Annotated in this window: 55 protein-coding genes (2 of these 55 only partly in view); 23 read left to right on the top strand and 32 right to left on the bottom strand. The window is 35.4% G+C overall.

Going from position 1 to position 57,671, the window contains the following annotated elements; all coding sequences use genetic code 11:
- The 4 genes in view from I3217_RS02565 to I3217_RS02550 are tightly spaced (at most 36 nt apart) and all read right to left on the bottom strand, a layout consistent with a single transcriptional unit that may run on beyond the window.
- Positions 1 to 1,417, bottom strand: partial view of a S10 family peptidase gene (locus tag I3217_RS02565; RefSeq protein ID WP_435048163.1) — the 5' portion only. 71 nt of this gene lie to the left of the window's left edge; 1,417 of the gene's 1,488 nt are visible here — the first part of the coding sequence; the start codon lies at positions 1,415 to 1,417; its stop codon lies beyond the left edge, outside the window.
- Between the two features lie 36 nt (positions 1,418 to 1,453).
- Positions 1,454 to 2,218 carry a TIGR02757 family protein gene (locus I3217_RS02560; RefSeq protein WP_435048554.1) on the bottom strand — a complete coding sequence of 255 codons (765 nt, stop codon included), beginning with the start codon at positions 2,216 to 2,218 and terminating at the stop codon, positions 1,454 to 1,456.
- A gap of 2 nt (positions 2,219 to 2,220) precedes the next feature.
- Complete coding sequence (locus I3217_RS02555) at positions 2,221 to 2,778, bottom strand: CPBP family intramembrane glutamic endopeptidase (protein WP_435048162.1); 558 nt, start codon at positions 2,776 to 2,778, stop codon at positions 2,221 to 2,223.
- Entirely contained in the window at positions 2,779 to 3,441 is a 663-nt protein-coding gene (locus tag I3217_RS02550) for an ABC transporter ATP-binding protein (protein WP_435048161.1), read from the bottom strand.
- A gap of 189 nt (positions 3,442 to 3,630) precedes the next feature.
- On the opposite strand from I3217_RS02550, the gene folE reads away from it, so the two are divergent.
- Together folE and I3217_RS02540 are read left to right on the top strand one after the other, a co-directional pair.
- A complete protein-coding gene (gene folE, locus I3217_RS02545; protein WP_435048160.1) occupies positions 3,631 to 4,227 on the top strand; it encodes a GTP cyclohydrolase I FolE in 597 nt (198 codons plus the stop codon).
- 48 nt (positions 4,228 to 4,275) lie between these two features.
- Positions 4,276 to 4,593, top strand: coding sequence for a hypothetical protein (locus tag I3217_RS02540; protein ID WP_435048159.1), 318 nt, complete (start codon positions 4,276 to 4,278; stop codon positions 4,591 to 4,593).
- Between the two features lie 16 nt (positions 4,594 to 4,609).
- Here I3217_RS02540 and I3217_RS02535 read toward each other — a convergent pair whose 3' ends face one another.
- The 8 genes from I3217_RS02535 to I3217_RS02500 all read right to left on the bottom strand — a co-directional run bounded on the left by I3217_RS02535 (position 4,610) and on the right by I3217_RS02500 (position 12,241).
- Positions 4,610 to 6,853 carry a TonB-dependent receptor gene (locus I3217_RS02535; protein ID WP_435048158.1) on the bottom strand — a complete coding sequence of 748 codons (2,244 nt, stop codon included), beginning with the start codon at positions 6,851 to 6,853 and terminating at the stop codon, positions 4,610 to 4,612.
- A 59-nt stretch (positions 6,854 to 6,912) separates the two neighbouring features.
- Positions 6,913 to 7,245, bottom strand: coding sequence for a hypothetical protein (locus tag I3217_RS02530; RefSeq protein WP_435048157.1), 333 nt, complete (start codon positions 7,243 to 7,245; stop codon positions 6,913 to 6,915).
- Entirely contained in the window at positions 7,246 to 7,740 is a 495-nt protein-coding gene (locus tag I3217_RS02525; protein WP_435048156.1) for a DUF6787 family protein, read from the bottom strand. It abuts the gene before it with no gap.
- Between the two features lie 25 nt (positions 7,741 to 7,765).
- Complete coding sequence (locus I3217_RS02520) at positions 7,766 to 8,206, bottom strand: DUF6146 family protein (RefSeq protein WP_435048155.1); 441 nt, start codon at positions 8,204 to 8,206, stop codon at positions 7,766 to 7,768.
- A gap of 98 nt (positions 8,207 to 8,304) precedes the next feature.
- On the bottom strand, positions 8,305 to 8,937 hold the full coding sequence (locus tag I3217_RS02515; protein ID WP_435048154.1) for a DUF937 domain-containing protein: 633 nt from the start codon (positions 8,935 to 8,937) through the stop codon (positions 8,305 to 8,307).
- Positions 8,938 to 9,039: 102 nt separating this feature from the next.
- Positions 9,040 to 9,990 (bottom strand): D-2-hydroxyacid dehydrogenase, encoded by a 951-nt coding sequence (locus tag I3217_RS02510; RefSeq protein ID WP_435048153.1) that lies wholly within the window; start codon positions 9,988 to 9,990, stop codon positions 9,040 to 9,042.
- 49 nt (positions 9,991 to 10,039) lie between these two features.
- Positions 10,040 to 11,104: a 3-phosphoserine/phosphohydroxythreonine transaminase gene (gene serC / locus I3217_RS02505; RefSeq protein WP_435048152.1), complete on the bottom strand. Its 1,065-nt coding sequence runs from the start codon at positions 11,102 to 11,104 to the stop codon at positions 10,040 to 10,042.
- Positions 11,105 to 11,182: 78 nt separating this feature from the next.
- Positions 11,183 to 12,241 (bottom strand): acyl-CoA reductase, encoded by a 1,059-nt coding sequence (locus I3217_RS02500; RefSeq protein WP_435048151.1) that lies wholly within the window; start codon positions 12,239 to 12,241, stop codon positions 11,183 to 11,185.
- Between the two features lie 64 nt (positions 12,242 to 12,305).
- Between I3217_RS02500 and I3217_RS02495 the strand changes: the two genes are divergently transcribed.
- From I3217_RS02495 to I3217_RS02475, 5 genes are all read left to right on the top strand, one after another.
- The gene (locus I3217_RS02495; RefSeq protein ID WP_435048150.1) at positions 12,306 to 12,659 is read left to right on the top strand and encodes a 4Fe-4S dicluster domain-containing protein; all 354 of its coding nucleotides are present in this window, start codon (positions 12,306 to 12,308) and stop codon (positions 12,657 to 12,659) included.
- A gap of 148 nt (positions 12,660 to 12,807) precedes the next feature.
- Positions 12,808 to 13,902 (top strand): redox-regulated ATPase YchF, encoded by a 1,095-nt coding sequence (gene ychF, locus I3217_RS02490; protein WP_435048149.1) that lies wholly within the window; start codon positions 12,808 to 12,810, stop codon positions 13,900 to 13,902.
- Between the two features lie 128 nt (positions 13,903 to 14,030).
- Positions 14,031 to 15,899 carry a DNA topoisomerase IV subunit B gene (locus tag I3217_RS02485; RefSeq protein WP_435048148.1) on the top strand — a complete coding sequence of 623 codons (1,869 nt, stop codon included), beginning with the start codon at positions 14,031 to 14,033 and terminating at the stop codon, positions 15,897 to 15,899.
- Positions 15,886 to 16,368, top strand: coding sequence for a hypothetical protein (locus I3217_RS02480; RefSeq protein ID WP_435048147.1), 483 nt, complete (start codon positions 15,886 to 15,888; stop codon positions 16,366 to 16,368). The genes I3217_RS02485 and I3217_RS02480 overlap by 14 nt, the downstream gene beginning before the upstream one ends.
- 6 nt (positions 16,369 to 16,374) lie before the next feature.
- Positions 16,375 to 18,969: a DNA gyrase/topoisomerase IV subunit A gene (locus I3217_RS02475; protein WP_435048146.1), complete on the top strand. Its 2,595-nt coding sequence runs from the start codon at positions 16,375 to 16,377 to the stop codon at positions 18,967 to 18,969.
- A gap of 60 nt (positions 18,970 to 19,029) precedes the next feature.
- Here the strand turns inward: I3217_RS02475 and I3217_RS02470 are convergent, their stop codons facing one another.
- Complete coding sequence (locus I3217_RS02470; protein ID WP_435048145.1) at positions 19,030 to 19,398, bottom strand: DNA topoisomerase IV; 369 nt, start codon at positions 19,396 to 19,398, stop codon at positions 19,030 to 19,032.
- A gap of 518 nt (positions 19,399 to 19,916) precedes the next feature.
- A complete protein-coding gene (locus tag I3217_RS02465; protein ID WP_435048144.1) occupies positions 19,917 to 20,342 on the bottom strand; it encodes a helix-turn-helix domain-containing protein in 426 nt (141 codons plus the stop codon).
- A gap of 405 nt (positions 20,343 to 20,747) precedes the next feature.
- Here I3217_RS02465 and I3217_RS02460 point away from each other — a divergent pair, with 405 nt between their 5' ends.
- Complete coding sequence (locus I3217_RS02460; RefSeq protein WP_435048143.1) at positions 20,748 to 21,899, top strand: M14 family metallopeptidase; 1,152 nt, start codon at positions 20,748 to 20,750, stop codon at positions 21,897 to 21,899.
- A 73-nt stretch (positions 21,900 to 21,972) separates the two neighbouring features.
- On the top strand, positions 21,973 to 22,452 hold the full coding sequence (locus tag I3217_RS02455) for an Lrp/AsnC family transcriptional regulator (protein WP_435048142.1): 480 nt from the start codon (positions 21,973 to 21,975) through the stop codon (positions 22,450 to 22,452).
- 58 nt (positions 22,453 to 22,510) lie between these two features.
- On the opposite strand, the gene I3217_RS02450 is transcribed toward I3217_RS02455, so the two are convergent.
- Positions 22,511 to 22,852, bottom strand: coding sequence for a hypothetical protein (locus I3217_RS02450; protein WP_435048141.1), 342 nt, complete (start codon positions 22,850 to 22,852; stop codon positions 22,511 to 22,513).
- Between the two features lie 82 nt (positions 22,853 to 22,934).
- A complete protein-coding gene (gene aroB / locus I3217_RS02445) occupies positions 22,935 to 24,008 on the bottom strand; it encodes a 3-dehydroquinate synthase (protein ID WP_435048140.1) in 1,074 nt (357 codons plus the stop codon).
- Positions 24,009 to 24,103: 95 nt separating this feature from the next.
- Here aroB and I3217_RS02440 point away from each other — a divergent pair, with 95 nt between their 5' ends.
- The gene (locus I3217_RS02440) at positions 24,104 to 25,291 is read left to right on the top strand and encodes a proline dehydrogenase family protein (protein WP_435048139.1); all 1,188 of its coding nucleotides are present in this window, start codon (positions 24,104 to 24,106) and stop codon (positions 25,289 to 25,291) included.
- Positions 25,292 to 25,377: 86 nt separating this feature from the next.
- On the opposite strand, the gene I3217_RS02435 is transcribed toward I3217_RS02440, so the two are convergent.
- The 4 genes from I3217_RS02435 to I3217_RS02420 form a co-directional block, all read right to left on the bottom strand.
- Positions 25,378 to 26,052 carry a hypothetical protein gene (locus I3217_RS02435; RefSeq protein ID WP_435048138.1) on the bottom strand — a complete coding sequence of 225 codons (675 nt, stop codon included), beginning with the start codon at positions 26,050 to 26,052 and terminating at the stop codon, positions 25,378 to 25,380.
- Between the two features lie 86 nt (positions 26,053 to 26,138).
- A complete protein-coding gene (locus I3217_RS02430) occupies positions 26,139 to 26,555 on the bottom strand; it encodes a thiol-disulfide oxidoreductase DCC family protein (protein WP_435048137.1) in 417 nt (138 codons plus the stop codon).
- A gap of 25 nt (positions 26,556 to 26,580) precedes the next feature.
- Positions 26,581 to 27,324: a DUF3575 domain-containing protein gene (locus I3217_RS02425; RefSeq protein ID WP_435048136.1), complete on the bottom strand. Its 744-nt coding sequence runs from the start codon at positions 27,322 to 27,324 to the stop codon at positions 26,581 to 26,583.
- An 84-nt stretch (positions 27,325 to 27,408) separates the two neighbouring features.
- Complete coding sequence (locus tag I3217_RS02420) at positions 27,409 to 29,574, bottom strand: endonuclease MutS2 (protein WP_435048135.1); 2,166 nt, start codon at positions 29,572 to 29,574, stop codon at positions 27,409 to 27,411.
- A gap of 205 nt (positions 29,575 to 29,779) precedes the next feature.
- Between I3217_RS02420 and ung the strand changes: the two genes are divergently transcribed.
- Positions 29,780 to 30,448, top strand: coding sequence for a uracil-DNA glycosylase (gene ung, locus I3217_RS02415; RefSeq protein WP_435048134.1), 669 nt, complete (start codon positions 29,780 to 29,782; stop codon positions 30,446 to 30,448).
- 256 nt (positions 30,449 to 30,704) lie between these two features.
- Here the strand turns inward: ung and I3217_RS02410 are convergent, their stop codons facing one another.
- Genes I3217_RS02410 through I3217_RS02390 form a run of 5 tightly spaced genes read right to left on the bottom strand, consistent with a single transcriptional unit; the run spans position 30,705 to position 34,668 of the window.
- Positions 30,705 to 31,559, bottom strand: a complete 855-nt coding sequence (locus I3217_RS02410) for a substrate-binding domain-containing protein (protein WP_435048133.1) — start codon at positions 31,557 to 31,559, stop codon at positions 30,705 to 30,707.
- Positions 31,556 to 32,443 (bottom strand): nucleoside phosphorylase, encoded by an 888-nt coding sequence (locus I3217_RS02405; protein WP_435048132.1) that lies wholly within the window; start codon positions 32,441 to 32,443, stop codon positions 31,556 to 31,558. Before I3217_RS02405 ends, I3217_RS02410 begins: the two co-directional genes overlap by 4 nt.
- Positions 32,433 to 33,380: a DUF1835 domain-containing protein gene (locus tag I3217_RS02400; RefSeq protein WP_435048131.1), complete on the bottom strand. Its 948-nt coding sequence runs from the start codon at positions 33,378 to 33,380 to the stop codon at positions 32,433 to 32,435. The genes I3217_RS02405 and I3217_RS02400 overlap by 11 nt, the downstream gene beginning before the upstream one ends.
- Before the next feature lie 2 nt (positions 33,381 to 33,382).
- Complete coding sequence (locus I3217_RS02395; protein WP_435048130.1) at positions 33,383 to 33,709, bottom strand: translation initiation factor; 327 nt, start codon at positions 33,707 to 33,709, stop codon at positions 33,383 to 33,385.
- Between the two features lie 8 nt (positions 33,710 to 33,717).
- Complete coding sequence (locus I3217_RS02390) at positions 33,718 to 34,668, bottom strand: isopenicillin N synthase family dioxygenase (protein WP_435048129.1); 951 nt, start codon at positions 34,666 to 34,668, stop codon at positions 33,718 to 33,720.
- Between the two features lie 144 nt (positions 34,669 to 34,812).
- Here I3217_RS02390 and I3217_RS02385 point away from each other — a divergent pair, with 144 nt between their 5' ends.
- Positions 34,813 to 36,801: an alpha-ketoacid dehydrogenase subunit alpha/beta gene (locus tag I3217_RS02385; RefSeq protein ID WP_435048128.1), complete on the top strand. Its 1,989-nt coding sequence runs from the start codon at positions 34,813 to 34,815 to the stop codon at positions 36,799 to 36,801.
- 70 nt (positions 36,802 to 36,871) lie between these two features.
- Positions 36,872 to 39,034, top strand: a complete 2,163-nt coding sequence (locus I3217_RS02380; RefSeq protein WP_435048127.1) for a S9 family peptidase — start codon at positions 36,872 to 36,874, stop codon at positions 39,032 to 39,034.
- A 76-nt stretch (positions 39,035 to 39,110) separates the two neighbouring features.
- On the opposite strand, the gene I3217_RS02375 is transcribed toward I3217_RS02380, so the two are convergent.
- Positions 39,111 to 39,251: a hypothetical protein gene (locus tag I3217_RS02375; protein ID WP_435048126.1), complete on the bottom strand. Its 141-nt coding sequence runs from the start codon at positions 39,249 to 39,251 to the stop codon at positions 39,111 to 39,113.
- Positions 39,252 to 39,602: 351 nt separating this feature from the next.
- Here I3217_RS02375 and I3217_RS02370 point away from each other — a divergent pair, with 351 nt between their 5' ends.
- Positions 39,603 to 40,298 (top strand): hypothetical protein, encoded by a 696-nt coding sequence (locus I3217_RS02370; protein ID WP_435048125.1) that lies wholly within the window; start codon positions 39,603 to 39,605, stop codon positions 40,296 to 40,298.
- Between the two features lie 194 nt (positions 40,299 to 40,492).
- Positions 40,493 to 40,939 (top strand): cold-shock protein, encoded by a 447-nt coding sequence (locus I3217_RS02365; RefSeq protein ID WP_435048124.1) that lies wholly within the window; start codon positions 40,493 to 40,495, stop codon positions 40,937 to 40,939.
- A 13-nt stretch (positions 40,940 to 40,952) separates the two neighbouring features.
- Here I3217_RS02365 and I3217_RS02360 read toward each other — a convergent pair whose 3' ends face one another.
- Together I3217_RS02360 and I3217_RS02355 are read right to left on the bottom strand one after the other, a co-directional pair.
- Complete coding sequence (locus tag I3217_RS02360; RefSeq protein WP_435048123.1) at positions 40,953 to 42,140, bottom strand: hypothetical protein; 1,188 nt, start codon at positions 42,138 to 42,140, stop codon at positions 40,953 to 40,955.
- A gap of 34 nt (positions 42,141 to 42,174) precedes the next feature.
- Positions 42,175 to 43,479: a DUF4270 family protein gene (locus I3217_RS02355; RefSeq protein WP_435048122.1), complete on the bottom strand. Its 1,305-nt coding sequence runs from the start codon at positions 43,477 to 43,479 to the stop codon at positions 42,175 to 42,177.
- 277 nt (positions 43,480 to 43,756) lie between these two features.
- Here I3217_RS02355 and I3217_RS02350 point away from each other — a divergent pair, with 277 nt between their 5' ends.
- The 8 genes from I3217_RS02350 to I3217_RS02315 all read left to right on the top strand — a co-directional run bounded on the left by I3217_RS02350 (position 43,757) and on the right by I3217_RS02315 (position 52,384).
- The gene (locus I3217_RS02350; RefSeq protein WP_435048121.1) at positions 43,757 to 44,743 is read left to right on the top strand and encodes a Kelch repeat-containing protein; all 987 of its coding nucleotides are present in this window, start codon (positions 43,757 to 43,759) and stop codon (positions 44,741 to 44,743) included.
- An 87-nt stretch (positions 44,744 to 44,830) separates the two neighbouring features.
- Positions 44,831 to 46,390, top strand: a complete 1,560-nt coding sequence (locus I3217_RS02345) for a carbohydrate-binding domain-containing protein (protein ID WP_435048120.1) — start codon at positions 44,831 to 44,833, stop codon at positions 46,388 to 46,390.
- Between the two features lie 38 nt (positions 46,391 to 46,428).
- A complete protein-coding gene (locus I3217_RS02340) occupies positions 46,429 to 47,148 on the top strand; it encodes an intradiol ring-cleavage dioxygenase (protein ID WP_435048119.1) in 720 nt (239 codons plus the stop codon).
- 96 nt (positions 47,149 to 47,244) lie between these two features.
- Positions 47,245 to 47,577 (top strand): DUF4907 domain-containing protein, encoded by a 333-nt coding sequence (locus I3217_RS02335; RefSeq protein WP_435048118.1) that lies wholly within the window; start codon positions 47,245 to 47,247, stop codon positions 47,575 to 47,577.
- A 13-nt stretch (positions 47,578 to 47,590) separates the two neighbouring features.
- Positions 47,591 to 48,655 (top strand): sensor histidine kinase, encoded by a 1,065-nt coding sequence (locus I3217_RS02330; RefSeq protein WP_435048117.1) that lies wholly within the window; start codon positions 47,591 to 47,593, stop codon positions 48,653 to 48,655.
- Complete coding sequence (locus I3217_RS02325; RefSeq protein ID WP_435048116.1) at positions 48,652 to 49,386, top strand: LytR/AlgR family response regulator transcription factor; 735 nt, start codon at positions 48,652 to 48,654, stop codon at positions 49,384 to 49,386. The genes I3217_RS02330 and I3217_RS02325 overlap by 4 nt, the downstream gene beginning before the upstream one ends.
- A gap of 338 nt (positions 49,387 to 49,724) precedes the next feature.
- Complete coding sequence (locus tag I3217_RS02320; protein ID WP_435048115.1) at positions 49,725 to 51,113, top strand: sodium-dependent transporter; 1,389 nt, start codon at positions 49,725 to 49,727, stop codon at positions 51,111 to 51,113.
- 242 nt (positions 51,114 to 51,355) lie between these two features.
- Positions 51,356 to 52,384 carry a DUF6414 family protein gene (locus tag I3217_RS02315; protein WP_435048114.1) on the top strand — a complete coding sequence of 343 codons (1,029 nt, stop codon included), beginning with the start codon at positions 51,356 to 51,358 and terminating at the stop codon, positions 52,382 to 52,384.
- A gap of 108 nt (positions 52,385 to 52,492) precedes the next feature.
- On the opposite strand, the gene I3217_RS02310 is transcribed toward I3217_RS02315, so the two are convergent.
- From I3217_RS02310 to I3217_RS02295, 4 genes are all read right to left on the bottom strand, one after another.
- Positions 52,493 to 53,080, bottom strand: coding sequence for a pseudouridine synthase (locus I3217_RS02310; protein WP_435048113.1), 588 nt, complete (start codon positions 53,078 to 53,080; stop codon positions 52,493 to 52,495).
- 194 nt (positions 53,081 to 53,274) lie between these two features.
- The gene (locus I3217_RS02305; RefSeq protein ID WP_435048112.1) at positions 53,275 to 55,578 is read right to left on the bottom strand and encodes a DNA topoisomerase 3; all 2,304 of its coding nucleotides are present in this window, start codon (positions 55,576 to 55,578) and stop codon (positions 53,275 to 53,277) included.
- Positions 55,579 to 55,671: 93 nt separating this feature from the next.
- Positions 55,672 to 56,676, bottom strand: coding sequence for a glycoside hydrolase family 43 protein (locus I3217_RS02300; protein ID WP_435048111.1), 1,005 nt, complete (start codon positions 56,674 to 56,676; stop codon positions 55,672 to 55,674).
- 111 nt (positions 56,677 to 56,787) lie between these two features.
- On the bottom strand, positions 56,788 to 57,671 hold the 3' portion of the coding sequence (locus I3217_RS02295) for a porin (RefSeq protein WP_435048110.1). 343 nt of this gene lie beyond the right edge of the window; 884 of the gene's 1,227 nt are visible here — the last part of the coding sequence; its start codon lies beyond the right edge, outside the window; it ends in the stop codon at positions 56,788 to 56,790.

The following is a 57,671-nucleotide window of genomic DNA, read 5'->3' as shown; positions in this document are numbered from 1 at the left end:
AAATTAAATCATCATTTCTTAAGTACATCATGTGTCCACCACGATAGCCTTTAAATGTAAAACGATCTTTGAATGTGCCACTAGGGTCTATTTGCCACATAGTGTATTTGGCTCCGAAATATGTTGTTGCTCCGTCATAATAACCAGATTGAATCAACACTTTTAAGTATGGATTTTGCGCCATGGCTTGTCGCAACTGATCTCTAACATTGTTTTTAGAGTCGTCCCAAGGATGTACATTTCCAAACATGTTGTATTTAATGTCTGTTTTAAAGTTTAAATGCTCACGGATATAATAATTAATAGCAGGTGTGAAGGAGTGGGACCAGGAGGTGATTTCAGCATTATAATCCGGATGACTACCGGCAACTGTTTTATCGAAACCAAGATATCTCGAATCGAGACGACCAACGGTCTGTCCGCTTTGTTCTCTTAAAAGGGCTTTCCAGAAAAAACTGTTAGATACTTCCAGATTATTTTGTAAAATATCTTTTTCTGATAATCCGGAATAATAGGCTACTTTTTGAGCAATATTTTGTTTTTCAGTCTCAGAAATGAATCCCCCTTTAGCCAGAGCTGGCATAAAACTGTTTATGGCATAATTTTCAACTTCAGGAAGAATTTCAGTTAAATCTTTTTGTTGAAGCGTAGCAGGTAATCTATTGTGATACCAGGCTGTAGCCGTAAAATAAGGAAGATTTAATGCAGAATATACAGGTTGGCCTGTGTTGTAAAGCTTGTAATCGGCAGGAGAAACCAATATAACGCCGTTTAGGTACATCCACTGGCTGTTTTGCAGTTCATTTGCTAAGCCCATAACTCGTGTGCCTCCGTAACTCTCGCCTATAATGTATTTTGGGGACTCCCAGCGGCTTTTTCTGGATACGAAGGTATTCATCCATTCTGCCAGATATTTAATGTCTGCATTGATCCCGAAAAACAGGTCGCGGTTTGGTAGTTTGCCTTCTTTGTCCGGTAGCATTCTCGAATATCCTGTGTTAACCGGGTTAACATAAACGATATCTGCCACATCTAAAATGGAATTAGGATTGTCTTTAACGCCGTAAGGCTGTACTGGATAACCTTCATCATCGATATTTAAAACCTTTGGCCCTGTGTAAGCGATATGCATCCAGACAGAAGCTGATCCCGGACCTCCGTTAAAAGAAAATACCAGTGGTCTTTTGGATTTTTTTACATTATTTCGCTCATAATAGGTGTAGTACAAAGTGGCTATTGGCTGGCCTTTGTCGTCCCACACAGGTTGAGTTCCTGTAGTAGCAGTATAGGAAATTTTAGTGTTGTTAATGGTGCTTTCATGTTGCGTAACAACCATGGTGTCGACAGGAATTTCCCGTTTCTGGGCAAAGAGCGATAGAGTACTAAACAAAAAAATAGTAGATACAATGTGCTTCATAGTTTATTTTTAGGTATTTATATTAATGTGTATGGGTTAAAAGCCTTCAAAAACGCCAAGTCCAAATAAAGCATAATCGTATTTTACAGGATCTTTCGGGTCTAAAGCCCTTAGGGCCGCGTCTAATTCTTTTAAAGCTTTAGCATCATTTTGTTTGCGTTGCAGTAATGCTAATTTCCGGGCTACATTTCCTGAATGTACATCCAGCGGGCAGGATAGTAGAGCAGGTGAAATAGATTTCCAGATTCCCAAATCCACGCCCGCAGCATCCTGTCTAACCATCCAGCGTAAAAACATGTTGATGCGTTTTGCTGCTGAGTTTTTTAGGGGATCACTAAGGTGTTTTTGAGTTCGAGGCAAGTGTTCAATTTCAAAAAAAACGGATTTAAATTTATGGATGGCATATTGTAAATCATTGCTTTTAGCAACACTTGAAAATAGATGTTCTAATCCATTGTAATTGATGTAAATGTGTTTTAAGCTTTTTATGAATTGTGCTAGGTCATCTCCGTTAAATGTACGGTGGACAAAAGGAGCTAAGTTATCTAATTCCGAAGGACTGTGGTTAAGTACAAAATCGTAAGGCGCATGGTCTAAAAGCTCCATCATGTATTTGGCATTTTTAATAATGCTCTTACGGTTTCCCCAGCTGATAGTGGCTGTTAGAAATCCGGCAATTTCTATGTCCTCTTTAGTCGAGAACAAGTGGGGTATTTGTATAGGATCACTTTCAATAAATTTAGGATTATTGTAGAGTGCCACTTTATCGTCTAAAAATAGTTTTAATTCGCTTTGGTTCATCATTACATTAAAAGTACTGCGGGTATAATTAACACGCCATTATAAAGCGCGTGAAAAAGTATGGAGTGAATTAAGCCGTATTGCATTCTGATTACACCCAGGAAAAATCCAATTAAAATCTGAGGCGCTACTAATACAGGTGCTAAGAGTAATACATTTTTGGTGATTTCGAAGTTTGTAATATGAATAACGCCAAATAAAATAGCAAAACCATAAAATATAAACCGAAACCAATTTTTGAATTTACAAAACAGGGGGATAGGCGCTCGGAATATAAGTTCTTCCAATACAGGTGCTACAATAACCCCTAAAAGGACTATGGCGTATGGTGGAAATTCTTCGAATAGTATGGTGGAGGCGTGATCTTCGAAATTTATAATTTGTAAAATATCAAGTATGGTAAATACTATGGTAAATCCAAAATTTAAAACAAAGGCTATAACTAAAGCTACTGTAATTACCTGAAATTTCGTAAATCCAGAGAAAAGATCTGTATTCTGGCAATCAGGTTGTCTTAAATACCGGATATAAAGAGATAGAATGTTTATAAATGCATTCATTTAGCGTGTTATATTTCCGTCGACCATCACCAATTTGCGATCGGCTAAATTGGCTAATTCTTCATTGTGTGTTACAATGACAAAGGTTTGGCCAAATTCGTTTCTCAGTTTAAAAAATAAATTATGGAGGTGTTCAGCCGATTCACTGTCCAGATTTCCTGAAGGTTCATCGGCAAAAATTAGCCCCGGATTGTTTATTAAGGCTCTCGCCACGGCAACACGTTGTTGTTCTCCTCCCGAAAGTTCGTTAGGTTTATGGTGGTAGCGGTGCGATAATCCTAAAAAGTCAAGTAACTCTTTAGCTTTAGGTTCTGCTTCTGCCGGCCCCGTTCCTTTTATATAAGCTGGAATACAAACGTTTTCCAAAGCTGTAAATTCGGGTAATAATTGATGAAACTGAAAAATAAATCCGATATGTTCATTTCTGAACTTAGCGAGTTTCTTTTCCTTTAAAGCTTTTATGTTCACTCCGTTAATCGATAATTCGAAAGGTTCTTTCTTAGAAGGTGTGTCTAAAGTTCCGAGAATTTGTAGCAGCGTTGTTTTTCCGGCACCAGAAGCTCCTACAATAGAAACAATTTCGCCTTTTTTTATGTGAAGATCAACGCCTTTTAAAACATGAAAATCTTCGTAATATTTATGGATGTTTTTCGCTTGAATCATGCAATTTATTTGAGCGGATTAAAGTAATACATTCTCAGGGTTTCGGCAAAAAAATAGTACTGTTTCACCACGTATAGACTCTAATTCCTCTTAACAGATACATATTAGTAAAGCTATATATCTGTTTTTAAATTGTACCTTTGATAAACAGAGGTATCAGTATCTTACTTTTAATTAGAATTTTAAATTATGCCTTATAAACAATACGAAGACTATAACATTGAAATTACCGACGAAATTAAGTCGCAATATCAGGGAATAATTAAAAATGTTGGAGAAGATATAAATCGAGAAGGTTTATTAAAAACTCCTGAAAGAGCATCTAAGGCAATTCAGTTTTTAACTCAGGGTTACAATCTGGATGCTGCCGAAATACTAAAAGGAGCTATGTTTAAGGAGTCTTATAATGAGATGGTAATCGTTAAAGACATTGAGTTGTATTCGCTTTGCGAGCACCATTTGTTGCCGTTTTTCGGGAAAGCACATATTGCTTATATTCCTAATGGTTACATAGTAGGTTTAAGTAAATTACCGAGAATTGTAGATGTGTTTGCAAGACGCTTACAGGTTCAGGAACGTCTTACCGAACAGATTCTAGACTGTATAAACGATACGCTAAGGCCGCAGGGGGTAGCGGTAGTGATTGAAGCCAGCCATATGTGTATGATGATGCGTGGAGTGCAAAAACAGAATTCTGTAACTACAACTTCTGGTTTTAGAGGACAGTTTGAAAAAATAGAAACCCGTAATGAGTTTCTAAAACTGATTAGTGAAAACTTGTCATAATCATTAAAATGGTATGTTTCTTGATTTTAGCTGTTTAAACTATTTAAAATGAAGCAAAAAAAGCACACTCATTATAATAAATTAGCCTTAAGCCTGTTGTTAGATGCTATAGGTTATATCAGTTTTGTAATTCCAGGAATAGGAGAGTTCTCTGATATAATCTGGGCTCCGACATCTGCCTGGATCATGACAAAAATGTATAAAGGACAAGAGGGGAAAGTCGCGGCAAGTATTGCTTTTGTAGAAGAAGCTATGCCAGGGTTAGATGTGATGCCAACCTTTACATTAATGTGGTTGTATAAGTATGTTCTTAGTAAAAGTAAAAACGAATCAGGAATAGTAAAAACAAAAAAGTCCCTATTATAAGGGACTTTTTTTTTGTTTAAAATTTGTAAGTGAGACCGATATTAAAATTGCGTCCCATATTGTATATATTGTCAGTTTTTAAACGAGATAAATGGTTTATGTATTTCTTATTTGTAAGATTACTTCCGGATATATTAAAACCTAATTTATTTTTAAAAGCATTAAATTCTCCTCCTAATCCTGCGCTTAAAAGGTTGTAAGCCGGGGTTTCAGTTTCAAAACTACTGATGTTTTTCTGACTTAACGTAGAGGTTAATTTTACAAAAGCAAAGCCTTTGCTTAACCAGTTCTTTTCAAATTCAAGGCGAATCGTATTCTTAAAGTTATTAGCAGGGATTAGAGGAAGATGGCCTCCTTCGTTTTGTTTTCCGGTTACGGTTTCAAAACTACTTTCAAAATGCAACCAGTCTAAAGGATGTGGGTGAAAATGTAAACCAAATTCGCCACCAAATAGTGTAGCATTGTTTTGCTCGTATAAATAAACAGGGTCATTATCTATATAATCTCCATTTGGGGATAGATAGATGTAGTTATTTACAATATTGTAAAATCCATTTGCAAAAACTTCAAAATGGTCGTTTTTAAATTCAAGTGCTAAATCTGTTTGGACATTTTGTTCGTTTTTTAAATTAGGGTTGCCAATTTCATAACGATTAGTCCCATGATGAGAACCGTCTGATGTGAGCTCTGCTAAATTAGGAGCTCTAAAGCCACTTGCTATATTCAGTCTCAGCGATGTATTTTTTAAAATATCTGTTTTAAAACCAAAGGCTCCATTAAAACTATTAAATGATTTGTCAAGGTCTGATGTTGATATGTTTCTAGTATCAAAACGCGCTCCTAGTTGTACATCTATTTTTTCGAAATGGATGTGAGATGTAGCTAACACTCCGATATCATTTGTGGTAGCATCGGGTATTAAAAACTCTTCGCCGTAATTGGTGTTGGTTTGATTCATACCCTGAACACCAACAATAGTTTCAAATTTTCCAAACGTTGGAAGGTGATATTTTACATCGTAATTAAAGGTTTTTAATTTCATCTGTAAAGCAGGATGAAAATCCATGTCTTCATCGTCATGATCTTCATGATCGTCGTGGTCTTCTTCTTCCTCATCCTCGTCATGATGCTCATGATCATGACCGTCTTCAAATTCTCTACGATCGTTATATAAAAAACCTAAATTTATGTCTAAACTTGAGTTTTCAAAGAAAATACTTGATTTAGAGCTGAAAATATGGTTTGTAATCTCCTGATAAGGCAAAAGAGGTGCTTTATTGGTAGATTGAATACCTATCTCTTCCGGTATACCAAGTTTTGAATTGTTCAGGTTATAACGAATTTCAGTTTTGAAATTTGTAGATTGGTAGCCGAAGCCTGTCTTTAAATCCTGTTCTCTAAAACGTGTATTTGTAACACGATAGTCCGCTGTTTTATAATCGGAATGTTCTGTTAAACTTCCTCTGATAAGAAACTTAAAATTATTGGCGGACGTTTTGTAGCCAGCATTTGTATTATATCCTCGGGTGTTTGAAAAATAAGTCGCAGACAAATCACCGTGGGTTTCGTTTTGTTGTGCAAATTTCTCTGGGTTTAAGTATAAAACGCCACCCAATGCATCGCTTCCATAGAGTAAAGATGCTGGTCCTTTTATAACTTCTACACTTTCTATTCCGGCATCATTTATACCAAGTCCGTGTTCGTCACCAAATTGTTGGTTTTCTAATCTTACACCTTGAGTATAAACCAAAACCCGGTTAGAGCTTAGGCCTCTAATTACAGGTTTGCCGATGCTTACTCCTGTAGAAATACTTTCGACACCTGCTATATTTGAAATGCCTTCAGAAAGTGTTACTGCTCCTGAGGTTTTTAAATCTTCCATTTTAGCATGTTCCACTTTCATGACATTATCACGTTGTAATTTGTGAAACGGAGTGGAAACGATAATCTCTTCAATTTCTATAGCGGAAGGACTTAAAGAAATTTGAAGAGAAGTGTAAGTAGGTATAGAAATATTTTGAGCATAGCTTTCATATCCAATTAACGAACATACAAGTTTGTAAGTGCCGTTAGGGAGATTTTCTATTTTAAAGTAACCGTTTTCATCGGTGATGATTCCTTTGTCTAATTGAGGAAAATAAACATCTGCAAAAGCTATGCCTTGAGTGGTGGCCTTATCTGTAATTTGACCGCTTATTATGTTTTGAGCAAATGTATTGCTAATGCATAGACATAATAAGATATTCAATATTGATTTCATGAATTATTAAGTTTAAAAATTTTTTAAATACTGAAATTAATCAGTTTATTAAGGGGTATTTAAACTAATTCAGGAGGTCCTCTTAAACAGAAGTGAAGCTGTTGATATTCACTTAAAAAGAAGTACTGTGAAATTATTATCTGAAAGTTTTCTTGAGGAATAAAAACTTCGATAAAATTAAAAGGTAGGGTAAAATGATGATTAAGCTGAAATTTATAAAATTCGCAGTCAACATCAGCAGTGTGTAAATGCGTTTGTTTTTCACCGTGACATACTTCGTGAACATGTGCTTCAAAAACATGGTTAAACTTTACTAAAGTTGGTATTAACAACGCTAATACCAATACTAAAGCAGAAAATTTAAATGTTATGTTTTTGATGTTTTTTTGCATTTAGTCGATAAAACGTTTTAAGCCAAAGCGTTTTAGCATTTTCTTTTCAAAATTCCAGAAAAACTCAAATTGTCCTAATAGCCAGCCAAAACAAACTAAAAGAATCTGATAAAATAGCATACACAATAAAATATAAATTATCCAGTAAAATAAAGGGTATAAATTATCTTGTGTAACTCCAAGCCATTTAATAATTGGGCGTCCAATAAAAACAGAAGAGGAGCCTGTAAAAGCAAAAACCATGAAAACGCGAATCATTTCCCATCTGTGCTTTAAAATCCATTTGCCTTCTAATTTTTTAAATAAAGCCAGACAAAGTTTTAGTAGTAAAAAACTAAGTAAAAGTGAGACACTGTAAACAATTGCAATGTTGTAATCTTTTAAAAAGGCATTAGCCAGTTTATAAGCACTGTAAAAAAGAATAATAATTCCGGCAATAGGGAATACGAGTTGCCAGTTTTTGGTGATTTGCCAGTTTTGTTTAAATTTTTCCATAACTAATTATGGCTGCAAATATAAATTAAATTCTAGGAATTTGGGCAGTTAATCGCTGGTTGTATTTTAACTGAAAGTAAATAAAGTAGTTGTAGAGTTTGTAATTTACCTCGTAACCATAATCTATATGAGGACTGTAGTCTATTCGTAATTCGTATAAACTGGGGTCGTAACGTTGCGGATTAAGCACCCTGTTATTCCATTCGTTAACCATGAAAATATTCTTGTTTTCCAGATAGGTCTGGCTGTAATAGCCTTCTGGTCTGGCTGTACTAACCAGCCAGGTGTTAAATCCGGGTTCTATAATAATAATTTGATATTCTAAACTGTCGTTTTCAATTCTAACCGTATCATTTTCAGTTATGGCTACCTCTTTGTCTATGCTTTTTCCTGTAGTTGCAGGCTTGCTCGTATTACAGGAGATAGCGCAGAGTGCCAGAATGAAGATGTAAACAAAAAGTCTCATAAAAACATGGTTTTATTAAAAATACAACTTTTTAAATAGATTAGAAAACTATAAAAGCCGGATTGTGTTAGCATCCGGCCTATTTATATTAAATATGGTTATTTTAAAAATTTACCTAAAAGATCGGAAATGCCTCCCTGACTTTTATTACTATCTAAAAACATACCGGCAACGTCGTCTACAATACTGCCATCTCCATCTGCATCCAGCATAGATTCAAGAAAACTATGATTTACACCTTTGGAACTGCCTTGGATTAATCCGCCGAGCATACTGGTTAAATCATCACCACTATTAATATTGCTCTGGTGGTGTTGTTTACCCAGATATCCCATTAAAAGGGGAGTAGCAATTTTTAGAATTTTAGCGACCGTATTGGCATCTAAACCTGTTTTTAGTCCTAATGCTTTTTCTACATTAGGTTGTTTTTCTCCTAATACGTGGTTTAAAATTTTGCTACCGTCGTTTACAACTTCGTTATCTACGCCGCCCTGGAAAAAGCTACCTAGATCGTCCAGAATACTACCGTCGTGCTTGTTGTTTAAGGCGTTTTGGAGGCTTTCTGCGCCTTGAGCAGAATTTGCATTTCTGTTCATGGCCTGCATTAAAACAGGAAGTGCCATGGTAAGTAAATCGCCTGTTTTATTTTGATCCTGACCTGTTTCTGAGGCCACTCCGGAAATCATGGTTTTTCCTAAATCGCTGTTTAATAAATCTAAAATTCCTGACATGGTTTGATGTGTTTATTGATTAATATCGAATGGTAATTCAAGGTACAAAAAAAGCCCTAACATGTATGTTAAGGCTTTGGTATAATTGTTTGGAATTAACGTTTATAACAGGATGCTGCTAATTTGTTGAGCTAACTCTGTACCAATTCTATCCTGAGCTTCATTAGTCGCTGCACCAGTATGCGGTGTAAGCGATAGCGAAGGGTTCATTAATAAGGCCATTTCTGGTTTAGGTTCTTTTTCGAAAACATCTAAAGCTGCTCTTGCAATTTTACCGCTTTCAATTGCTTCAACTAAAGCCACCTCGTCTACAACACCACCACGAGCAGCATTAACTAAAATAGCTCCATCTTTCATGATAGCGAATTCCGGCTTTCCGATTACATAGCCATCCTGAGCAGGCACATGTAATGTTAAAAAGTCTGCCTGTTTTAAAACCTCTTCTTTAGAAATAGTTTCAATGTCAAAGTTTACTTTTTGTCCGTCAAAGAATTCTAATTCCAGATTTGCTTTTTCAATAAAAGGGTCGAAAGCAACAACTTTCATTCCGGCTCCTAAAGCAACTTTCGCAGTAGCTTGTCCAATACGTCCGAAACCTAATACTCCTAAAGTTTTTCCTTTTAATTCAATTCCTTTTGCGTATGCTTTCTTTAAGGCTTTAAAATTAGTGTCGCCCTCTAAAGGCATATCTCTGTTAGAATTGTGTAAGAAACGTGCTAATCCATATAAATGACCAAATACTAATTCTGCAACAGAGTGAGAAGAAGAGGCGGGTGTGTTAATTACATGTAGGCCTTTTTCTCTTGCGTATTCTACATCTATGTTGTCCATACCAACACCACCACGACCAATAATTTTAAGGCTAGGGCAGGCGTCGATTAAATCTTTACGAACGGTAGTTGCGCTACGTACTAAAAGAACTACAATGTTGTTTTCGTTAATATAATTGGCTAATTGTTCTTGCGCTACGGTAGTCGTAATAACTTCAAATCCATCTTTTGTTAAGGCATCAATTCCACTTTGAGAAATACCGTCGTTTGCTAATACTTTCATAAGATATTCGTCATTTAAAATGACTGAGATTTTATATTAATTAATTGTTTTATGCTTTTCTTTCCAGTTCACTCATTACTTCAACTAAAGCAGCTACACTACTTAATGGTAATGCGTTATACATCGATGCTCTGTATCCGCCAACACTACGGTGACCGTTGATTCCGTTTAATCCGGCTTCTTTCGCCATGGCATCAAACGTGTCTTTTAAGGCTTCATCGGTTAAGTTGAACGTAGCATTCATATTAGAGCGATCTTCTTTAGCTGCAAATCCCTTAAATAGAGGGTTTAGGTCTATTTCGGAATACATTAACTGCGCTTTCTTTTCGTTTTCTTCTTCAATCGCAGCAATTCCGCCTAAATTTTTAAGCCATTCTAATGTCAACATTGAGGTGTAAACAGCAAATACCGGAGGTGTGTTATACATACTTTCTTTGTCGATATGCTGAGTATAATCCAGCATAGAAGGAATTTGTCTTGATACTTTACCAAGAATATCTTCTTTAATTACAACTAAAGTTGTTCCGGCAGGCCCCATGTTTTTTTGAGCACCGGCATAAATTAAATCGAATTTAGAGAAGTCTAATGTTCTTGAAAAGATATCGCTACTCATATCGCAAACTAATGGCACCGGGCAATCCGGAAATGCTTTAATTTGAGTCCCGAAAATAGTGTTGTTCGAAGTACAGTGAAAATAATCAAGGTCTGAAGGAATCGTATATCCTTTAGGGATGTAATTAAAGTTCGCATCTTTAGACGAGGCAATTTCCACAACCTCTCCAAATAATTTTGCTTCCTTAATCGCTTTTGAGCTCCAGGTTCCGGAATTTAAATAACCTGCTTTGGTTTCTAATAAATTATAAGCCGCCATTAAAAATTGCGTACTGGCTCCACCTTGTAAAAATAGTGCTTTGTAGCCTTTACCTTCCAGACCAAGTAATTCTAAAGCCAAAGCGCTGGCTTTATCCATAACTTCTACAAAGGGTTTGCTTCTATGGGAAATCTCAATTAAAGATAATCCGCTGTTGTTGAAATCTACAACTGCTTCTGATGCTTTAAGTAAAACTTCCTGAGGTAGAATGCAGGGACCTGCACTAAAATTGTGTTTTTTCATTGTTTCGATAATTTTTTGATACCTACAAAGGTGCTAATTAATTGTAGAATTAATGTTATATTTTTAATAATTTTTATGCTAAACTTTCAACAGAAAGTCAACAGTATCAACATTGTCTGCATAATCCCACAAGTTAGGTGACTGGGTGTCTCCGAAAACAATTTCGTTATCTGTAAATCCTTTAGAAACAACGCATTGTATTTTTTCTTTTTGCTCGTTTAGAGTCGATTTTAGGTCTACTATATCGTTGTAGTACTGGTAAAAAACGGTTGCAATTGGAGATGAAAAATTCTGGTCTTCTTTAATCATTAAAAAGCCGTTTTCAAGCATGTCAAATTCGCTCATTAAATACACTGCTTTATTGTAGTCGTAGTTATTGGCATATTTTAGATCGTGAATGATATGATTCCATTTGTACATGGCCTGAAAAAAGGCGTCGAAGTTATAATTTTCAGGTAAGTATAATTTTGAAACACTTCTGCATCCTAAACCATAATACCTGAAAATATCGTCGGCCAAACCTTCCAGTTCCTCAGGGGATTCTTTTCCTGTTAGTACTGCTATAGAATTTCTGTTTTTTCTAATGATAGCAGGCTTATTTTTAAAATAATATTCGAAATAACGTGCTGTATTGTCGCTGCCTGTGGCGATTACAGCATCGAAACCTTCCAGTTTTTGATCGGTAAAGCTAATACGTCCTTTAAATTCCGGAGCTGTATATTCAAGGTATTTAGCCAGAAATGGCAGTAGATGTTTGTCGTTAGAGGATTGTTTTACCAAAGCGTTATGACCGGAAATTAACACAGATAAAAAGTCATGGAAACCAACTAATGGAATGTTTCCAGCCATAATAACAGCTATAGTCTTTGGGTTTTCAGTATTGAAGTTATACTTTTCTAACCAGGTGTTAATGTTATTTTCTGTCAATGCATTAGCCCAGCTTTCTGTAGCGAATAATAAGTTATCCTGATTAAACCAGCCGTTGTGTTCCTGCGCCAGTTTTAGTTGATGTTTAAAGGTGTCGAAAAACAAATCGTTAAAAAGAATACCGTCTTTTTTTTCGATTTTTTCATTAGAAAACTGACTTAGGAATTTTCCTAAATGGACAAAAGCTGCTATTCTTTGCTGTAAATTCATTTCTAATTTGGTTATGAAAGGTTTTGGCTTTATTTTTGCGTCAAAGTTAGAAAAAGAAAACGCTATGGCAATTATAATAACAGACGAATGTATAAATTGTGGTGCTTGTGAACCAGAGTGCCCTAACACAGCTATTTACGAAGGCGCCGACGACTGGAGGTATAAAGACGGTACAAGTTTAGAAGGTAGTATTGTGCTTCCAAACGGAAAACAAGTAGATGCTGATGAAGCACAGGAGCCTGTAAGTGACGAAATATACTATATCGTTCCTGATAAATGTACTGAATGTAAAGGCTTTCACGAAGAGCCGCAATGTGCAGCTGTTTGTCCTGTAGATTGTTGTGTTCCGGATGACGATCATGTGGAAACAGAAGAAGAGTTGTTAGGTAAACAACGCTTTATGCACCCTGACAATTAAGAATAAAAATATTATAATAATAAGAAATCCCGAATCGAAAGATTTGGGATTTTTTTTATAAAAGAAACTTCAGATAATTACTTACATTTGCACTCGCAAAAACCTTAATTAATAGGGTAATGCTTTAATTATAATATTTAAAAGTCACATGAAAGCTGGAATTGTAGGATTACCAAACGTAGGCAAGTCAACCTTATTCAATTGTTTATCTAATGCTAAAGCCCAAAGTGCAAACTTTCCGTTCTGTACTATCGAACCTAATATAGGCGTAGTGAATGTGCCGGATCCAAGATTACAGAAATTAGAAGAACTTGTAAAACCTGAGCGTGTAATTCCGGCAACAGTAGAGATTGTGGATATTGCTGGTCTTGTAAAAGGGGCAAGTAAAGGAGAAGGCTTAGGAAATCAGTTCCTGGCAAATATCAGAGAGACCGATGCGATACTTCATGTATTACGTTGTTTTGACAATGATAATATTGTTCATGTTGACGGTAATGTAAATCCTATTCGCGATAAGGAAACTATCGATATGGAATTACAGTTAAAGGATCTTGAAACCGTAGATAAAAAACTTGAAAAAGTAAAACGTGCAGCAAAAACCGGCAATAAAGAAGCGCAGAAGGAAGAAGCTTGTTTATTAAAAATTAAAGCCGGATTAGAAGCAGGAGTTTCTGTACGAGCTTTAGATTTTGAAGAAGATGAATATGAAGAATTTGTTGTGCCTTCGCAATTTATTACTGCTAAACCGGTAATGTATGTTTGTAATGTAGATGAAGGTTCTGCTAATTCAGGAAATGCTTATGTGGATATAGTAAAAGAAGCTGTTAAGGATGAAAATGCAGAAGTTCTGGTTTTAGCTGTAGGAACTGAGGCTGATATTAATGAACTAGATGATTTTGAAGAGCGTCAGATGTTTTTACAGGATATAGGACTAGACGAACCGGGATCTTCTAAATTAATCCGTTCGGCTTATAAGTTATTAAATCAGCAGACGTACTTTACTGCTGGTGTTAAAGAAGTGCGTGCCTGGACTGTAGATATAGGAGCTACTGCACCTCAGGCAGCAGGTGTTATTCATACCGATTTTGAAAAAGGATTTATCCGTGCAGAAGTTATTGCATATGATGATTTTGTGACTTACGGAAGTGAATCTAAAGTGAAAGAAGCTGGAAAAATGCGTGTAGAAGGAAAAAATTATGTTGTTAAGGATGGAGATGTTATGCATTTCTTATTCAACGTTTAACAATTTATTTACAATAAAAAAAAGAAGCTAATGTGTGTCACATTGGCTTTTTTTGTTAATAAATACTGGTGTTCCAGTTTCATTTTTAATGCCTAAATGTTATATTAGCAACTCATCATTACAATTTTATGCTAGACCAATCCAATTATACAGAAGATAATATACGCTCGTTAGACTGGAAAGAACATATTCGTATGCGACCTGGTATGTATATTGGTAAGCTTGGTGATGGTTCTTCTCCAGACGATGGTATTTATATCCTGTTAAAAGAAGTTTTAGACAATTCCATAGACGAATACGTGATGGGAGCGGGTAAAACTATAGAAATTTCTATTCAGGGAAATAAAGTTATTGTTCGCGATTACGGCCGAGGTATTCCTTTAGGAAAAGTGGTAGACGTGGTGTCTAAAATGAATACAGGAGGAAAATATGATTCTCGTGCATTTAAAAAATCGGTCGGACTTAATGGAGTGGGGACAAAAGCGGTTAATGCCCTGTCTACGTATTTTAGAGTAGAATCTACAAGAGACGGGAAGTCCGCTTCGGCAGAATTTGAAAAAGGAGATTTAACCAATCAGGAATTTTTAGACGAAACAACACGCCGTAAAGGAACTAAAGTGTCTTTTGTTCCGGATGATCATATTTTTAAGAATTACAAATTCAGAAATGAATATGTAACCAAGATGCTTAAAAATTATGTGTATTTAAATCCGGGATTAACTATAGTTTTTAACGGAGAAAAATATTTTAGTGAAGATGGTTTAAAAGATTTATTAAGCGAAACTATTAATGAATCTGATATGGTTTACCCAATAATTCACTTAAAGGGAGACGATATAGAAGTAGCCTTAACACACAGTAAAACACAGTATTCTGAAGAATACCATTCGTTTGTTAACGGTCAAAACACCACTCAGGGAGGTACGCACTTAGCGGCTTTCAGAGAAGCGTTGGTTAAAACGTTAAGAGAGTTTTACGGTAAAAATTACGATGCATCTGATATTAGAAAATCGGTGGTTTCTGCCATTGCCATAAAAGTGATGGAACCTGTATTTGAAAGTCAGACTAAAACCAAACTGGGGTCGACAGATATGGGAGGAGATTTGCCAACTGTACGAACCTATGTTAACGATTTTCTAAAAACACATTTAGATAATTTTCTTCATAAAAATGCCGAAGTGGCTGATAAAATTCAACGAAAAATTTTACAGGCAGAACGTGAGCGTAAGGAACTTTCTGGTATTCGAAAATTAGCTAAGGACCGGGCTAAAAAAGCAAGTCTTCATAATAGAAAATTAAGAGATTGCCGTATTCATTTTGGAGATATAAAAAATGAACGTAATCTGGAAACAACCTTGTTTATTACCGAGGGAGATTCGGCTTCTGGGAGTATTACCAAGTCCAGAGACGTAAACACGCAGGCGGTATTTAGTTTAAAGGGTAAACCTTTGAATTGTTTTGGTTTGTCAAAAAAGATTGTTTACGAAAACGAAGAGTTTAATCTTCTACAGGCAGCTTTAAATATAGAAGAATCTTTAGAAGATTTACGTTATAACAATATAGTAATCGCAACCGATGCCGATGTTGACGGAATGCACATTCGACTGTTGTTAATTACGTTTTTTCTTCAATTTTTCCCGGAAGTGATTAAAGAAGGGCATTTGTATATTTTGCAAACACCTTTGTTCAGGGTGCGAAATAAAAAGAAAACCATTTACTGTTATTCTGAACAGGAACGGGTTAATGCTATAGAAGAATTAAAACCTAAACCGGAAATTACACGATTTAAGGGGTTAGGAGAAATTTCGCCAGACGAATTTAAACACTTTATTGGTGATGATATTCGATTAGAGCCTGTAATGTTAGATAAAGACATGTCTATAGAAGAACTTTTGGAGTTTTATATGGGTAAGAATACACCAGACCGACAAAAGTTTATTATTAACAATTTAAAAGTTGAAATAGATTTAGTAGCTGAAGCAAATGAGAACAGATAACGGAAAAGTAAAACAAATCATTGTTTCGATTTATTTTATCCTGATTGTTATGGCAGTGTTGCTGTCTACTGTTTTCAGTAAATTCAGTCATTTAACTTCTAATCCTGTATTAAGTTTTTTTGTAATCCTGGCTGTCTTGTTGGTGTTGTTTTTAGGTGTTTATTTAATAGCTAAATATTTCGAGTATGATAGTGATGGGGTAAAAGTAGTTGTGACAAATCGCGGGCTTTTACTTTCGGAAAAACTAAATTACAGAGAACATCAAATAGAATTTGATAAAGCTGATTTAAAGGCGTTTAAGTTTAAAAATTATATAGTTTATAAAACCTTGGTTTTATTTATAAAATCTTCATCAGGCAGGGTAAATAAAGAAGTGTTTAATGTAACTTTAGTGAATAGAAAAAAGCGGAAATACATTAGGCAGTCCTTAAGTAAAATGGTGAAAAATAATCTTCAAAATAAAGTTTAAGTATTAATGATAGATAACGATAACGACGATTTAAACAGTAATCCATCAGAAGAACAGGAAACAATTACCAGAGTAACTGGTATGTACAAAGATTGGTTTTTAGATTATGCATCTTATGTTATTTTAGAACGTGCGGTTCCGGCTATTGAAGACGGTTTTAAGCCGGTTCAGCGTCGTATTATGCATTCCATGAAAGATCTGGATGATGGTCGTTATAATAAAGTAGCAAACATAGTTGGTCATACCATGCAATATCACCCGCATGGTGATGCCAGTATTGCCGATGCCATGGTGCAGATCGGGCAGAAGGATTTGTTAATAGATACTCAGGGAAACTGGGGAAATATTTTAACAGGCGATGGTGCTGCTGCTTCGCGTTATATCGAGGCGCGTTTATCTAAATTTGCTTTAGATGTTGTTTATAATCCCAAAATAACGGAATGGCAGGCCTCTTATGATGGACGAAGAAAAGAGCCTGTAAATTTACCGGTGATGTTTCCATTGCTTTTAGCGCAAGGCGGAGAAGGTATTGCTGTAGGGTTATCAACAAAAATTTTACCTCACAATTTTATAGAATTAATCGACGCTTCCATAAAACATTTAAAAGGAAAACGATTTACCATTTTACCGGATTTTCCAACAGCGGGAATTGCAGATTTTACGAATTATAATGATGGTATGCGTGGCGGTAAAGTACGTGTGCGCGCTAAAATTTCGCAACTGGATAAAAACACCCTTGTTATTACAGAAATTCCATTTGGAACAAATACTACTTCTTTAATAGATTCTATTTTAAAGGCGAACGATAAGGGGAAAATTAAAATTAAGAAGATTGAAGATAATACCGCTGCCGATGTAGAAATATTAGTGCATTTACCAGGTGGTATTTCTCCTGATAAAACCATTGATGCATTATATGCTTTTACAAGTTGCGAAACGTCCATTTCTCCATTAGGGTGTGTAATCGAGGATAATAAACCTTTATTTATAGGGGTGTCCGAAATGTTACGTCGTTCTACGGATAATACGGTTCAACTTTTAAAGAGTGAACTGGAAATAAAATTAGGAGAGCTGGAAGAGTTGTGGCATTTTGCTTCTTTAGAACGGATATTTATTGAAAACAGAATTTATCGCGATATTGAAGAAGAAGAAACCTGGGAAGGTGTTATTCAGGCGATCGATAAAGGATTACAACCTCATATAAAACATTTAAAACGTCAGGTAACCGAAGAGGATATTGTGCGTTTAACAGAGATTAGAATTAAGCGAATTTCTAAGTTTGATATCGATAAAGCACAACAAAAAATAGATGCTTTAGACGAACAGATAGCTGAAGTAAAACATCACTTAGCTCATCTAATTGATTATGCTATAGCATATTTTGCCAGATTGAAAAAAGATTATGGTACTGGCAGAGAGCGTAAAACTGAAATCAGAATCTTTGACGATGTAGATGCTACCAAGGTGGTGATAAGAAATACAAAATTGTATGTAAACCGTCAGGAAGGTTTCGTTGGTACCTCACTTAGACGGGATGAGTATGTAGGAGATTGCAGTGATATAGACGATATTATTGTGTTTACCAAAGATGGAAAAATGACGGTTACCCGAGTAGACGCCAAAACATTTGTTGGTAAAGATATTATCCATGTAGCCGTATTTAAGAAAAAAGATAAGCGTACCATTTACAATATGATTTATAAAGATGGCACTAAAGGTCCGTCGTATATAAAACGATTTGCAGTCACGTCTATCACCAGAGATAAAGAATACGATTTAACCAATGGCACCAAAGGGTCTACATGTTTGTACTTTTCTGCAAATCCAAATGGAGAAGCCGAAGTTGTAACTGTGTTATTACGTCAGGTAGGTAGTGTGAAAAAATTAAAATGGGATTTAGATTTTTCAGACATTCTTATAAAAGGCCGTGCGTCTAAAGGGAATCTGGTAACGAAATATCCAATTAAGAAGATAGAGCTTAAAGAAAAAGGGGTTTCAACTTTGAAGCCAAGAAAAATCTGGTTCGATGATACGGTACAGCGCTTAAATGTAGATGGACGTGGTGAGCTTTTAGGTGAATTTAGAGGTGAAGATCGTATTTTAGTTATCACGCAATCTGGTCATGTTAAAACCATTTTACCGGAATTGTCCACACATTTTGAAAGCGATATGATTGTATTGGAAAAATGGGTGCCGAATAAACCGATTTCAGCGGTGTATTTCGATGGCGATAAAGAACGCTATTACGTAAAACGTTTTTTAATTGAAAACGAGAATAAGGAAGAGGTCTTTATTTCCGATCATGAAAAGTCCCAGTTAGAAATTGTTTCTACCGATTGGTTACCGGTTGCAGAAGTTATTTTCGCAAAAGAACGCGGGAAAGATCAAAAGGAAAATCTTACTGTGCGACTTGAAGAGTTTATTGCAGTGAAAGGTATTAAGGCTTTAGGGAATCAGTTAACTACAGATAAAGTAAAACAAATTAATATATTAGATCCGTTACCGTATGAAAGTCCGGAAGAAGTACATGCAGATGATCTGGATGTGGTGGATGAAGAAACCGTAAACGAAGCTGATGATGATCAGCCTAGATTGTTTTAGTTATATACAATTATGTTAGTTCTAAATATAAAAAGGGAAATTCAAATCGAATTTCCCTTTTTATATTTTAACAGCAGTCCCTTTTTGTTTTTTACTTTCACCAACATAAGAATATTCATAGGTGTATGACGAATCCGTGGTGGTTAATATTTTTAAATGGATGTCTTTTTTCTCTATTCGGTTTTTAGGATTTATAGTTTTAAAAACCGCTTCACAATCGTTTATCCAACGTACTTCAGAAGAATCGGTTTTATTCTGGTAGGTTTCTACCTGTAAAGACTCGGTGCGATTAAATTCCGATTTTAGAACTTTGCCATCTATAGTGATTTCACTGTAGAAATGTCCTGTTTTAAATTCAGAGCAATTTCGTTCCGTTTCGTAACAACTCGTAAAAATTAAAGCTGTAATGAATATCAGGATATATTTCATGATTTTGTGTTTCCGCAAAAATAGCAAAGTTGCTAGGAGTTTTCAAAGAATAAAATCGAGCGAACATTGTTTTTTTTAATACAGCTATTATCGGATTGAAATACAGGTGATTTCAATATAATTGCACAATAAGCGTATTACACATATAATTTTTAGTGTATATATGTCACATAAAGTAACATGGTATGTTACTTTGCTTATCATTACTTATGGACGTATATCGGACACATTTATATTGAAAAAGTAAATAAAAGTGTCTTTACAGGAGAGAATAAGTAGTGTTTACATCTGTAAAATATAGCTAAAAAAACTTTTTAAGATGCGTAGCGGGTTAATAACTTTTTCATAATTGTAATAGTGTTTTGATCACAAAATCAAGTACTTGAATAAAAGCTTTTAAAAAGATGTCATTTACGGACGTATATCGGACGGCAAAAATTACTAAAATAATATATATTTAATAAAAGTATTTGATAAACAATTAGTTATAGGTAAAATAAACTATTAATAACTACCACTTAAAGTTCTTCAAAGTTTTTAAATGTTCCGTCTGTATAAAATACTACGATGCGTTCAATTTGTTTTTTTTCAGTGTTCTGAAAAATTTGTTTCGGAATAGCTTCGTGCTGCTTTTTAGGGGTGGTTTCAGGTATTTCCGGCGTTCTTGGTAAATCCACTTCATTTGAAAATAAATCCTGCGACACAGGATCTGCTGAGTGTTTAGGAAATGAGCCTTTGCCATTTAATAACCAGTACAATTCCACCTCGGGATAAGCAGACAAAATTTTTAAAACAAAATCAAGACTCGGTTTATTTCTGCCGGAAAGAATATGAGAAATAGAAGAGCGCTGCACACCAATCTTTTCTGAAAAAGAAGAGGCGGATTCGCCATAAAAATCGATAACCTTTTGCAGGCGTTGTGAAAATTCAGAAGTATTAATCATTGTTTAATATTGTAAACAGATTGTTTTGTTTTGCTTGTTTACAAAAATATACAAAAGCGCAAAATTCTCATATATAATTGTAAACATTTTTAAAAAAGAAATGTAAATAATTGAATTTAAACTTTAATTTAAATACTGTAAAATACTAATTTACAATTTGTTATTGTTGAAAAATATTTTGTATTGAATATTTCGTAATTAGTCATATTACTCAATTAAACAACTTATTTTGTTGGTTTATTAATGTAAACGACTTTATAAAAATCACTAAATAAAATTTGTTTACAACTGTAAATTGAAGACGTTTTACAATTGTCAACAATATGATTTAGCACACTTTTACCAATAGACTTATTACATAGTTCCTCAAAAATAAAGTAGCTTTGCGTTAGTAAATATAGATCTATGACTATCTCTGAATTTAAATCATTATACACCTCAAATAAGGAAACGACTTTACATCATCGTTACATCACCAACATGCATATTAAACCGCTTTTAGATCGTTTAGATTCGAGATTTAATGTGCAAACCATTGGCGAATCTGTTTTAGGGAAACCTATTTATGGTATTCAGTTTGGAACGGGTAAAAAACGATTGCTATTATGGTCTCAAATGCACGGTAACGAATCGACGACCACTAAGGCATTATTCGACTTTTTTAATACGCTATCTAATTCCGAGGTGTTAATTCATCTTTTAAACGACTTCACATTTTATGTTATACCTATTTTAAATCCGGATGGAGCGGAAGCCTATACCAGACTAAATGCAAATGAGGTGGATTTAAATCGTGATGCCCAGACATTGAGTCAGCCGGAAAGTAAGGTGCTAAGAGCAGTATATAGCAGCTTTAATCCTCATTATTGTTTTAATTTACACGGACAGCGTACAATATTTAGTGCCGGAACCTCCAATAAAGTGGCTACGGTGTCCTTTTTATCGCCGGCACAGGACCAGGAAACTACAGTAACAGACTCTCGCAAAGTGGCTATGGAGGTCATTGCTGAAATGAATAAGGTTTTACAGGAGTTTATTCCAGGTCAGGTTGGACGTTATGATGATGCTTTTAATATAAACTGTGTGGGGGATACTTTTCAATCTTTTAATGTTCCTACTATATTATTTGAAGCTGGACATTTTGAAAATGACTACGGACGCGAACAAACGCGTTTTTATATTTACGCATCCTATTTATCGGCCTTTAATTTTATTAGTAAATCCGAAAATTCAGGAGCAAATTATGAGGCGTATTTTGATATTCCTGAAAATGACAAGTGTTTTTTAGATATTATCATAAGAAATGCGAATCTTGGGACGGAGGATTCTCCTTTAATTTTGGATATAGGGGTGCAGTATATTGAGAAATTAATTAACAAAAACGTTGAATTTTGTCCAAAAATTGAAAAAATCGCAAAGCTCTCAGATCTTTATGGTCATAAAGAGTGTAATGCTAATAAAATGAGGGTTTTAGATGCTGAAAAGCTACCGCTGAAGGAAGGAATCGAAAACGATTTCGTTTACATTGGCGGTGATAAATTTTTATTAAAATTGTGAAAACCTTAATAATTTGGTAAGATTTATCGGTAAAAATGTATTATTTTTGTTTTAAAGAACCAAAAGTAGACAAATGGCAAAATTTAAATTAGACGAAATCGATCACCAAATTCTTGATATGTTAATCGACAATACAAGAGTTCCCTTTACAGATATTGCAAAAAAACTATTAATATCAGCAGGTACTGTACACGTTAGAGTAAAGAAGATGGAAGATGCTGGAATTATTCAGGGATCTTCGCTTACTTTAGATTATAAAAAACTAGGATATTCATTTATCGCTTATATTGGTGTATACTTAAACAACACATCACAAACTAAGTTTGTTTTAGAGCGTATAAACGAATTACCATTTGTTACGGTAGCACATATTACTACCGGTAAGTTTAATATTTTCTGTAAAATTCGTGCAAGAAATACAGCGCATGCTAAAGATGTAATTTTCATGATTGATGATATTGAAGGGGTATACAGAACTGAAACCATGATTTCTTTAGAAGAAAGTATTAACGACAAAAAGCGTTTAATGCATTTTATCTTTAACGAATTATAATATAGTATTCTCTCTAAGTATACTGTCAAATTAAAAAGAGCCTTAATAGGCTCTTTTTTTATTCTTCATCGTCACTAAACTCTAATTCTGTATTTATTGTTGTGTCTTCATTTAGGGGTAGAGTCTCGTTTTCATCATCAGAAATTACAATATGTCCGGATGTGTTCAGTGTTAACTCATCGGCAGCATCGAAGTTAGTCATAGTGTAATGCAGTTTACTGCTAACTTTTACTAAATAAATGGCGTCTTCTGTTTTAATTTCTACAGCTTCTATAGTCTCGTTTCGATGATTGTCAAATTTTATGATATCATCGTCGCCATAACCATCAGGGAATTTTTCGGTTAATCGTGTTAAAATCTCAGGTGTTAATTTTTTATAATCAACTATTACTTTTTTCATATCTAATAGGCTTTTAGATAATCAATAGTAAAGTTTAAGCGCTTGAATTTTGGGTTGAAATAAATTTACAAATAAATTTTATTTAAAGAGAAAGGTTATACATATTTAACGCTTCAATAATTAAATCGTTTGATACTGTACAGTCTATTTTTGTTTTACCTATATCTTCTAAAAGCACAAAATAAATATTGCCGTGGGCATTTTTCTTATCGTATTTTAAAAGGTCTATTATCGGTTCAAAATCTTCAGGTTCTATTACTACATGATCGTAAACATCTAAAATCAAGTCTTTAATTTCATTGAAATCAGCTTCACTCAAATTAGTAAGTTTAGTAGAAATATAGGAGGCCAGAATCATACCGATAGCTATGGCTTCGCCATGAAGTAAACTGTTTTTTTCAGGATGGCTTAAAAAATAAGATTCTATGGCATGCCCGAGTGTATGTCCGTAATTAAGTGTTTTTCGTAAGCCGTTTTCGTTAGGGTCTATATCAACAACATGTTTTTTTATTAAAATAGAGTCGTAAATTAAAGCGTCTAAATTATTTAAGTCTAAACGGGATAATTCTTTAAATTTATTCCAGTAGTCTCTGTCCTGAATTAAACCGTGCTTTAGCATTTCTGCCAGTCCAGAGCGCATTTCGTTTTGAGGTAAAGTAGATAAATAAGCGGTATCTATAATCACCATTTGCGGGGTGTTAATAACACCAATCTGATTTTTTAATGTACCTAAATCTACTCCGGTTTTTCCTCCTATAGAAGCATCTACCATAGACAGTAGGGTAGTAGGTATATTTATAAAAGGTATTCCGCGTTTAAAGGTAGAAGCTACAAATCCTCCTAAATCGGTTAAAACGCCGCCACCTAAATTTATGATAAGACTTTTTCTGTCGGCCCCTAACTCCGATAAGGCATTCCAGACGCCCACACAGGTATCAATAGTTTTATTAACTTCACCAGATTCAATTTCAACAACTTCAATTTGCTTATCTGTTTCTAAAGTTGCCATAAATGGACTTAAACAATAATTATGGGTGTTTTCATCTACCAGGATAAAAATAATAGAAGGATTGCTTTCGGTTATGTAGTTATTTATTGATTTATAACCACTTACGCTGAAGTGAATTTTATTGGTTTTGGTTTCGATACTTGTCATGGTATTTTATTAAAAAAGACGCGTGAAAATAAGGAGATTTTTGCAAAAAAGTAAGTTTAGGTTAATTATATTTGCGAAATATTTTTTTGAAGCGGATGGTTAATAAGACTGTTTTTGAGAACACAGAAATTGCTTTTGGATTAAAAAGTGATTCTGAATTAGAAAGAGCTTTCTTTCTATTTAAAATGATTTCTATTGAGCCTTTGGTTAGAATAGGAACAGCAGCTACAAATTTTGCAATAAAAGCAAAGCTACCTGTAGAAGGTTTAATAAGGGCAACTGTTTTCGATCACTTTTGTGGCGGTGTTAATGAAGAAGACTGTCTTCCCGTAATTGATAAAATGTACGAAAAGGGCGTGAGCTCTGTATTGGATTATTCGGTTGAAGGCAAAGAGAATGAAGCAGAATTTGATGGCGCTTTAAAAATTACCTTGAAAATTATAAATTTTGCCGATCATAGAAAATCCATTCCAATCGCTGTGTTTAAACCTACAGGATTCGGACGGTTTGCGTTGTATCAAAAAATTACCGAAGGAAAAACATTAACCGCAAAAGAAGAGGAAGAATGGCAACGTGTTGTTAATCGTTACGATCAGGTTTGTCAGGCTGCAAAAGCTAAAGATATTGCAGTTTTAATCGATGCTGAAGAAAGTTGGATGCAAGATGCTGCCGACGATTTGATTACCGATATGATGCGTAAGTATAATACCGAAAAGCCTATAGTTTATAATACATTGCAGATGTATAGACATGATCGACTGGACTTCTTGAAAAAGCAGCATGAATTGGCTAAAAAGGAAGGCTTTTTTTTAGGGTACAAACTGGTTCGCGGGGCTTATATGGAAAAAGAAAATGAACGTGCCGAAGAACGCGGTTATCCAACACCTATTTGTGAAAGTAAAGAGGCGACAGACATAAACTTTAATGCAGGTGTAAGCTATATGTTAGAGCACTTGGAAGAGATGTCTTTATTTGCCGGAACACATAACGAATACAGTACGTATCTGGTTATGGATTTAATGGCAGCGAAGCATATAGACAAAGCCGATAAACGGGTTTGGTTTGGTCAATTATATGGCATGAGCGATCATATTAGTTTTAATTTATCGCATCTGGGCTATAATGTGGCTAAATATGTGCCATTTGGTCCGGTAAAAGATGTAATGCCGTATTTAATAAGACGAGCAGAGGAAAATACTTCGGTAGCCGGTCAAACAGGGCGCGAATTGGCTTTACTAACAAAAGAGAAGAAGCGTAGAAAAAAAGCAAGTAAAGCAGAGTAAAAAATACTTGACGATTTTAAATAATAAAAAAGCTAGAACCTATTAAGATTCTAGCTTTATTTTTATGCGACAAATAATAGTGTGTCTTATTTTCCGGATAAGGATTTCATAACCTTATCGGCGTATTCTTTAGCATTGTCACTCATACTGTGCGGATCTTCTAACTTGGAAGTTACTACAGCAATAAGTTGTTTCCCTTCCGGTTCATCTAAGTTATAAGTAACTGTTTCTAAAACATAATTTTTAACAGTTGTAGTAGTTGATGTCATAGGAGCATAATTTCCTACACTAACATAATTCATAGGGTAGCTGTAATAGCCGTAAAAGCCTCCGTAATATCCAGGATACACGCCTCCAAATGTTCCTCCGGCATAATATCCACCATCTGTAGTGGTTTTTGTAGATTCCTGATAATCTTTAACAACACTTAAAACAATGGCATTGTAGCCTTCATTTTTTATGGTTTGCACCAAAGCTTTGGTTTGTTCTTCTGTTAATTGTTTGTTTGGTTCTATATGAGGTAATTCTTTAAAGCTCTCGGTTGCTTTAAGGTTTTTTGCCCGTAACTGATTTGCAATTTCCTGTTCAAAAGCTATTCGGGCCTGGTTATTTGCGGTACGTGCAATAACCAAAATATTTTTGTCTTTAATGGTAGCGACGTTATCGGCTTTCCAGGAGTCTACCACTTTTACACTGGAGCAGCTTGTAACACAAAGTAAAAGTGCAATAACAACAAGGTTAATGACATTAGATGTTTTCATTTAGTTTTCATTTATTGATTATTATAGATTATTAAAAATATAAACTTCAATAGTATTTTAAAAGAAATATCTACTTTATTATAAAGTCAATAAATGAATTTTGATTTTAAATCTGATGTAGGGACTAAACAGGCTTCTTTTTTACCAAACCAGCGGTATCGGTGTTTGGCCATAAAGCTGTATACATAGTCTCTGATTAATTTAGGCAAAATTAAAAACAGACTTAGAAGATTAATGGGGAAACCTAATTGAGCTGCAATCTTTAAAGCAGCGGTAGATTTAGCATAAAGCTTTTTATCTGGGGTATACAATAGTATGGAGTCTGTTTTTTTTGTATCTATTTGATGTGTTGAAATAATGAATCTGGAAATGTCGCTTTCAAGCGGACTGAATTTAAATTTGTTCTTTTTGTCATGTTTTATGATAAACAGAACAGATGACTCGCATAAATTACAGACACCGTCGAATAGGACGAGGTATTCATTTTTCGGGACATCATACATAATCTGATTTCAATTTAAAATTCAGCTAAAAGGTGTAGCATAAAGCGATACCATATCTAAAAGATAAGGCTGTAAATTTAGAGGTATTATTGACTTCTGAAAATCTAAAGTTTGAATTTATTAAATCTAAAAGATTGTATTTTTCCAAGGCATTATTTAAATCGTCGTAAAATTCGTCGGGTAAGTCTTTTTGGTTTTTTAATTTGAATTTATAATGTCCTGAACCAGGACCGGCAATAATAAAATCGATGTTAAAGTGTTTAGAGATCGGGAGTTTATAACCTACCATTAATCCAGCAGAAGTAATACTGATTTTAGAATCGAATCGTAATGCGTATTCAATATTTTCAGAGCTGGTATACGATCCGTTTAAATCGCTACTGTAGTTATTGTATTTTAAATAGGCCCCGACATAAAATCCGGTTAAGTTTCTAAGTGTCGTTTTTTTTATATAATATCTGATTTCCGGAATAATCTGATAACCGGAATAATATATTTCATCGGTTTTAATTTTTTCGCCGTCTATTCCCGAAATTTTAACCAAACCCTTTTTGCCTTTGTAACCAACAGCTAAGGCTGCCGAAAAATTGTTCCAGATGTAACGCTCGTAAGACATCTGGTATACACCATTAATAAGTTGTAGGGCTTCAAACGAAATTTCATTTTTATAATTTTCAGTATTATAATTGAAATCGCTATTGGAGGATTGAGCATTTCCTACTTCAATATAACTTAAAAGTATGATGATGAGTAAAGTTAGTTTTTTCATTATGAATGAATTAAAACTAAAAATTACAAAATTATGCGGTAAATTCCTTTGTGTTTTTAAGATATATTTTCCTAACCAGTTAAATTACTTTTTGGCCTCAACAAGTTCAAGCTGATCTAAATCCACATTGGTTGTAAAAATGCCATAATTTACAATAGCTTTGTTTTTTTCTATGGTATCTATGCTGCCAACAGCTTTTCCGTCGCGCATACGAACGCGGTCTCCAATTTTTAAAACAGGCCTTGGTTTAGGTGCTTCTACTTCTTTTTTCCTGGCTTCTTTTTTCTTTTGTCTGATAACAGCAACTTTCTTCTCGGCTTCTTCTATAACCTTTTTTTCTTTGGCCTTTTGAATCCGCTTTTCTTTGGCCGATATTTTTTTACGTTTTGAATTTTCTATCTGAACAAGTTTAAATAACTCCTCCAGAAGTTCCTTCTTACGTTTGTTTTCAAAATATTTTTCTGAAATATCGTTTACCTTCTGACCTAAATAAATTAAACGCTGATTACTGTCGTAAAGCTCCTGATAGTTTTCCAGTTTTTTCTGGATGCGTAAATTAATTTCTTCCAGTTTTTCAGCTTCTGATTGTTTTTTCTGTTCATTTACTTTTAAAGAACGTTCTGTCTTTTCTAGTTTATTGCGTTCCTTTTGCAGCTTGGCAATGGTAGCGTCAAAACGTACTTTGCTGCGTTCTATTTTCTTTTTGGCTTTATTGATTAAACTGTAAGGAATACCGTTTTTTTGAGCCACTTCAAACGTAAAAGAACTTCCAGCCTGACCAATAACGAGTTTAAAAATAGGTTCCAGCGTCTGGTTATTGAATTGCATATTAGCATTTTGCATATGCGGCAATTCATTTGCCAGAATTTTTAGATTGGAGTAGTGGGTTGTGATAATTCCAAAGGCTTCCCGCTCGTAAAATTCCTCTAAAAATGTTTCCGCCAAAGCGCCACCTAATTCCGGGTCACTACCGGTACCAAATTCATCTATTAAAAAAAGCGTTTTATCGTTGCACTTTTTAAGGAAATAGTTCATTTGCTTTAAGCGGTAACTATACGTACTTAAATGATTTTCTATAGACTGATTATCTCCGATGTCGCTTAAAACGCGATCGAAAATACAGGTTTTACTGCGTTCGTGCACAGGAATTAACATACCGCTTTGAAGCATAACCTGTAAAAGTCCTACTGTTTTTAAGGTAATACTTTTACCTCCGGCATTTGGACCCGATATAACAATGATACGATTATCCTGATTTAAGCTAATGGTTTGCGGGTAGGTCGTTTTTCCTTTACTTGAATTGGTTAAATAGAGTAGCGGATGATACGCGTCGCGTAAATACATATCGCGCTCTTCCGTAATTTCAGGGAGAATGGCATTTAAGGATTTTGCATATTGCGCCTTAGCATAAATAACGTCTAGCTGTACTAAAAAATCCTGATAGTCCTTTAACAAGTCGATAAATGGCCTGATGAAATTTGTAACATCTTTTAAAATCTTTACAATTTCTTCTTTTTCTTCGTACTGTAAATTATTTAATTCGCGAGTATATTTTATGGTCGCTTCAGGTTCAATATAAACTATACTGCCTGTTTTACTGCTTCCCATTATCGAGCCTTTAACCTTTCTGCGATACATGGCTTTTACGGCAAGAACACGTTTGTTATCTACTACGGTTTCTCTAATGTCATCTAGATATTCCAGACCTTGATACATATTCAATGCAGTAGTAAAGCTGGAATTTATCTGACCTTTTACTTTATTAATGGCTTGTCTTATTTCGAAAAGTAAAGGAGAAGCATTGTTTTTAATATCTCCAAAACGGTCTACAATAGCATCTATTTTTTCAATAATAACTTTAGTGATTTCGATATGAGATGCTGCCTGATATAAATTAGGATAATATTCTTCAAACTTCTTCAAAAAGACTATAATTTCATTAGTAGTCTGCGAAATTGAAACTATCTTTTTTAAGCTATGAACTTCCAAAAATGCATTTTCAATTTTTAAAAGTTTTAATTCTTTTGTTATAGCGTCAAAACCATGATTAGGGATGCGGTTTTCATTGTAAAATGAAGAGACATATTCATGCGTTAACTGCAGGGCTTTTAAAACGGCATCTTTACGTTTGTAAGGTGCAACTTCTAAAGCTTTTTCATTCCCTAAGGCTGTAATGCAATATTCGCTTACCTGATTTAAAACTGTTTGAAATTCTAAATCCTGTAAGGTCTTTTTATGAATGTTTATCATCCCGTATTTTAATCCGTTTAAGTCTGCAAATTTAACGAAATAAATAGGTTTATTCCCACTAAATATTTAAGGATGTCTTTATAAAAATTGAATAGGATAATAGTAGAGTTATTACAAGATTCGATATTATTTCCTAAGCAAAAGATTTTTAAAATAGTCATATCATTCGAATACAATTTTTAAATTCGTGACTTTTAAAGTGTAAATGGATAAGTATATAAATAACACATATTGGAATGCCTTGTTACAGGACGAATTTAATGCCCCGTACTTTAAACAGCTTTGGAAATTTGTTGAAGAAGAATACGACCAAACGACCTGTTTTCCTCCTAAGACTAAGATCTTTAATGCTTTTAATCGTTGTGATTTTAAAGCGTTAAAAGTGGTAATAATCGGGCAAGATCCTTATCATGGTGTTGGACAAGCCAATGGTTTATGTTTTTCGGTAGCCGATGGAATTGAGCATCCACCATCGCTGAAAAATATCTTTAAGGAAATTGAAACCGATACAGGTGTGCCGTATCCCGAAAGTGGTAATCTGGAGCGCTGGGCAGATCAAGGTGTATTATTGCTAAATGCGACCCTAACCGTAAGGCAGGGGCAAGCTGGAAGTCATCAAAAACAAGGCTGGGAAACCTTTACCGACGCCGTTATAAAAAAGATTAATTCAGAAACAGAAGGTGTTGTGTTTTTACTTTGGGGTGGTTATGCAAAAAAGAAGGAAAAACTTATAAATACAAATAAACATTTTGTTTTAACTACAGGACATCCTTCGCCTTTAAGTGCCAACCGCGGTTTTTGGTTTGGAAACAAACACTTTAGTAAGACTAACTCCCTGTTGCAGCAAAATAAGGGATACGAGATTGTCTGGTAGATTCTTTTTCTTCATTAGGAATCCTTTTAAAGGTTTCCTGTTTAGTCAATTCAGTTTTTTTATCTGAGACGGTATTACAACTAAATTTTAGCAAAAGAAAATTGACGACTACTAATGCAGAAACAATAATGGTTAAGGTTAATATCATAAGCGATTGAGGTTGGTTAAGTCGCAAATTTAGTTATACGAAATTGGAAAACCTAAAACATCTGGGGAAATTGTAGGCTATTGTTGAATTTTAGCTGTAAAGTAATGATTAAATTTTAGTTGTTAAATCGTTATACGCTTTTTGTTCGGTTATAATATTTAAAGCAAGTAACTGGTTTTGTACCTCATTTAATTCTGTTTGGCTAATAAGCTCCTGACTCCATTCGGTTTGTGCTAACCAGGCTTTTACATCTTCTAATTTTTGCTGATAGCGTGAAGCGATAAGTTGTTCTATATTTGGAAGACTTTTAAATTGCATTGTTACTCCATTAATAATTTCAAGGATAGATGTAACAATATTGCGATTTTCTTCTAAAAATTTAGTTCGCACCGCTATAACAAAGCAGGGCCAGGGTGAGGGGCAATTACCTATGTTTCTGAAAACTCCAGAATCGACTAAGGGTTTGGTGGTGTATTTTTCCCACATAAAATAATCAGATTCACCGTTAGTTAAACTCTCTACCGCGCCATCGAGATCTTTAATAACTTCAAATTTTAAATCCGATTCCAGATTCCAGTTGTGATTTTGGGCATTAATGTAAGCCATTAAATGTGAGCCGGAACCGTAGCGGCTTATAGCCGCTTTTTGTCCTTTTAATTCGTTTACAGATTTATATTTAGATTGTTCTGCTACATGTATGCCCCAGTTTAGAGGGGTTTCTACAAAAGTTTGTACAATTGTAGCTGGATTACCGGCAATAATATCAGTAACAATACCTTCTGTTAAAATAACAGCCAGATCTATTTGATTCGTTCTTAAACCTTCGCACATTTCGCCCGTGCCTCCAAAGTAGTCATGCCAGCGTAAGTTTATATTCTGGTTTTTAAAATCGCCATTTTTTAAAGCAATGTACCATGGAAGGTTAAAATGTTCGGGTACACCACCAATATTTACGTTAATCATTTAGTCTCGGGTTTTAAACTTACTATTTTATCTAAGGTGTACAGAATTAATTTTTCTATGGCCAGTCCCGGATTTTTACTGAAAGTTCCCGCTGCTCGGTTAGCTATAATGGCGTTAATAGACAAAGCTTCATGCCCTAACAGTTTTGAAAGCGCATAAATGGCGGCTGTTTCCATTTCCAGATTGGTGATTTTTAAATTATTAAAACTGAAGGAATGAATATGGTCGTTTAAAGTATCGTCTTCAATATCTAAACGGAGCTTGCGTCCCTGAGGGCCGTAAAATCCGCTTGCAGTTGCTGTAATTCCGGATTTAGTTGCATCTGTATTAAAATGATTTTCCAGATATTGACTTCCGGCAATCAACAGAGGCCTGGATTTCTCCGGATTCCAGTTGGTATAGCTTATAAAAGCATCTTCGAATGCACTGTCGCATATAGATTTTAAATCGTAAAAATGCAGCATACCACTAAAATCCAAGCCGTGAGTACCAACAAGAAAAGCATCTACATCTATCTCTTTTTGTAACGAGCCGGAGGTGCCAACACGAATAATATTAAGACGTTTTAATTCTGATTTTATGGTTCTGGTCTTAAAATCTATGTTAACCAGTGCATCAAGTTCGTTTAATACAATATCTATATTATCGCAGCCAATTCCTGTAGATAACACAGTAATACGTTTGCCTTTATAAATTCCGGTTTCGGTTTTAAACTCCCGTTTTTGTATGGAATATTCAATCGTATCAAAATGTTTAGAAATCTTGGATACCCGGCCTTGATCGCCAACCAGAATTACAGTGTCTGCTATATGTTCGGGCTTTAAATTAAGATGGTAAATGCTACCATCCGGATTTAATATGAGTTCAGATTCTTTAATCGACATTTTTAATGGTTTTTAGGAGTTTGTTTGCCTGAGTGTCAAAATAAAAGTCATGTTTCTTGGCGCCACCAAAAACCATTTTATCGTCCATCCAATCGATATAATTATTTTGTGCATAAGCTGCCTTAAACCCGTATTGGTTTAAGGTTAATTTATCGTCTTCTTCGGTATAGAAAACAGCTAAACGGTTAATAATGCGCTGCATTTGTATGTCGCCAAAGCCGTAATACCCTTGATAGTTTAAAGCATAACCTAATAAATGATGCTTTGATTTAATATCGTTTTGCTCTATGATTTTAAGTATGTTTTGTTCCAGTTCATTAATTCCTGATTTTGAATTTGGGAAGCGCTGTAAATGGGCCTTCAGGCAATTACTCAAATATATAAAAGAGGAGTCTGTAATAATATAAGGTTTTAATAAATTATGGTCGTTTCCGCAGTAAATACGCCAGACCTCTTTTGCTAATCGAATATCGTCCGGGTTTAACAGTATTTTGTTTTCATAATGATTAAGTAGTTGTTTACTGTTTAATTCAGATAAACCTTTTAATTCGTGTTTGTTTTCGTGAATCCAGCCACTACATACCAAGTATAACGGGAGGTCGATTTGCTTTTGTTTCAGCAAATTTATAACACCAAGTAAATTAATGTGGCAGAATAAATCGTATTCAAACCAAAGTACAATTTCCTTGAAGGATGCAATGTCGTCTAAAATTTTGATTTCTTTTAAAACCAGATTTTTATCGACTTCCAGCTGATAGAATTCCTTTAAGAAACGGGTTCTTATTGTTAAAAAATCGGTAGAGTTAATATGTTCTATTGTAGGGCCTTCACACAGCATTTCATGCCAGGTTAAAAATGTGCCTTCAATTTGCAATTCTTTTAAATAGTCTGTTAAATGACTGCCATTAGTAATGTGCAGGACCCCATTAGCTTCCATAATTAACCTCCAACACGTTTTACATTAAACCCTTTATCTTTTAAAATGTCCATTATTTTATCCCGGTAATCTCCCTGAATAATAATTTTATCATCTTTAAAACTGCCACCTACACTTAATTCTTTTTTTATATCCTTAGCTAACAATTTAAAGTCTTCTGTTGCACCTGTATAGCCTTCTAATATGGTTATAGGTTTGCCTTTTCGTTTTTCGTATTTGCAAATTATAGGGTCGTCCTGTAACCAGATATCCGAAGTTGATTCTGTAGTTTCTTCCTGAGTTTCCTCATGATCAGGAAATAAATTTTTAAGTTGATCTTTTAAATCCATTGCAATTACTATTTCTTTATTAATCCTAATTCTACAAGACGTTCGTGTAAATATTCGCCGGCTGTAATGTCTTCAAATTGTTTCGGATGTTGTTCATCAACGCAATTGTCTAAGACATTAAGTTTCATGTCGCTCACAGGATGCATGAAAAAAGGAATAGAGTATCTTGAAGTTCCGCATAATTCTTTTGGCGGGTTTATTACTCTGTGAATTGTAGATTTTAATTTATTATTGGTGTGTCTGGATAACATATCACCAACATTAATCATAAGTTCATCGGGTTCTGCAATGGCATCTATCCATTCTCCTTCGTGATTCTGAACTTGTAAGCCACGGCCCTGAGCCCCCATTAAAAGCGTAATTAAATTGATATCGCCGTGGGCGGCGGCTCTTACAGCTTCTTTTGGTTCTGTAGTTATAGGTGGATAGTGTATAGGTCTTAAAATAGAATTCCCGTTTTTAATATAAGCATCAAAATAGGTTTCTTCCAGATTAAGGTATAATGCTAAGGCGCGCAATACATATTTAGCTGTTTTTTCCAGCATCTGATAGGCTTGCTTTCCGGTGGTGTTAAATTTTGGTAATTCCTTAACCAGAACATTGTCGGGGTAGGTTTCTTTAAGATTCGCATCATCTTCAACGTATTGTCCAAAATGCCAGAATTCTTTTAAATCGCCTTCTTTGCGGCCTTTGGCATGTTCCTTTCCAAATGAAGTGTAGCCACGCTGACCTCCAATACCTTCTATTTCATAATTTGCTTTTACGGCTTCAGGGAGATCGAAGAATTTTTTAATTTCATCGTATAAATCAGATACTAATTTATCATCTAAAAAATGCCCTTTTAAAGCAACAAAGCCAATGTCTTCATAAGCTTTACCTATTTCATTTACAAAGTGTTGTTTTTTAATCGGGTCGTTAGAGATAAAATCGTTTAAATCGACACTGGGAATGCGGTTCATGAGTTTACTGTTTACTTGTCTTTTTATACAAATGTACGAAAAAAGGGCAGTAGAAATCTTATTAATTAATTGCTGAATATTCAGAATCAGGTATAAAAAAATGAATTATATTTGGTTATATGCATTTAAAATTAAAAGGTTTACATGTCGAATGTGTTAGAGTTTTCTCCAGTAGATTTAAGTAAAATCGAATTGCTACAATTGTATCGGGCCATGCTAAAACCCAGGCTGATAGAAGAAAAAATGCTTGTCTTGTTACGGCAGGGCAAAGTAAGCAAATGGTTTTCGGGCATTGGTCAGGAAGCTATTGCAGTTGGGGTAACCATGGCGTTAAATAATGATGAATATATTTTACCCATGCACCGGAATTTAGGAGTGTTTACTACTCGAAATGTACCATTGTTTCGATTGTTTTGTCAGTGGCAAGGCAAGGCGAGTGGTTTTACTAAAGGGAGAGATCGATCCTTTCATTTCGGAAGCCAGGAGCATAAAATTATTGGAATGATTTCGCATTTAGGACCGCAGCTTGGTGTTGCCGATGGTATCGCTTTAGCGTCTAAATTAAAACAATTAAATACAGTAACTGCAGTGTTTACCGGTGAAGGAGGTACCAGTGAAGGCGATTTTCATGAAGCTTTAAACATCGCATCAGTATGGCAATTGCCTGTTTTGTTCTGCATAGAAAATAATGGTTATGGCTTATCTACACCAGTTAAAGAGCAGTATAATTGTGAACATTTAGCTGATCGCGCTGTGGGATACGGTATGGAGTCTCATGTTATCGATGGTAATAATATAGTTGAAGTCTATACTAAAATGAAATTAATTGCTCAGGATGTCAGAACCAACCCACGACCTGTTTTAATTGAATTTAAAACGTTTAGAATGCGAGGGCATGAGGAAGCCAGTGGTATAAAGTATGTGCCGGCAGACCTTTTGGAATTTTGGAAGACAAAAGATCCTATTGAGAATTTTAAGCAGTTTTTAAGTTTAAACGGGATGTTGTCAGAGGAAGAAGAAGAGCTCTTGAGGTATGAAATTAGTGCCGAAATTGAATCGGCTTATTCAGACGCTTCAAAGGAGTTACCTATTACGCCAGATTTAAGATCTGAATTAAATGATGTGTATAAACCATTTATGTATGAGGTTTTTGAAAAAAATGAAGATATCAAAGAAATTCGTTTTGTCGATGCTGTTTCGGAGGCTCTTAAACAGTCGATGGAAAGACATGAAAATTTGATTTTTATGGGACAGGATATAGCTGAGTACGGCGGGGTTTTTAAAATTTCTGAAGGTTTTGTAGAGGCTTTTGGTAAAGGGCGGGTAAGAAATACCCCGATATGCGAGTCGGGAATAATAGAAACAGCCATGGGCTTAACAATATGTAATATGAAAAGTGTGGTGGAAATGCAATTTTCAGATTTTGTGAGTTCTGGATTTAATCCAATAGTTAATTATTTGGCGAAGTCTTATTATCGCTGGCGACAATCAGCGGATGTGGTTATTCGAATGCCTTGTGGTGGTGGTGTAGCTGCCGGACCATTTCATTCGCAGACCAATGAAGCCTGGTTTACCAAAACGCCTGGGCTAAAAGTCGTTTATCCTGCATTTCCTGTAGATGCGAAAGGCTTGTTAAACACCGCTATAAACGACCCGAATCCAGTAATGTTTTTCGAACACAAAGCTTTATACAGAACGGTAAAACAGGAAGTGCCTACGGGATACTATACCATCCCTTTTGGAAAAGCAGCACATATTCGCAAGGGAGAAGAAATAACAATTATAACTTATGGTGCAGCTGTGCACTGGGCTTTGGAAGTCCTTGACAAGCATACTGAAATTCAAGCCGATCTTATAGATTTAAGAACGTTACAACCCTTAGATGAAACCACAATTTATAATTCGATAAAAAAGACAGGTAAGGCCATTATTTTACAGGAAGATTCACTTTTTGGAGGTATAGGTTCTGATATTTCTGCTTTAATTATGGAACAGTGTTTTAAATATCTGGATGCTCCGGTTATAAGAGTGGGAAGCCTGGACACTCCAATTCCATTTATCAATCAATTGGAAGACCAATATTTGGCAAAATCAAGATTTGAAGAGGCGTTGTTGAATCTGGTAAACTATTAATTTTAAGTGACTTTGAGTTTATATGGTTTTATTGGTTATATTTAGGTTTAAACCATTTATAACCACCATTATGAAACTTTATTTTAAATGTTTTTTCGTGCTTTTACTGCTTCAGTTTAGTTGTAAAAAGCAGGAGTCGGAAGTTTTAGCGGAAGTACCGAAACCACCGATAGCTAAAATTGAACCTAAAGAATTGACTATTCACGGCGATACACGTATCGACAATTATTTTTGGATGCGATTGTCCGATGAACAGAAAAATGCTGAAACACCGGATGTTCAGACGCAGGAGGTACTCGATTATCTAAATGCAGAAAATGAGTATGCAGAAGAAGTCATGAGTCATACAGATTCTTTACAGCAGGTATTATTCGATGAGATGACGGGGCGAATTAAAAAGGATGATGAATCTGTTCCAGTTACTCATAATGGGTATTCCTATTTTACCAAATTTGAGGCCGGGAATGATTACCCATTATATTGCCGATCGAAAACAGACAGTTCGGCTGTGGAAGTCATGTTAAACGGACCGGAGTTAGCCAAAGGCCTGGCGTATTTTGGTATGGGTGCCCGCAATGTAAGTACTGATAATACTATTATAGCCTATGCCGTAGATACCATTTCAAGAAGACAATACACCGTTTATTTTAAGAATTTAAAAACAGGAGAACTTTTAGCCGATAAACTAGTTAATACCAACGGAAGTGCGGTTTGGGCCAACGATAATTCCACCGTTTTTTATTCTACCAAAGATCCGGAGACTTTAAGAAGTGATAAAATTTACAAACATACTTTAGGAACACCGCAAAGTGAAGATGTTCTGGTGTTTGAAGAAACTGATGAGACGTATCGTTGCGGTGTTTTTAAATCAAAATCAGATGCTTATATTTTTATTGGAAGTTTTCAAACGCTGGCGACAGAATATCGATATATAGATGCTACAACACCAGATGGAACCTGGAAAGTGGTGCAACCGAGGGAAAAGGATCTTGAATATCATGTAGATCATTATGCTAATCATTTTTATATACGTACGAATAAAGATGGGGCAAAGAACTTTAAACTAATGGAAACGCCAATAAACGCTACAGGAAAGGAACACTGGGTTGATGTTATTCCGCATAGAGATGATGTGTTGCTGGAAGATTTCGATTTGTTTAAAAATTATCTAGTTTTAACAGAAAGACAGGGTGGTTTGCGTCAGATTCGAGTGAGACAGTGGGATGGTTCTGAGTATTATTTAAAATTTAATGACCCGACTTATATGGTTTACACGACTTCAAATTTAGATTTTGATACGGATGTATTACGATATAATTACTCCTCACTAACAACACCAATGAGCACTTTTGAGTATAATATGAAGACCAAAGACCAGGTTTTACTAAAGCAGGAAGAAATACTGGATCCAGATTTTAGTCCCGAACATTATACTTCAGAACGTTTAATGGCTACAGTAACGGATGGCACTCAGGTACCCATTTCACTGGTATATAAAAAAGGCATGGTTAAAAACGGTGAAAATCCATTGTTATTATATGGTTACGGGTCTTATGGCTCTACTATGGATGCCAGTTTTAATTCCAGTGTTTTAAGTTTGTTAGACCGTGGTTTTATTTATGCTATTGCTCATATTCGCGGAGGAGAAGAAATGGGGAGACAATGGTATGAAAATGGAAAGTTGTTAAAAAAGAAAAACACCTTTACCGACTTTATTGATTGTGGCGATTATCTGGTAAAAGAGAAATTTACTTCGCCAGAGCATTTATATGCAATGGGCGGCAGTGCCGGTGGATTATTAATGGGAGCCATAGTAAATATGAAACCAGAATTGTGGCGTGGTGTAATAGCTGCTGTCCCTTTTGTAGATGTCGTGTCGACGATGTTAGATGAAAGCATTCCGTTAACGACTTTCGAATTTGATGAATGGGGAAATCCTAAGGACAGTATTTATTACGAATATATCAAATCGTATTCGCCATACGATAATGTAGAAGCTAAAGCGTATCCAAATCTATTAATTACAACAGGGTATTGGGATAGTCAGGTGCAATACTGGGAACCTGCAAAATGGATAGCCAAATTAAGAGCTTTAAAAACAGACGACAATCTTTTAATTATGGATTGTAATATGGATGTAGGTCATGGTGGTGCATCCGGTCGTTTTGAGCGCTATAAGATAAGAGCTTTGGAATATGCCTTTTTGCTGGATTTGGAAACTGAGAATCGCTAAAAATACAATAGAAACTAAAATAGCCTGGAAATTTTTCCAGGCTATTTTGTTTGATTTAGTTTCATTCCGGAGGTGTTTAATGGGCATAACGTTTACTACCGTACCATAAGGCTTCTTTGGTAGAATTAAAATTTTGAATACTGCGTTTCAGAAAATTTAATTCTACAGATTCGCTGTAATTCTGCGAATGTCTGAGGTGTTTTATTAGTGTTTTCATAGCAATTCAAAATAATTAATAGTTTAAACGATAACGTCTTTTGCTGTTCCAAGATTCACTTTTAGAATAATGTACTGTTCCTGTAATTTGATTGTTGTTTAAAGTTCTCATGATGTTCGATTTTTTGATTGATGTTTTTGTTTGATGTTATATAAGATAGACGAGGCATAAACTGTTTTGTTACAGTGTAAACGTTTGAAATCAGGATATTAACAAATTTTTAGTATTTAAGATGGTATGATATTTGGCAGAAATACTTGTAGAAATAAAGGGAAATCTTAACAATTTTTAGGAATGATTATTGTTACTATTAAAAATTAAAATATATTTTTGAAATCGTTATTAAGCCCTATGAAACATATTCTTTTTTTCTGTTTTACCGTTTTGTTTTCAACTTCTGTGTGGTCTCAAATAGACAATCGAGAAAGTAAATCTACTACTATTCCGGCGATTGAAAGTGAACAAGGCGAAGAAACAGAAACCAATAGTTTAAATATAGAACCATTGGAATCGACTGACTTATCAACTCCTAACGAAAATAGTGTAAATGGTTTATCTGTTTCTAAACGTCCCGATTTAAATACAGAGGAAGAGTTTTCTATGTTTTATAAAAAGAAGTTTGGAAATCCGGCCGAATTGTATCAGGAAAAATTAAATCGTCAGTTAGAAATGCCTGAATCAGAAGCAGCAAATCCAGACGCTACCGGAAGTTTGGTTGATGTATATTTTGGAGATGTAAAGACCAAATCGGGGAAAGTAAATATAGTGTACCGCGACCATCAGGCTTTCGATGGTGATCGTATTATGGTTTTGGTTAACGACGATATTATTCAGTCCAATGTCTTACTAACAAACGGTTATAGTGGTTTTAAGCTGGAGTTGCAACCGGGCTTTAATAAAATTGATTTTAAAGCCATTAATCAGGGAACGTCTGGGCCGAATACTGCAGAATTTCAAATTCTGGATGAAAACGGAAACATTATAACCGGTAATCAGTGGAATTTAGCCACAGGTGTAAAGGCCAGTATTATAGTCGTAAAGGAATAAGTGTATTGCGTTCTTTAATAATAAACTAACCTTTAGTTAATCATTTCTTAAGAATAGTTTTCGTTCTTAATAAACAAATTTCAATAACTTCTATTATATTTGTATAGATTTGAATTTATGTTAGCCCATTTCTTTAGGTTAATACACAAATCGGAACATCTAATAAGTTTAAAAAATTAATACAACAGTAATTCATGGCTAAGTCCCAACAGGCATACAATAAAATAGAAAAAGAAAAAGCCCGTCAAAAAAAGCGCGAAGAAAAACAAAAGAAAAAAGAAGAGCGCAAAGCAAATAAAGAAAACCAGGGAATTCAATTTGCATATGTGGACCAGTATGGGAATTTAACCGATACTCCGCCAGATCCTGCCGAAAAAATTAAGGTAGATGCTGATGAAATTGTTTTAGGGGTTCCTAAAAAAGAAGAATCTACAGAAGAAGTAGACCCGATTAAAAAAGGAAAAGTAGCCTTTTTTGATACCTCTAAAGGTTTCGGATTTATTATAGATAATGATACCCAGGAAAAACACTTTTGTCACGTTAGTGGCTTAATAGATGCCATCGCAGAAAATGATAATGTAGAATTTGAGTTAGAACGTGGTATGAAAGGTATGAACGCTGTACGCGTAAAGAAAATTTAATTAGAAGTAAATTCTAATTAAATTTTCTTTTTTCGAACCAGCGTCCGGCCATACTGATATTAAGGGTTAATAGGTGATAATGTTCCTGAATTAAACTCTCGTAAACAAGTCCTTTATTGCCATAAGAATAAGTAAGGTTTAACATGGAAAGTCCATCATATCTCAAAGGAATTCCAAGTCCGAAGTCTACGGTGTAATTACTTATTTTTTTGTGGTTTATTTCCAGATTTCCACTATCGTAATTTAAGCCGGCTCTGTATTCCAGGGCATTCCAGAATTTAGTTGTATTTTGTTTTGGAGCAAAGGCCAGACCAAGACCGAAACTGTTCTGATCTACAAATGTGCCGAGTTGATCTTTTTGTTCGGTGTTACTCCAGTAGTTTTTTCTGTAATCAAAAGCGACAGTAAACTGTTCTTTTATCTGAGTTTGAAAACCAAAACCAAGTTCCATAGGAAGTTTAAAATTATCAAGCGTATTATTCGTGTAAATATCGCTATCGTATAACTGAGATACAGTAGTATCGCGACTTCCTTTTAAAGCGGTTCCAAAATTAATTATCGATCCAAAGGTAGTATGTTTAAACGGCGAATATTGTATTCCGGCACCAAATCGCAAACCACTGTAACTGTTGGCATCGTAAACAGTTAAAATATTACTGCCAATATAGTTGGTTTCTGTTTCTTTAATCTGTCCAAACAAAACCGAACCGGTTACACCTAAACTTAAATTCTTCAGTAGTTTATAACCATAATTCAGCTTTAAATCATTTAAACCTCCGGATCCTTCTATATCGCTTAAAAATGTATTCGTAGATCCTTCAATATCTGTTTCAATATTACTTATACTATAACCAACATTGGTATAAGGAATTAAGGTAAGACTCAATCCTGATTTAGAATTTATTGGAAAAGCAAAGGCCATGTTCGAGAAATTGGCGTTTAATTTAGTGTCTTGCTGCGCGCCTTCAATTTGAACTCCAAATTCAGATTTTATACCGATATCAAAAAAGAAAGCGTGTAAGGGAATATCTGCCAGCGATGCGGGGTTCATATTATTTATAAACGTACTGGATCCTGTCGCAATTCCTGTGTTTCCCATACTTGTGGTTTTTCCGGTATTGGTATTATTCAATAATCCCAGGCCGTAAAGCGAGTAAGGTGAACTTGAGAGGGTGTTACTCTGACTAAAACCGGATGTCATTGTAATCAGGACTATTAAAGTAAAAAGATAATATTTATTCATTGTCGTAAAGGGCATAATAAAGTTCTAAAGTGGTTTTGTATTGAGATTTATCTGAATTTTCACCTTCCAGAATATAGCGATCTACAGAATCTGTAAATCCCTTAGGTTTAATTGCTAAAAACAAATTGTCACGGTTGTTTGCTTCTAACTTCTGGTCCAGGAAATATTTTATGTTAATGTTATATGTATCCTGATCCATTTCGGAAGCGTTACTGCCTTTTATGGCATAAGCATAATCCCCGCTGTAGTCTATTAGCTGAGATAATTCGTTTGATTTTTGATCTATAATATATACCTCTAAGGAATCTCTGGTCGTAAGATTGTTGGTGTTTGTATTGCTTTGCAGGGTGAATTTTAAATTAGCACCTGTTATAGACCCGGAACCTGTAATGTTATTAATTTGTTCTAAATACGGGATGTCAATACGCGTTGCCAGTCCGGCTCCGGCCTGTATATAACTTAAATTATCAGTCGTTTTACTGCTAATATAGCGTTGCTGCTCTGTTAAGGTTTTAAAATAGGTGTTGTTATAATCTGTAGCAATGTTGTGAAAACTTTTTCCAGCGTTCAGGGTGATATCAAAATAACTAACTTCCGATTCTATTTCCGATTTTATGCTGTAAAACAATCGTAATTTGGAAGTTGTGTTAAAGCTTAAAATAGCGGTGTTTTCGGCTGAAGGCTCAATAGTTAAACCTTTATAGGTGTCTAACAGTTCGCTTAAGTTGTTGATTTCATTATTTTGTAAAGTACTAAATAGTGTTTTTCCAAACGAGCTATCTAAGGTAAAGTGTAAAGAATCAGATTTTTTAGGAGTAGGGTAACACGAGATACTACCTATAGAAGTAGCGCTTCTGGTATATGTAGAGGTGTTATAAAAATAGGTAGCTTCCGGTTTAAGCGTTTCCAGCACTTCATAAACATCAAATTTCTGGACCGAAAGGGTATCGTTGTAGGAATATGAATTATAGTCTAAAATAAGGGCTATAGAATCGTAGACCGCATCGCTGTCAATATCGAATTTTTCTGAATATAATTGAATATACGGTGTTGCTTTAATGCTTCCGAATACGGGGTCTGTATAAGAGCCGAATAATAGCCTGCTGGGACTGCTAATATAAATAGAGTCGTATTTAAAGGTAGACGTCTTAACAGTAAAGGTGTCGATGTAAAACACTTTCGTGTCGTTATTTATCCAGTCTTCGCCTACGGTAGTTGAATTATCGGGTTCACAGCCCATAATAAGAAAGGTCATGCTTAATCCTAATAACAGATTTTGTAGAAGTGTTCGATTCATAGTTTAGTTTTAAAATCGAACGAACTTAATATTAGTCTGTTATTCTGTAAAAAGCAATAGACCAACACAGTAATTATCTATTCCAAATAGCATTTCAATTCTACAAAACGTCGGGTTAGAGTTTATCGAAAAGGATTGGGGGTTGGTATAGACAATCTCGGGGTCTATCTAGTTTATTTTTAAAAAGAGTTGTTTGAGATTAAGTTTGAAAGAAAATTTATTCTCCATAAAGTATGTAACAGCAGGAGAAAAACAAAAAATAAAAAGTAATTTCAATATGATTAAGTATTCAGTTAAATTATTAGTGCTATGTGCACTGGCAGTAAGTTTTTATAATTGTTCCGGTAATGATGATGACGGTGATCGTGGAAACTGGAAAGAACGTTCTGTTTTTGATGGTGTTCCAAGGAGTAATGTTGTAGGATTTGTAATTGACAATAAAGGCTATATGGGAACGGGGTATGACGGCGATGATTATTTAAATGATTTCTGGGAATACAATATTGAAGGGGATTACTGGGTTCAGAAAGCAGATTTTCCGGGTACTCCAAGAAGCGCGGGATCAGGGTTTGCTATAAATGGCAATGGTTATATTGGATTGGGCTATGATGGTGTTGATGAATTAAGTGATTTCTGGCAGTACAACCAAAGTTCCAATGTCTGGACACAAAAAGCTGATTTTAAAGGAGGACCACGCCGCTCGGCTGTTGCCTTTTCAGCAAATAATACAGGCTATATCGGTACTGGATATGACGGAGAAAACGATAAGAAAGACTTTTATAAATATAACCCAACTACAGATCAATGGTCGGAATTAGTTGGTTTTGGCGGAGAAAAACGTCGTTTCGCTACGAGTTTCACCATTAATGACAGAGTGTACCTTGGTACCGGAGTAAGTAATGGGCTGTATAAAAAAGATTTCTGGGAATTTGACCCGTCAACCGAGGTGTGGACACGATTAAACGACCTGGATGAAGAAGATGATTATGCTATTGCTCGTTCGAATGCCGTAGGATTTAGTTTAAATGGTCTAGGGTATATTACTACAGGTTATAATGGAGGGGTTTCCAGTAGTATCTGGGAATACACCCCAGGAAGTGATACCTGGGAAGAAATTACAAATTTAGAAGCAACTGCTCGCCAGGATGCGTTAGGATTTTCTACAGGAACCCGGGCATTTGTACTTTTAGGACGCAGCGGAAGTTTGTATCTGGATGACAACTACGAGTTATTTCCTCAGGAAACATACGACGACGAGGATTAAAAATTAAAATAGTAATCCCTAAACTTCAATTCATCCCATCTATTAGATCAATATAAGTCAACTCTAATTTAAATACATACAATGATTATGAAAACGCTTAAAAAAATAAAAGGTTTGATTTTAGTTGCCAGTTTAATTTGTCTGTCAGGTTGTTCTTCGGATGATGATGTAAATTCAGAAGATTCAACAGATCAAACTGAAGCACTTGAGGTAACTATTACAGAAACGAATGCTTCAGGAACACCAGAAGGTGATGTTTCCAGTATAGGAGCTGATGAAGATGATTTGGTGGAAAACGCAAGTTTTGAATATACTGTTAAAATTGATTTTTCAGAAAACGCTGCAACCATCTCGAATCCGGTTTCTGGTAATGGAGTAGAAGTAACACAGGAGGAAGGTAAGGTTACCGTTGTTTCTGCTGTGTCAGGAGTGGCCTACGAAATTTCGGGATCTACTAACGATGGAGCACTAAAAATTTATAGTGATAAAAAATTTAAGCTATCTCTGAAAGATGCCTCTATTACAAATAATGAAGGTCCGGCAATTAATGTACAATCCAGTAAGACAGTGTTTGTAATTTTAGAAGGCGAAAACGCGGTTAGTGATGCCGCTTCTTACAGTAATATTCCGGAAGATGAAGATGCAAAGGCTGCATTTTTTAGTGAAGGACAATTGGTGTTTAGCGGAACTGGATCCTTAAATGTCGCCGGTAAATATAAACATGGTATTGTGAGCGATGACTACATTCGGGTAAGATCCGGTGAAATTAATATTACTGAAGCCGTAAAAGATGGAATTCACACGAATGATTATTTAATTGTCGATGGTGGAACTTTAAATATTGTAGCTTCAAGTGATGGTATAGATTGTGAAGAAGGATATATTATTGTAAATGACGGTACTTTTAATTTAGATGTGGCTGACGACGGTATTGTAGCATCTTACGATATTACAGACGAATCGGAGCCTGATACTTCTATTACACCAAATGTAACCATAAACGGAGGTACTTTTAATATAAATACATTTGAAGGTGAGGGTATAGAAAGTAAAGGAATCCTGACTATAAATGATGGGACTTTTGAAATTAATGCTGAAGATGATGGTTTAAATGCTATTGGTAACTTGTATATAAATGGCGGTAAAATTTATGTGTATAGCAATTCTAACGATGCTATAGACACAAACGCTGATATTACGATTACCGGTGGAACCATTATAGCCATAGGGAGTAATAGCCCTGAAGGCGGTGTGGATGCAGATAACAATACCTTTAAAATAACAGGAGGCACTTTGCTTGGTCTGGGAGGTACAACAACCAAACCAACAGCAAGTGTGTCTACTCAGAACGCTTTGATTTTTGATGGTATTAATGCAAATACTTTACTGCATATTCAGTCCGAAGATGGTTTGGAAGCATTAACATATCAAATTCCAAAATCTGTAAACACTATTTTATATTCAAGTGCAAAATTAGAGTCCGATGTCACATACAACATTTACAGTGGAGGTTCTGTAAGTAATGGAACTGAATTCCAGGGATTATATATTTCCGGAAGCTATAGTGGCGGAACATCATTTAGTAAATTTACAGTTAATGCCACGGTCACTCAAATTGGTGGTGCAGTAGGTCCGGGTGGAAGATAATTCACCTAAAAAACGTTCAACCAAAACTTCAAAATAATATGAAACGTAAAGCATTTTTAAAAAAAGGATTACTTGGGGTTGGTACTGTAGTGGTGGGTTTACCAACAGTTATGGCATCATGCTCTAACTCGGATGATGATATAGAAACTGATAACACCTTTACAACTTCTGGAGACGGATCTTGTACCGTATCTCCGCAGGAAACTGCCGGACCATTCCCTATAATTACACCGGCCAGTCTGGTAAAAGCAAATATTATTTCAGATAGAAATGGTGTGGCTCTGTTAATTAATTTAACTGTAAATAAACGCGAAAGTTCCGATGTCTGCAATCCTTTGGCAGGAGTGTATGTTGATTTGTGGCATTGCGATTCCGAGGGTAATTATTCACAATATGGCGGCACAAATATGCAGAGTACAAACTACAGTGATAAAAACTTTTTAAGAGGACGACAGTTAACTGATAGTAACGGACAAGTCTCATTTATAAGTATATTTCCCGGCTGGTACAGGGGGAGAGCACCTCATATCCATATAGAAATCCTGGATACCGATGAAAAATCTTTAGGTGTAACACAGATTGCTTTTCCAAAGGAAGTTTGTAATACGGTATACAGTACGACCTATTATAACGGTGAAGCCGATACGTCTAATGAAAGCGATAATGTATTTTCCGATAGCCTGGATGGCAATATGGCTGATAGTGTTTCTGGAAATACAGAAGACGGTTATACTCTGGAAAAGGTAATTACGGTATAGAATAAAATAGTTAGTTTTTATTTTTTGTTTAGTTCATTTTTACTGTTTTAAAAACCCTAAGAGATTAGGAGGTCTCTTAGGGTTAAATTTAAGTGTATGCAAAAACGTTTAAAAATAATTCTGGGCTTGAGTGTTGTTTGTTTGTTAGCTATTTTAACCCACAACAGTTATAAGTCGAAAACATCGAATTACAATATAGAAGTGTATCCGGTAACAACAGGTTACGGGTATAAAATAAGTGTGTCTAAACGGGTTTTAATTCAACAGGATGTAATTCCTGCAATAGCAGAAAACACGGCATTTTGCAGCTCAGAAGACGCTAAAAAAACAGGTTTGCTTGTTATTTCAAAACTGGAACACAAACAAAATCCACGCATTACCAAAACAGAACTGGAAGCGCTTGGTGTAGCATTAAATTGTATAAATTAGCTTAAAACTGTCTATGACCAAATTAAAGCCAAATTTTAAAAAGGAAGCACTGATTCAAGTTGTAATCTGGGCTATATTCTTTAGCATATTTTTTCTTCAGATTTATCTGAATACGGGAAAATTACCCATTCCTTTTTTGGGGTTTTTAATGGTTGGCATAATAACGTTTTATATCAATTATTTAATTTTAGTACCGCAGTTTTTACTGAAGAAAAAGCAGGTACTATATTTTTTAAGTATTATTGTACTTATTGTTTTGGCTGTAGTTTTTACTGAATTTATTCTGCCAAAGCCTGCGCTGATGGAGCACATGCCTAAGCCAGAGAATTTACCGCCTCCAGACGGTTTTGATACTTCCGGGCCAAAACCAAAAATCAGAGAATTTCGATTTGGATTTCCACTATTCTTTAACCTTATTTTAATCGTTATAGGTACTGCTATAAAAATGTATCTGGAATGGGAGAAGAATATTAAACTGCAACAAGAAATTGAAAGTCAGAAATCTAATGCTGAATTACATTTTTTAAAAAATCAGTTGAGTCCGCATTTTTTATTTAATTCATTAAACAGTATTTATTCTTTAACCAGTAAAAAGTCTAACGACGCTCCGGAAGCCGTAATTACGCTTTCCGAACTTATGAGATATATGTTATATCAGGCAGATAATGAATTTGTATTACTTAGAGATGAACTGGAATATGTTCAGAACTATCTAAAGCTACAGCGCTTAAGAATTGCGAATAATAAAGATGTGATTATTAATATTCGGGGCGATGTAGATCGTCAGAAAATAAGACCCTTATTACTAATTCCATTTATTGAAAATGCGTTTAAATACGGGACAGATTTTAAAGGTAATACTCTGGTGCATATCGAAATACAGGTTAAAGGTGACGTGTTAGATTTTAAATGCATAAATTTAATAGGAAACAGGAAGCAGGATCCGAAAAATTCCGGAATTGGGTTACAAAACACCAAAGAGCGTCTTCAGTTACTTTACCCCAATAAGCATACGTTGCTTATCGATGAAGATTCCAGTCAGTTTATTGTAACCTTGAATTTAAATTTAACGGTATGAAATGTATAATTATAGATGATGAACCTTTAGCAATTGACGTTGTAGAATCATATCTAAAACAGCTGGGAGGTATCGATATTGTAGCTAAATGCACGAATCCGTTAGAAGCTATTACCTTACTAAATAAACACAAAGTAGATTTAGTATTTCTGGATATTGAAATGCCCAATTTAAGTGGTATCGATTTAGTAAAATCGATCGAAAATTTACCTCAATTTATATTTACTACAGCCTATCCGCAATACGCTTTAGACGGATTCAACTTAAACGCCACCGATTATTTGGTGAAACCCATTCCGTTTCACCGTTTTATAAAAGCAGTTTCACGAGCAAAAGAAAAATACGAATTGGAACATTTACAATCTGCTAACGGCATCCCTGTTACTTTAGGCACTTTGCCTAAACCCGAAAACGACTTTATTTTTGTGAAATCGGAATACGAAAACATTAAAATTAAAACCGATACAATAACTTATATTCAGGGACTGAAAGACTATATTAAAATTCATGTCATCGACACCAATAAAGCCATTATTACCTTGTCGAGCTTTAAAGAAATTTTAGAGAAATTGCCACAAAACAACCAGTTTTTAAGGGTGCATAAATCGTTTATAGTCAACATTAATGCTATTAAGGCGCTACAAAAAACAAAGATTGTTTTGCATGACGATATGCGTATTCCTATTGGCGAAACCTTTAAAAAAGAGGTTTTAGAGCGTTTGGGAGTTTAGGGGCTTAATAGTTGAAAGCTGTTGTATCTTGAAAACTGCAACTGAAGACTAAATATAGCGCTACTGAAGGATTCCCTGTCCTATGGAAATTAGCGTTCTAAAAATTTTGGAACGTTTGGTATTTAATTTAAGACTTCATTAATATCAATAAGATGCAAACAATCTCCCCGTTGTGTCGCGTTGTGAAATTTAAAGTAGGATTAAGGTTATTTAATATTCCGAGTTGATTTTAACAGTTTTATCTACTGTTTAACAAATTGTTTTTTAGCTGTTTGTGGTTTTTCTGTAAATTCATTTAAAGATTATAGGAATAAACACTACAACCTAAATTACCGTCTATGGCATCTAGAGGAAATTTTAATAGTAAATTTGGATTTATAGCAGCAGCAGCCGGAACCGCTGTAGGTCTTGGTAATATCTGGCGGTTCCCGTTCGAAGTCGCGAATGGAGGAGGAGCCGCTTTTCTGCTTGTTTATCTTGCGTTTTGTTTTATTTTCTGTCTGCCTATTATGCTCACCGAAATTGCGGTTGGTCGAAACACACAAAAGGACGCCTCTGGTGCATTCGGGCATCTGGGATTTCCGAAATGGCGCTTTCTTGGAAAAATGGGAATCTTATCAAGTACCATTGCCTTATCCTTTTACATTACCATTGCAGCCTGGTCTCTCGGTTATGTTATAGAGATGCTTGTCGGTAATTTTTCAATCGGGACCCAATTCAACACCTATGTAGCAGATATATGGTTGATTGGAACTTACGGCATCGTGTTTATGGTTGTAACAGCTATTATTGTATCTAAAGGTATTGCTGGCGGCATAGAGAAAGCTTCTAAACTATTAATGCCCATATTATTAGTCATGATTGTGCTATTGTCGATTTATACGCTAACGCTTGAACATGCAATCAAAGGGGTTTCGTTTTATTTAATTCCCGATTTCTCTAAATTGAATTTTTCGGTTGTGTATGGTGCCATTAGTCAGGCGTTCTTTTCGCTCTCCATAGGGCTATCTATTTACGTCACCTTTGGCAGTTATATATCCAAAGATGATAACCTACTATCTTCTGCTGCATTAATAACACTGAGTGATGTTGTAGTGGCATTTCTTTCAGGGTTTATGCTGTTCCCTATCGTGGCCTACATCAGCGGCGGGCTAATGGACAATGTAAGTGGAGGTCCGGGGTTGATTTTTGAGACCTTACCAGGCGTCTTTGCATCTATTGGGAATCTCTGGGGCAGCATTATAGGGGTAATATTTTTTCTGCTCCTCACGTTCGCGGCATTAACCAGTGCCATCGGATTGCTTGAGGTGCCTGTTACCTATTTAATCGACACCCATAAAATGCCGCGCAGGAAGGCGGTTATTGTAATGTGTATCTTAATTTTTGTGCTAGGCATACCCTCTATGCTGGGAAATGGCTATTCCAGTTTCTTTACAAACTTTATTCACTATGGAAGCGATACACAGGCCACTAACTTTTTGACCTTCTTAATGCATTCACTCGATATCTTACTGATTTCAGGAGGGATACTCATTTCTGTTTTTGCAATTCACGTTTGGAAAGACGACAAGCTCGCCGCTGAAATTAGTTCAGGGTTCCCCGCTTATAACACGGCATTCATCCGGAAAGTATTACGGATTCTAATTGGCTACGTGTGCCCAGTAGTGTTAAGTGTCGTTTTGCTATTTACGATTCTTGACAGATATTTCGGAATCACCATAATTTAATAAACCCTTGTTAGCACTTACAATAAACTACACCTTACATTTCCGGAAAACAGGTTTAAAATGCTGTTTAAAAATATTTTAGGCTTAAACAGTTAAACTTAAGTAGTTTATCTATTAACGCTACTTTTAACAACTGGTATTGCTCCATAGGTTGTAAGATTTTTTCTATTTTTATATGAAATAAAAAGGGGATAAATACAATTGTGTTTATTCCTATGTTAGAAAACATTTGAGAAAAACATATGAATTCAGTAAAAGACTTAATATACTTCGATTATGACAAAGCAAAATCACTTAACAGTCAGTTGAGTGGTGGAATTGTTAGCGAAATAACTAGAGCTATCGAAGAACAAGGAGGACTTCAATCTGAATTTGGTTTTGATATAAAATTATTAAAGGCAAAGGTTGGAGCAATAGCGGACGAAAAAACTATAAAAACGGAAAGAATTGAACTCTATCACGAGTTACTGAATGAAGTAGAATCTAAGTTGACCAAGAAAAATGTTTTAAAAGACCTAAATCAAGCTTTGACTACAGATGGTAAATCATTTAATGACTTTTTAGAAAATGTCCCAGGATACACGTTCGTAAAGGCTAATGGCTGGAGTTCTTTTGAAGATTACGGGAGGTTTAAAAATATTATGGCGAATTTCAACGATATACAAAGGTTGATTTATGCTTCTGCTTTAGAAAACAATCCGGAAATTATTGCTCAAAGAAAGCAAATAAACGATTTAAAAAAAGGACTTAAACAATCTCAAAATCATAAGGAACTGAATAGATTAAAAGCAGCTGAAAAATCATTTGATAAATTTATAGAAGAGCATTCAGAAGCACAATTACTTGATGAAACATTTGTAGAAAGAGTAAAGACATTTTTAGATACGTTTTCACCAAACCGATTGAATTTCAGACTGGCGCCATTTGATTCTTTTCCTGAATTTCAAATTTTAGCGAACCTAAAAAGTCAATACCTAGTGAATGGGGACTTTGAAAATGTGATTTTTACATATGGTAGTAGACCAAATATCAAATTGTCAGTTTTTGGAGTTATAACGTCTTGCCCACAAGAACAAGATGTGAGAGTAGATCTAAATGATGAATATCTCGCTTATGATGAAGAGGAACTGACGGAAGAAGCTGTTTATGATAAAGTTTTCCGAAATGTTTTTGCGTCTTTTGAAAACTTTGAGAAGTTCTTCTTTGTACCTAGCTATCCAAAAATAGCAATAAGTCCAATTGGAATTTATCGAGAAGTAATAATAGAATAAAAAATGTTGCCTAACGATTGCTCCTATGAAAAGCACTAGTCCAGTTTCTCAAATTTAGTATTTATTAATCTCATAATAATGATAACGAGGTTTGGATAAGAGCGTGTTTTATGACAAATCCAACACCGATTCAATATCCAACACTTCCAAACTATCCCCAGGTTGTAAATTGGCTAAATGGATAGTTCCCACACGAACACGCACCAGACGCAAGGTAGGAAAACCAACGGCAGAGGTCATTTTCCTAACCTGGCGGAATTTGCCTTCTGTTAGGGTAATGGAAACCCAGGAGGTTGGTCCGTGCCGTTCGTTTCTTAGTTTTTTCCAGCGTTCCGGTAAGTCTGGAGCTGTTTGCAGTTTAAACACGTTGCAGGGTTTCGTTATATATTTCTTACCGTGTAAGCCGATTTCGACACCTTCACTTAATTTTAAAACAGCAGCTTCATCTATGTCGCCATCTACCTGTGCGTAATATTCCTTTTCAACCTTGGAGCTATTAATCAAGTCGCTGGTTTTACCATTTGTAGTTAGCAGCAGGAGGCCTTCCGACTTTTCGTCTAAACGTCCAACAGACATAATACCCTCGGGGAAATCGCCCAGCTCGCCAAGTAGTTTTTTCCTGTGTTGTTTTTGTCCGTTATTAACAAACTGACTTAAATAGCCGTAAGGTTTATAAATTTTAAAATGTTTATGCATGGGGTAAATAACGTGATTTCGATGTAAAATTGATTAAGACTTAATTCTTTTAATATAATGTCCGATTCTCACTTCGAGCCTTCCTAACGGACAGTCAGGCGTAGTCGGGAACATCAAAAAAATTACCTTGTGTAGGATTTCGACTGCGCTCAATCTGACAATGAAAATTCAACTTTTTGATTTAAAGTTACAAACTAAACAGAAGCTTTTAAAATGTCGAATACCAGAGCTTTAGTTAGTTTTTCTCCTTTAGCCTTTTCGCGAATGGTTTCAAACTCAACCTTAAAGTCGCATCCCCATTTAAATTCACTACAGCCATAGGCAGATTTGCCTTTTAGAACAGTACCCTTGTTGCATTTCGGACAAGTTAAGGTATCCGGAATATCTTGCTTTTCTTTTTTCTCCGGTAGTTTTTTTTGCTCTAAAACCAGATTAAAGTCTTCATCAAAACGTAACAGCCCTTCAACTTTACCCTGCTCCGTTTTAAACCCCTTAAGGTTAACTGTGGAGCCTTTTTGAAGTAATCGGATAAATTGTTTTTCTGATATTTTCTTTTCACCATAGCTAAAAGGCAGTACAAAATTACAACCACTTTTAAAAGCACTGCAGCCATAAGCCGATTTCCCTTTAATAAGTGTGCCTTGCTTGCATTTAGGACATGTTTCAGCGAGGATTCCGGCTTGTTTTTTGGCTTCGGCCTTAACAGCTTTTTTCTTGGAGCTTACCGCGTGAGAAATATTGGCGCGTTTGGTTTCACTTCGTACTTCGTAAACCAGGTCGTCTACCATACGTTTCATGTTCTTTATAAACGTGCCGGCATTATAGTCGCCTTTTTCGATGTCTTTTAACTGTTTTTCCCAGAGTCCGGTAAGTTCGGCAGATTTTAATAATTCGTTTTGAATAATATCTATCAGCTGAATGCCCGTAGTTGTCGGTAATATTTGTTTTTTATTTCGAATAATGTATTTGCGTCGGAAAAGGGTTTCTATAATATTGGCACGGGTAGAGGGTCTTCCTATACCGTTTTCTTTCATCAATTCCCGCAGATCTTCATCATCTACCTGCTTTCCGGCTGTTTCCATAGCACGGAGTAAAGAAGCCTCTGTATATTGATTAGGTGGTTTGGTCTGCTTTTCTAAAAACGATGGTTCATGCGGTCCTTTTTCTCCTTTTTCGAAAGCCGGTAAAATGCCAGTTTCTTTTTTCTCTTTGTCGGGAGATTCAAAAACAATACGCCAGCCTTTTTTTAGAATTTCCTTACCGGTTGTTTTAAAATTCACTTGTGCAGCTTTACCAATTACTGTAGTGTTTGCCACAGAACAATCGTCGTAAAACACAGCGATAAATCGGCGCACGATGATGTCGTAAACGAGTTGCTGATTGTGCTGTAAATGTATTTGTATTCCTGTAGGAATTATGGCGTGGTGATCGGTTACCTTTTTATCGTTAAAAACCTTGGGTGATTTCTTTATTTTTTTGTCTAACAACGGTGTTGTTAACGCACTGTAATTCGTCAGATTTTTTAGAATCCCCGGTACTTTCGGATAAATGTCTGAAGGTAAAAATGTAGTATCTACCCTGGGGTAGGTCACCACTTTTTGCTCGTATAATTTCTGAACAATTTTAAGCGTGTCATCTGCAGAAAATCCGAATTTCGTATTACAATACACCTGTAAACCTGTTAAGTCGAATAACTTTGGGGCGTATTCTGTACCTTTTTTTTTGGTGATGGAAACTATCTCAAAGTCGTCTTCTTTTACTTTATTTGCTAAAATTTCTCCGTCCTCCATTTTAAGAAAACGGCCTTCTTCATAGCTAAATAAAGTGTCTCTGTATAAAGTCTGAAGTTCCCAGTAGGGTTGGGGCTTAAAGTTTTCTATCTCTTTAAACCGGTTAACCACCATGGCAAGTGTAGGGGTTTGAACACGCCCTATGGACAATACCTGCTTATAGCCACCGTGTTTTAACGTGTACAATCGGGTAGCATTCATACCCAGAAGCCAGTCGCCAATAGCTCTGGAGAATCCTGCATAATATAAGTTGTCGTATTGCGTGGCCGGTTTTAAATCGTCAAAACCTTCTTTTATCGCTTCGGTTGTTAAAGATGAAATCCACAGACGTTGTACTTCGCCTTTATAATGCGCCTGGTCTAAAACCCAGCGTTGTATAAGTTCTCCTTCCTGGCCGGCATCCCCGCAGTTTATAACCACATCGGCTTTTTCAAATAGACTTTTAACAATTTTAAATTGTTTTTGTATGCCCGAATCTGCTGTAACCTTGGTTTTAAACTTTTCCGGAAGCATAGGCAAATTATTTAAATCCCAGCTTTTCCAGTGTGGTTTATAATCGTTCGGTTCAAATAAAGTACATAGATGTCCAAAAGTATAGGTAACCGCATAACCATTACCTTCAAAATAGCCATCGCGTTTGGTATTGGCACCTAAAACGGCGGCTATTTCACGGGCAACACTAGGTTTCTCGGCAATGCATACTTTCATGTTCAATCTTTAACTTAGGGGGCGCAAATTAGAAAATTCAACCTGTTTTTGAAAATAGAATTATCAGGAGTTATTAACGGTTCGAAGGGAAGATTAATCCCCTGTGTTTTGCATAAAATCAGGAAAACCACCAGGAGTCCATTTTATCTCTCGTGCTCGTGTAGCGCGATTCGGATCTACCAGTTCCGGGCCTTCAATGTCTTTATAGTCTCTGGCGTGATAAATCATAACATCTGTTTTTCCATCTTCAGATACTGTAAAGGAATTATGTCCCGGGCCATAACGTTTTAAATCGTCGTTGGTATAAAATACAGGGCCTGGAGATTTGTTCCAGTTATCGGCATTTAAAATATTTTTATCATCGTCTATCCATAATAAACCAAGGCAATAATTGTGATTGGTTGCACTTGCCGAATACGCTACAAATATTTTTCCATTCTTTTTAAGTACTGCCGGACCTTCATTAACATTATATTTTTGACGTTCCCAGCTAAATTCTGGTTGTGTTATTACTACTTCAGGGCCAATTAAAGTCGTTGGGTTTTTCATTTCCGAAAGGACTAAAGCAGTGGCGTGACTGTCTGGAGATACATTTTGAGCCCAGATCATATAGTGTTTCCCGTGGTGTTCGAAAGTCGTTGCATCTAAAGAAAACGAATCGTGTTTGGTTTTAATCTGTCCTTCTTCTTTCCAGGTGCCTTCCATAGGATTTTTCGATGTGTTTGAAAGCGCGTACATGCGTATTTTCCAGATTTCTTCGGCTTCACCCGCTGCAAAATAAATATACCATTTACCATCAATAAAATGTAGTTCTGGCGCCCAGATATGATGACCCATAATCCCTTTTTCGTGCTTCGTCCAGACTGTTTTTTCTTCAGCTGTTTTTAATCCGTTAATGGTTTTGGCCTGACGCATGACTATTTTATCGTAGTCAGGCACAGTAGCAATAAAATAATAGGTTCCGTCATCGGCTTTAAATACCCAGGGATCGGCACGTTGCTCAGCAATCGGGTTATTAAATTTAATATCCTGGGCCAATACTGAACCTGAAAAAAGTGTTATTACAATTAGTAATAAGGTGAATTTTAAGTTAGTCATAGAAATTAGTTTTACACAAAAATACATATTAAATCGAATTTTTACTTTTAATTCGATTGGTCTTTTTAGGTAAGGAAATAAAGAAGTCTGAGAATAAAAACAGACCTGAAATTAGAATGATATATCCCATTGTACTCTAAAACGCAAGGCATTAGATAAGTCTTCCTCAAAGCCTCTGAAGTCGAAATACGTGAATTCGGCCGAAAGTTTATTTTTATGGCCTTTAAAGAACCAGTTAAAGGCAATACCATATTCCTCCTCATAAAAGCTGTTAATGTCTGTATTAGGATAATAATACGCAATCCTGCTGGCGAATTCGAGTGATTCTGGAATTGCAGACCATAAATGATGAAAGAAATAGCCCGCCTGAAAATAGGCGCCTTTTAAGTGGGTCGTTTCATTATTAACATGATCGTAAACTTCTTTAAAGTGAAATTCGTTTTGCCAGGAAAAACCACGGTACATAAATGCTGTTTCAATCAGTTGTTGATTCACGCGATATTGTCCATCTACACCATCTTCAAAGCCCTCCAGTTGACCACCACCTGAAGTGGAAAAACGCGTATACGGGCTTCGGTTTGTAGCAGCAGCAACGGCAATTAATCCGGTAAATTTATCATGAAAGTCAGTGTCTGAACCAGAAAAGCCTAATTCACGTCCAAATAGATTGTATTGCAAACGTCCCACATACATTAAATTCTGATCGTCATTTTCAGTAGCACTGCGTCCCATACCTGTTAAAAGTGATAGATTGTATGAAATGTCGGCGAACGTTTCCGGGAATATGCGTCCATAAAATTCTATTCCCTGTTGTCGGTCTATGGTAAATGGGCGAGTGATTATTGAACGGTCTACAGTTTGTTGTTTTCCTGAGGAGATAACCCGTTCGCGGTTATAATATGTTTTCCACTGACCGATTTTAATTTTAAAAAAGTCCCATTTTTCAATCATTAATCTAAAATCCAGAAGATTACCCTGTGCAATATCGTATTCCC

Origin of the sequence: Formosa sp. S-31 (assembly GCF_051172795.1) — a bacterium.
In the GTDB taxonomy this organism is placed as follows: domain Bacteria; phylum Bacteroidota; class Bacteroidia; order Flavobacteriales; family Flavobacteriaceae; genus Formosa.
This window is presented reverse-complemented; position numbering and strand designations above follow the sequence as displayed.

Coding starts and splice junctions, on each gene's coding strand:
- I3217_RS02560 (WP_435048554.1), bottom strand. CDS start 2,218: ATGAACCAAAGCGAATTAAAACTATTTTTAGACGATAAAGTGGCACTC.
- I3217_RS02555 (WP_435048162.1), bottom strand. CDS start 2,778: ATGAATGCATTTATAAACATTCTATCTCTTTATATCCGGTATTTAAGA.
- I3217_RS02550 (WP_435048161.1), bottom strand. CDS start 3,441: ATGATTCAAGCGAAAAACATCCATAAATATTACGAAGATTTTCATGTT.
- folE (WP_435048160.1), top strand. CDS start 3,631: ATGCCTTATAAACAATACGAAGACTATAACATTGAAATTACCGACGAA.
- I3217_RS02540 (WP_435048159.1), top strand. CDS start 4,276: ATGAAGCAAAAAAAGCACACTCATTATAATAAATTAGCCTTAAGCCTG.
- I3217_RS02535 (WP_435048158.1), bottom strand. CDS start 6,853: ATGAAATCAATATTGAATATCTTATTATGTCTATGCATTAGCAATACA.
- I3217_RS02530 (WP_435048157.1), bottom strand. CDS start 7,245: ATGCAAAAAAACATCAAAAACATAACATTTAAATTTTCTGCTTTAGTA.
- I3217_RS02525 (WP_435048156.1), bottom strand. CDS start 7,740: ATGGAAAAATTTAAACAAAACTGGCAAATCACCAAAAACTGGCAACTC.
- I3217_RS02520 (WP_435048155.1), bottom strand. CDS start 8,206: ATGAGACTTTTTGTTTACATCTTCATTCTGGCACTCTGCGCTATCTCC.
- I3217_RS02515 (WP_435048154.1), bottom strand. CDS start 8,937: ATGTCAGGAATTTTAGATTTATTAAACAGCGATTTAGGAAAAACCATG.
- I3217_RS02510 (WP_435048153.1), bottom strand. CDS start 9,990: ATGAAAGTATTAGCAAACGACGGTATTTCTCAAAGTGGAATTGATGCC.
- serC (WP_435048152.1), bottom strand. CDS start 11,104: ATGAAAAAACACAATTTTAGTGCAGGTCCCTGCATTCTACCTCAGGAA.
- I3217_RS02500 (WP_435048151.1), bottom strand. CDS start 12,241: ATGAATTTACAGCAAAGAATAGCAGCTTTTGTCCATTTAGGAAAATTC.
- I3217_RS02495 (WP_435048150.1), top strand. CDS start 12,306: ATGGCAATTATAATAACAGACGAATGTATAAATTGTGGTGCTTGTGAA.
- ychF (WP_435048149.1), top strand. CDS start 12,808: ATGAAAGCTGGAATTGTAGGATTACCAAACGTAGGCAAGTCAACCTTA.
- I3217_RS02485 (WP_435048148.1), top strand. CDS start 14,031: ATGCTAGACCAATCCAATTATACAGAAGATAATATACGCTCGTTAGAC.
- I3217_RS02480 (WP_435048147.1), top strand. CDS start 15,886: ATGAGAACAGATAACGGAAAAGTAAAACAAATCATTGTTTCGATTTAT.
- I3217_RS02475 (WP_435048146.1), top strand. CDS start 16,375: ATGATAGATAACGATAACGACGATTTAAACAGTAATCCATCAGAAGAA.
- I3217_RS02470 (WP_435048145.1), bottom strand. CDS start 19,398: ATGAAATATATCCTGATATTCATTACAGCTTTAATTTTTACGAGTTGT.
- I3217_RS02465 (WP_435048144.1), bottom strand. CDS start 20,342: ATGATTAATACTTCTGAATTTTCACAACGCCTGCAAAAGGTTATCGAT.
- I3217_RS02460 (WP_435048143.1), top strand. CDS start 20,748: ATGACTATCTCTGAATTTAAATCATTATACACCTCAAATAAGGAAACG.
- I3217_RS02455 (WP_435048142.1), top strand. CDS start 21,973: ATGGCAAAATTTAAATTAGACGAAATCGATCACCAAATTCTTGATATG.
- I3217_RS02450 (WP_435048141.1), bottom strand. CDS start 22,852: ATGAAAAAAGTAATAGTTGATTATAAAAAATTAACACCTGAGATTTTA.
- aroB (WP_435048140.1), bottom strand. CDS start 24,008: ATGACAAGTATCGAAACCAAAACCAATAAAATTCACTTCAGCGTAAGT.
- I3217_RS02440 (WP_435048139.1), top strand. CDS start 24,104: ATGGTTAATAAGACTGTTTTTGAGAACACAGAAATTGCTTTTGGATTA.
- I3217_RS02435 (WP_435048138.1), bottom strand. CDS start 26,052: ATGAAAACATCTAATGTCATTAACCTTGTTGTTATTGCACTTTTACTT.
- I3217_RS02430 (WP_435048137.1), bottom strand. CDS start 26,555: ATGTATGATGTCCCGAAAAATGAATACCTCGTCCTATTCGACGGTGTC.
- I3217_RS02425 (WP_435048136.1), bottom strand. CDS start 27,324: ATGAAAAAACTAACTTTACTCATCATCATACTTTTAAGTTATATTGAA.
- I3217_RS02420 (WP_435048135.1), bottom strand. CDS start 29,574: ATGATAAACATTCATAAAAAGACCTTACAGGATTTAGAATTTCAAACA.
- ung (WP_435048134.1), top strand. CDS start 29,780: ATGGATAAGTATATAAATAACACATATTGGAATGCCTTGTTACAGGAC.
- I3217_RS02410 (WP_435048133.1), bottom strand. CDS start 31,559: ATGATTAACGTAAATATTGGTGGTGTACCCGAACATTTTAACCTTCCA.
- I3217_RS02405 (WP_435048132.1), bottom strand. CDS start 32,443: ATGTCGATTAAAGAATCTGAACTCATATTAAATCCGGATGGTAGCATT.
- I3217_RS02400 (WP_435048131.1), bottom strand. CDS start 33,380: ATGGAAGCTAATGGGGTCCTGCACATTACTAATGGCAGTCATTTAACA.
- I3217_RS02395 (WP_435048130.1), bottom strand. CDS start 33,709: ATGGATTTAAAAGATCAACTTAAAAATTTATTTCCTGATCATGAGGAA.
- I3217_RS02390 (WP_435048129.1), bottom strand. CDS start 34,668: ATGAACCGCATTCCCAGTGTCGATTTAAACGATTTTATCTCTAACGAC.
- I3217_RS02385 (WP_435048128.1), top strand. CDS start 34,813: ATGTCGAATGTGTTAGAGTTTTCTCCAGTAGATTTAAGTAAAATCGAA.
- I3217_RS02380 (WP_435048127.1), top strand. CDS start 36,872: ATGAAACTTTATTTTAAATGTTTTTTCGTGCTTTTACTGCTTCAGTTT.
- I3217_RS02375 (WP_435048126.1), bottom strand. CDS start 39,251: ATGAAAACACTAATAAAACACCTCAGACATTCGCAGAATTACAGCGAA.
- I3217_RS02370 (WP_435048125.1), top strand. CDS start 39,603: ATGAAACATATTCTTTTTTTCTGTTTTACCGTTTTGTTTTCAACTTCT.
- I3217_RS02365 (WP_435048124.1), top strand. CDS start 40,493: ATGGCTAAGTCCCAACAGGCATACAATAAAATAGAAAAAGAAAAAGCC.
- I3217_RS02360 (WP_435048123.1), bottom strand. CDS start 42,140: ATGACATCCGGTTTTAGTCAGAGTAACACCCTCTCAAGTTCACCTTAC.
- I3217_RS02355 (WP_435048122.1), bottom strand. CDS start 43,479: ATGAATCGAACACTTCTACAAAATCTGTTATTAGGATTAAGCATGACC.
- I3217_RS02350 (WP_435048121.1), top strand. CDS start 43,757: ATGATTAAGTATTCAGTTAAATTATTAGTGCTATGTGCACTGGCAGTA.
- I3217_RS02345 (WP_435048120.1), top strand. CDS start 44,831: ATGAAAACGCTTAAAAAAATAAAAGGTTTGATTTTAGTTGCCAGTTTA.
- I3217_RS02340 (WP_435048119.1), top strand. CDS start 46,429: ATGAAACGTAAAGCATTTTTAAAAAAAGGATTACTTGGGGTTGGTACT.
- I3217_RS02335 (WP_435048118.1), top strand. CDS start 47,245: ATGCAAAAACGTTTAAAAATAATTCTGGGCTTGAGTGTTGTTTGTTTG.
- I3217_RS02330 (WP_435048117.1), top strand. CDS start 47,591: ATGACCAAATTAAAGCCAAATTTTAAAAAGGAAGCACTGATTCAAGTT.
- I3217_RS02325 (WP_435048116.1), top strand. CDS start 48,652: ATGAAATGTATAATTATAGATGATGAACCTTTAGCAATTGACGTTGTA.
- I3217_RS02320 (WP_435048115.1), top strand. CDS start 49,725: ATGGCATCTAGAGGAAATTTTAATAGTAAATTTGGATTTATAGCAGCA.
- I3217_RS02315 (WP_435048114.1), top strand. CDS start 51,356: ATGAATTCAGTAAAAGACTTAATATACTTCGATTATGACAAAGCAAAA.
- I3217_RS02310 (WP_435048113.1), bottom strand. CDS start 53,080: ATGCATAAACATTTTAAAATTTATAAACCTTACGGCTATTTAAGTCAG.
- I3217_RS02305 (WP_435048112.1), bottom strand. CDS start 55,578: ATGAAAGTATGCATTGCCGAGAAACCTAGTGTTGCCCGTGAAATAGCC.
- I3217_RS02300 (WP_435048111.1), bottom strand. CDS start 56,676: ATGACTAACTTAAAATTCACCTTATTACTAATTGTAATAACACTTTTT.